47 protein-coding genes, 4 tRNA genes and 6 pseudogenes (1 of these 57 only partly in view) are annotated in these 57085 nt (G+C 70.4%); 28 read left to right on the top strand and 29 right to left on the bottom strand.

Annotation, left to right across the window (positions count from 1 at the left end; genetic code table 11):
* Positions 1-355 precede the first annotated feature (355 nt).
* From K9S39_RS21640 to K9S39_RS21670, 7 genes and pseudogenes are all read right to left on the bottom strand, one after another.
* The gene (locus K9S39_RS21640) at positions 356-640 is read right to left on the bottom strand and encodes a hypothetical protein (protein WP_248865026.1); all 285 of its coding nucleotides are present in this window, start codon (positions 638-640) and stop codon (positions 356-358) included.
* Between the two features lie 221 nt (positions 641-861).
* Positions 862-1815: pseudogene (locus tag K9S39_RS21645) on the bottom strand (amino acid permease).
* A 288-nt stretch (positions 1816-2103) separates the two neighbouring features.
* Positions 2104-4566, bottom strand: a complete 2463-nt coding sequence (locus K9S39_RS21650) for a SpoIIE family protein phosphatase (RefSeq protein WP_248865027.1) — start codon at positions 4564-4566, stop codon at positions 2104-2106.
* Positions 4567-4643: 77 nt separating this feature from the next.
* Positions 4644-4901 (bottom strand): annotated as a pseudogene (locus K9S39_RS21655) (alpha/beta fold hydrolase); the annotation flags it as partial.
* Between the two features lie 90 nt (positions 4902-4991).
* Positions 4992-6176 carry an agmatine deiminase family protein gene (locus K9S39_RS21660; RefSeq protein ID WP_248865028.1) on the bottom strand — a complete coding sequence of 395 codons (1185 nt, stop codon included), beginning with the start codon at positions 6174-6176 and terminating at the stop codon, positions 4992-4994.
* Between the two features lie 106 nt (positions 6177-6282).
* Positions 6283-6867 (bottom strand): TetR/AcrR family transcriptional regulator, encoded by a 585-nt coding sequence (locus K9S39_RS21665; protein WP_248865029.1) that lies wholly within the window; start codon positions 6865-6867, stop codon positions 6283-6285.
* Between the two features lie 166 nt (positions 6868-7033).
* Positions 7034-7666, bottom strand: a complete 633-nt coding sequence (locus tag K9S39_RS21670; protein ID WP_248865030.1) for a phospholipase A2 — start codon at positions 7664-7666, stop codon at positions 7034-7036.
* Positions 7667-8153: 487 nt separating this feature from the next.
* Between K9S39_RS21670 and K9S39_RS21675 the strand changes: the two are divergent.
* The 5 genes and pseudogenes from K9S39_RS21675 to K9S39_RS42455 all read left to right on the top strand — a co-directional run.
* Positions 8154-8372, top strand: a pseudogene (locus tag K9S39_RS21675) (DUF397 domain-containing protein); the annotation flags it as partial.
* Between the two features lie 117 nt (positions 8373-8489).
* Positions 8490-9050 (top strand): Lrp/AsnC family transcriptional regulator, encoded by a 561-nt coding sequence (locus tag K9S39_RS21685; RefSeq protein WP_248868890.1) that lies wholly within the window; start codon positions 8490-8492, stop codon positions 9048-9050.
* Positions 9051-9338: 288 nt separating this feature from the next.
* Positions 9339-10325, top strand: coding sequence for a dimethylarginine dimethylaminohydrolase family protein (locus K9S39_RS21690; RefSeq protein WP_248865031.1), 987 nt, complete (start codon positions 9339-9341; stop codon positions 10323-10325).
* On the top strand, positions 10325-11608 hold the full coding sequence (gene rocD, locus K9S39_RS21695; RefSeq protein WP_248865032.1) for an ornithine--oxo-acid transaminase: 1284 nt from the start codon (positions 10325-10327) through the stop codon (positions 11606-11608). The genes K9S39_RS21690 and rocD overlap by 1 nt, the downstream gene beginning before the upstream one ends.
* Before the next feature lie 313 nt (positions 11609-11921).
* Positions 11922-12095, top strand: a pseudogene (locus K9S39_RS42455) (class I SAM-dependent methyltransferase); the annotation flags it as partial.
* 175 nt (positions 12096-12270) lie between these two features.
* On the opposite strand, the gene K9S39_RS21705 reads toward K9S39_RS42455, so the two are convergent.
* Complete coding sequence (locus tag K9S39_RS21705) at positions 12271-12750, bottom strand: MarR family winged helix-turn-helix transcriptional regulator (RefSeq protein WP_248865033.1); 480 nt, start codon at positions 12748-12750, stop codon at positions 12271-12273.
* A gap of 396 nt (positions 12751-13146) precedes the next feature.
* Here K9S39_RS21705 and K9S39_RS21710 point away from each other — a divergent pair, with 396 nt between their 5' ends.
* The 6 genes from K9S39_RS21710 (at position 13147) to K9S39_RS21740 (ending at position 18762) form a co-directional block, all read left to right on the top strand.
* Positions 13147-14352 (top strand): cytochrome P450, encoded by a 1206-nt coding sequence (locus K9S39_RS21710; RefSeq protein ID WP_248865034.1) that lies wholly within the window; start codon positions 13147-13149, stop codon positions 14350-14352.
* A 253-nt stretch (positions 14353-14605) separates the two neighbouring features.
* Entirely contained in the window at positions 14606-14797 is a 192-nt protein-coding gene (locus tag K9S39_RS21715) for a ferredoxin (protein WP_248865035.1), read from the top strand.
* Positions 14798-15330: 533 nt separating this feature from the next.
* On the top strand, positions 15331-15501 hold the full coding sequence (gene rpmF / locus K9S39_RS21720) for a 50S ribosomal protein L32 (RefSeq protein WP_248865036.1): 171 nt from the start codon (positions 15331-15333) through the stop codon (positions 15499-15501).
* A 6-nt stretch (positions 15502-15507) separates the two neighbouring features.
* Positions 15508-16740 (top strand): GTP-binding protein, encoded by a 1233-nt coding sequence (locus K9S39_RS21725; protein ID WP_248865037.1) that lies wholly within the window; start codon positions 15508-15510, stop codon positions 16738-16740.
* A 970-nt stretch (positions 16741-17710) separates the two neighbouring features.
* Positions 17711-18007: a type II toxin-antitoxin system VapB family antitoxin gene (locus tag K9S39_RS21735; protein WP_136742157.1), complete on the top strand. Its 297-nt coding sequence runs from the start codon at positions 17711-17713 to the stop codon at positions 18005-18007.
* Positions 18008-18117: 110 nt separating this feature from the next.
* On the top strand, positions 18118-18762 hold the full coding sequence (locus tag K9S39_RS21740) for a LytR C-terminal domain-containing protein (protein ID WP_248868891.1): 645 nt from the start codon (positions 18118-18120) through the stop codon (positions 18760-18762).
* A 329-nt stretch (positions 18763-19091) separates the two neighbouring features.
* Here K9S39_RS21740 and upp read toward each other — a convergent pair whose 3' ends face one another.
* Positions 19092-19727, bottom strand: a complete 636-nt coding sequence (gene upp, locus K9S39_RS21745; RefSeq protein WP_248865038.1) for a uracil phosphoribosyltransferase — start codon at positions 19725-19727, stop codon at positions 19092-19094.
* A 240-nt stretch (positions 19728-19967) separates the two neighbouring features.
* On the opposite strand from upp, the gene K9S39_RS21750 reads away from it, so the two are divergent.
* The 4 genes from K9S39_RS21750 to K9S39_RS21765 all read left to right on the top strand — a co-directional run bounded on the left by K9S39_RS21750 (position 19968) and on the right by K9S39_RS21765 (position 21807).
* Entirely contained in the window at positions 19968-20162 is a 195-nt protein-coding gene (locus K9S39_RS21750; protein ID WP_248868892.1) for a hypothetical protein, read from the top strand.
* 222 nt (positions 20163-20384) lie between these two features.
* Positions 20385-20912 carry a tRNA adenosine deaminase-associated protein gene (locus K9S39_RS21755; protein WP_248868893.1) on the top strand — a complete coding sequence of 176 codons (528 nt, stop codon included), beginning with the start codon at positions 20385-20387 and terminating at the stop codon, positions 20910-20912.
* A 65-nt stretch (positions 20913-20977) separates the two neighbouring features.
* Positions 20978-21559 carry a nucleoside deaminase gene (locus K9S39_RS21760; protein ID WP_248865039.1) on the top strand — a complete coding sequence of 194 codons (582 nt, stop codon included), beginning with the start codon at positions 20978-20980 and terminating at the stop codon, positions 21557-21559.
* Between the two features lie 161 nt (positions 21560-21720).
* Positions 21721-21807: transfer RNA gene (locus K9S39_RS21765), tRNA-Ser, on the top strand.
* Between the two features lie 298 nt (positions 21808-22105).
* Here the strand turns inward: K9S39_RS21765 and K9S39_RS21770 are convergent.
* Positions 22106-22594, bottom strand: coding sequence for a hypothetical protein (locus K9S39_RS21770; protein ID WP_248865040.1), 489 nt, complete (start codon positions 22592-22594; stop codon positions 22106-22108).
* A gap of 550 nt (positions 22595-23144) precedes the next feature.
* Here K9S39_RS21770 and K9S39_RS21775 point away from each other — a divergent pair.
* The 5 genes from K9S39_RS21775 (at position 23145) to K9S39_RS21795 (ending at position 26905) form a co-directional block, all read left to right on the top strand.
* Positions 23145-23309 (top strand): hypothetical protein, encoded by a 165-nt coding sequence (locus K9S39_RS21775; protein ID WP_248865041.1) that lies wholly within the window; start codon positions 23145-23147, stop codon positions 23307-23309.
* A 64-nt stretch (positions 23310-23373) separates the two neighbouring features.
* Positions 23374-23667, top strand: coding sequence for a Dabb family protein (locus K9S39_RS21780; protein ID WP_248865042.1), 294 nt, complete (start codon positions 23374-23376; stop codon positions 23665-23667).
* Positions 23668-24047: 380 nt separating this feature from the next.
* The gene (locus K9S39_RS21785) at positions 24048-24857 is read left to right on the top strand and encodes an RNA polymerase sigma factor SigF (RefSeq protein WP_248865043.1); all 810 of its coding nucleotides are present in this window, start codon (positions 24048-24050) and stop codon (positions 24855-24857) included.
* Positions 24858-25048: 191 nt separating this feature from the next.
* Positions 25049-25885, top strand: coding sequence for an RNA polymerase sigma factor SigF (locus tag K9S39_RS21790; protein WP_248865044.1), 837 nt, complete (start codon positions 25049-25051; stop codon positions 25883-25885).
* Between the two features lie 258 nt (positions 25886-26143).
* Entirely contained in the window at positions 26144-26905 is a 762-nt protein-coding gene (locus K9S39_RS21795; RefSeq protein WP_248865045.1) for a hypothetical protein, read from the top strand.
* A gap of 439 nt (positions 26906-27344) precedes the next feature.
* Here the strand turns inward: K9S39_RS21795 and K9S39_RS21800 are convergent, their stop codons facing one another.
* Positions 27345-27557, bottom strand: a complete 213-nt coding sequence (locus K9S39_RS21800) for a hypothetical protein (protein ID WP_248865046.1) — start codon at positions 27555-27557, stop codon at positions 27345-27347.
* Positions 27558-27892: 335 nt separating this feature from the next.
* Here K9S39_RS21800 and K9S39_RS21805 point away from each other — a divergent pair, with 335 nt between their 5' ends.
* The 3 genes from K9S39_RS21805 (at position 27893) to K9S39_RS21815 (ending at position 32259) form a co-directional block, all read left to right on the top strand.
* Complete coding sequence (locus K9S39_RS21805) at positions 27893-28342, top strand: MarR family winged helix-turn-helix transcriptional regulator (RefSeq protein WP_248865047.1); 450 nt, start codon at positions 27893-27895, stop codon at positions 28340-28342.
* Between the two features lie 35 nt (positions 28343-28377).
* Positions 28378-31029: an MFS transporter gene (locus tag K9S39_RS21810; protein ID WP_248865048.1), complete on the top strand. Its 2652-nt coding sequence runs from the start codon at positions 28378-28380 to the stop codon at positions 31027-31029.
* Between the two features lie 357 nt (positions 31030-31386).
* Complete coding sequence (locus K9S39_RS21815; RefSeq protein ID WP_248865049.1) at positions 31387-32259, top strand: YceI family protein; 873 nt, start codon at positions 31387-31389, stop codon at positions 32257-32259.
* 348 nt (positions 32260-32607) lie between these two features.
* On the opposite strand, the gene K9S39_RS21820 is transcribed toward K9S39_RS21815, so the two are convergent.
* The 7 genes from K9S39_RS21820 to K9S39_RS21850 form a co-directional block, all read right to left on the bottom strand.
* Entirely contained in the window at positions 32608-33417 is an 810-nt protein-coding gene (locus K9S39_RS21820) for a TetR/AcrR family transcriptional regulator (RefSeq protein ID WP_248865050.1), read from the bottom strand.
* 127 nt (positions 33418-33544) lie between these two features.
* The gene (locus K9S39_RS21825; RefSeq protein WP_248865051.1) at positions 33545-35338 is read right to left on the bottom strand and encodes an MFS transporter; all 1794 of its coding nucleotides are present in this window, start codon (positions 35336-35338) and stop codon (positions 33545-33547) included.
* A gap of 140 nt (positions 35339-35478) precedes the next feature.
* Entirely contained in the window at positions 35479-35715 is a 237-nt protein-coding gene (locus K9S39_RS21830) for a hypothetical protein (RefSeq protein ID WP_248865052.1), read from the bottom strand.
* 126 nt (positions 35716-35841) lie between these two features.
* Complete coding sequence (locus tag K9S39_RS21835; protein ID WP_283113521.1) at positions 35842-36543, bottom strand: response regulator transcription factor; 702 nt, start codon at positions 36541-36543, stop codon at positions 35842-35844.
* A gap of 488 nt (positions 36544-37031) precedes the next feature.
* On the bottom strand, positions 37032-37907 hold the full coding sequence (locus tag K9S39_RS21840; RefSeq protein ID WP_248865053.1) for an amidohydrolase family protein: 876 nt from the start codon (positions 37905-37907) through the stop codon (positions 37032-37034).
* A 98-nt stretch (positions 37908-38005) separates the two neighbouring features.
* Complete coding sequence (locus K9S39_RS21845) at positions 38006-38920, bottom strand: DUF2797 domain-containing protein (RefSeq protein WP_248865054.1); 915 nt, start codon at positions 38918-38920, stop codon at positions 38006-38008.
* 232 nt (positions 38921-39152) lie between these two features.
* Positions 39153-40184: a GlxA family transcriptional regulator gene (locus K9S39_RS21850; protein ID WP_248865055.1), complete on the bottom strand. Its 1032-nt coding sequence runs from the start codon at positions 40182-40184 to the stop codon at positions 39153-39155.
* Between the two features lie 71 nt (positions 40185-40255).
* Here K9S39_RS21850 and K9S39_RS21855 point away from each other — a divergent pair, with 71 nt between their 5' ends.
* Positions 40256-41050: an NAD(P)H-dependent oxidoreductase gene (locus K9S39_RS21855; protein WP_248865056.1), complete on the top strand. Its 795-nt coding sequence runs from the start codon at positions 40256-40258 to the stop codon at positions 41048-41050.
* A gap of 60 nt (positions 41051-41110) precedes the next feature.
* Here the strand turns inward: K9S39_RS21855 and K9S39_RS21860 are convergent.
* From K9S39_RS21860 to K9S39_RS21870, 3 genes are all read right to left on the bottom strand, one after another.
* Positions 41111-41184: transfer RNA gene (locus K9S39_RS21860), tRNA-Met, on the bottom strand.
* A gap of 261 nt (positions 41185-41445) precedes the next feature.
* Positions 41446-41518 (bottom strand) — tRNA-Arg (locus K9S39_RS21865).
* Between the two features lie 298 nt (positions 41519-41816).
* Positions 41817-41907 (bottom strand) — tRNA-Ser (locus tag K9S39_RS21870).
* A gap of 240 nt (positions 41908-42147) precedes the next feature.
* On the opposite strand from K9S39_RS21870, the gene K9S39_RS21875 reads away from it, so the two are divergent.
* Positions 42148-42651 carry an SSI family serine proteinase inhibitor gene (locus K9S39_RS21875; RefSeq protein WP_248865057.1) on the top strand — a complete coding sequence of 168 codons (504 nt, stop codon included), beginning with the start codon at positions 42148-42150 and terminating at the stop codon, positions 42649-42651.
* A gap of 345 nt (positions 42652-42996) precedes the next feature.
* Positions 42997-47565, top strand: a complete 4569-nt coding sequence (locus K9S39_RS21880) for a response regulator (protein ID WP_248865058.1) — start codon at positions 42997-42999, stop codon at positions 47563-47565.
* Positions 47566-47949: 384 nt separating this feature from the next.
* Here the strand turns inward: K9S39_RS21880 and K9S39_RS21885 are convergent, their stop codons facing one another.
* From K9S39_RS21885 to K9S39_RS21900, 4 genes are all read right to left on the bottom strand, one after another.
* A complete protein-coding gene (locus tag K9S39_RS21885) occupies positions 47950-49599 on the bottom strand; it encodes a long-chain fatty acid--CoA ligase (RefSeq protein ID WP_248865059.1) in 1650 nt (549 codons plus the stop codon).
* Positions 49600-49665: 66 nt separating this feature from the next.
* A complete protein-coding gene (locus K9S39_RS43050) occupies positions 49666-49980 on the bottom strand; it encodes a hypothetical protein (protein WP_406707987.1) in 315 nt (104 codons plus the stop codon).
* 10 nt (positions 49981-49990) lie between these two features.
* Positions 49991-51343: a serine hydrolase domain-containing protein gene (locus K9S39_RS21895; protein ID WP_248865060.1), complete on the bottom strand. Its 1353-nt coding sequence runs from the start codon at positions 51341-51343 to the stop codon at positions 49991-49993.
* An 80-nt stretch (positions 51344-51423) separates the two neighbouring features.
* Positions 51424-51903, bottom strand: coding sequence for a SpoIIE family protein phosphatase (locus tag K9S39_RS21900; RefSeq protein WP_406707988.1), 480 nt, complete (start codon positions 51901-51903; stop codon positions 51424-51426).
* Here K9S39_RS21900 and K9S39_RS43365 point away from each other — a divergent pair.
* A pseudogene (locus K9S39_RS43365) lies at positions 51851-52033 on the top strand (response regulator); the annotation flags it as partial. The gene K9S39_RS21900 and the pseudogene K9S39_RS43365 overlap by 53 nt on opposite strands.
* Before the next feature lie 183 nt (positions 52034-52216).
* Here the strand turns inward: K9S39_RS43365 and K9S39_RS21910 are convergent.
* The 4 genes and pseudogenes from K9S39_RS21910 to K9S39_RS21930 all read right to left on the bottom strand — a co-directional run bounded on the left by K9S39_RS21910 (position 52217) and on the right by K9S39_RS21930 (position 56260).
* Positions 52217-52753, bottom strand: a complete 537-nt coding sequence (locus tag K9S39_RS21910; RefSeq protein ID WP_248865061.1) for a SigE family RNA polymerase sigma factor — start codon at positions 52751-52753, stop codon at positions 52217-52219.
* Positions 52754-52914: 161 nt separating this feature from the next.
* Positions 52915-54081 carry a lipid-transfer protein gene (locus K9S39_RS21915; protein WP_248865062.1) on the bottom strand — a complete coding sequence of 389 codons (1167 nt, stop codon included), beginning with the start codon at positions 54079-54081 and terminating at the stop codon, positions 52915-52917.
* 467 nt (positions 54082-54548) lie between these two features.
* Positions 54549-55718 (bottom strand): annotated as a pseudogene (locus tag K9S39_RS21925) (bifunctional MaoC family dehydratase N-terminal/OB-fold nucleic acid binding domain-containing protein); the annotation flags it as partial.
* 236 nt (positions 55719-55954) lie between these two features.
* The gene (locus K9S39_RS21930; protein ID WP_248865063.1) at positions 55955-56260 is read right to left on the bottom strand and encodes a hypothetical protein; all 306 of its coding nucleotides are present in this window, start codon (positions 56258-56260) and stop codon (positions 55955-55957) included.
* 571 nt (positions 56261-56831) lie between these two features.
* Here K9S39_RS21930 and K9S39_RS21935 point away from each other — a divergent pair.
* Positions 56832-57085 carry the 5' end (the start) of a bifunctional DNA primase/polymerase gene (locus tag K9S39_RS21935; RefSeq protein WP_248865064.1) on the top strand. Its footprint extends 595 nt past the window's final position, so only the first 254 of its 849 coding nucleotides appear in the window; its start codon is at positions 56832-56834; its stop codon lies beyond the right edge, outside the window.

The following is a 57085-nucleotide window of genomic DNA, read 5'->3' on the forward strand; positions in this document are numbered from 1 at the left end:
TGAAGCTCATCTTCTCCTCCTCTGACTTGTTCGGCTTGGCCGCCGCCTCATGCCCTAGCGGCGACAACTCCGAGGCTACGACGCCTACATAGCACCAACAAGGTGTTTTAGGTGAAAATTCATCCAATACATACATTTAATACTTTTGTAGAATTTCGATCTTCGCCTTCGTCAATTGATCTCGACCGCCAGGGCGAACACGACCGCCGGTGGCGAACATGCTCGCCACCGGCGGCTCCCGGCGGGGCGCCCGCAGCCACCCACAGAGCCCGCTCGGAGCCCACCCGGACACTCACCACCCTCGGATCAGCCACCCATCAGCCGCCGGCACCCGCCACGCAGCCACCGGACGAGCTCACCATCGCCCAACTCCGGTACGCACGGGAGCTGTTGAGGCTCCCGCCACCGCAGTCCGGCCCGCGGTGCCGGCGAGCACTTCCAGGCGGTTCGCTTTGCGGTCCCAGTCCTGGCCGGCGTCCTCGATCACATTCGCCACCAGGGCGACGACCGCGGTGTCGAGTGAGCCTCGGGACCAGGCCGTCTCCAGGCGTCGCCGGACCTGGCCGAGCGCTACGTCGTCGAGTTCGGGGGCAAGACGGGGACGGTTGTCTCGGCGGCTGCGGCGTCTGAACGCGGGCATGGGTGGGTGCTTTCCGTACGGGTGGGGGAAGGGGAATGAGGGGTGGGGTGGCCCCCGGGGTGGGTGCGTAACCACCGGGGGTGGGGGTGCGTTGGGTGGGGGTGCGTTGGCCACCGGGACAGATGGGTGTTGGGGGCACGCGCGGGGCGGCGGTGTGCCGTCCACACCGCCGCCCCTGCAGCCGTCTTCGGCCGTGGCTGCAGCCGTTCTTCGGCCGTGCCCTACCGGGACGACGTCGCGTCCGCACCGACAGTTTTCCGGCCGAACCGCCGGCGGATCAGCGAGACGGTCACCACCACCATGGCCAGGAGCGCCGAGAGCAGCACCTGGATGCGGCCGCCGCCCGGCTTGTCGTCGGTGAGCATGTAGACCAGCACGAACGAGATCATCGCGATGGTGGCCCAAGTGAGGTACGGGAACAGCCACATGCGGACGATGAGCTTGTCCGGGTTCTCGCGGAGGATGATGCCGCGCATCCGCAGCTGCGAGAAGCAGATCACCGGCCAGACGAACAGCGCGACCGCGCCGGAGGAGTTCAGCAGGAACTGGAAAACGGTGTCCGGCCACAGGTAGTTGAAGCCGACGGCGATGAAGCCGAAGAGGACGGAGGCCAGGATCACGGCCTAGGGGACGCCCCTTCCGTTCGTCCGGGCGAACGCCTTCGGTGCGTCGCCGCGCCGGCCGAGCGAGAAGGCCATGCGGGAGGCGGTGAAGAGGCCGGAGTTGAGACAGGAGAGCACCGCGGTCAGCACGATGACGTTCATGATCTGACCGGCGTGCGGGATGCCGACCGAGTCGAGCGCCGCGACGTACGAACCCTTCTCGGCGATGGCGGGGTCGTTCCAGGCGAGGAGCGAGACGACGACGAGGATCGAGCCGAGGTAGAAGACGCCGACCCGCCAGATGACGCTCTTGGCAAGCACCACGACCCAGAAGAACCAGTACAGCCAGCCGATCGAGAACCCGGCCCAGCGGCCGAGCGCCCGGTCCGCGTACGCGGAGAAGGAGCCGGAGGTCGGGTTGGCGGCGGCCATCTCGCCGAGCATCCGCATCACGAGGACGACCAGCGCGCCGACCAGGGCGTGGGAGAGCAGGATGCCGGGGCCGGCCGCGGCGATGCCGGAGGCGGAGCCGACGAAGAGGCCCGCGCCGATGACCCCGCCCACGGCGGTCATGGACAGATGGCGGTTCTTGAGACCGGACTGGACAAAGTCACACCTGATGGCTGTGCGGCTGACCAATGCGAAGGAGAGGCGGAAGGGGAGTCGCGACCTGCGAAGATGCGGCGATCCAGCGCCCACACCTTCGAGATCCGGGAATCTCCGACGTACTGGGCGATGTACGAGTCGACGCACGGGCCACGTACGGCCCCTGCCGTCACCGCACCCGAAAGCCCCGCGCAGCGGAAACACGCCGTAACGGCGCCGCACCTGGCAACGTTCAGCACCCCCACCACCCATCGGCTAGGCCGAGCGCAGCGGCGGAACCGTCTGCTCCGTCCAGAGGATCTTGCCGTTGGCCGTGTAACGGGTCCCCCACCGCCGGGTCAGCTGGGCGACGATGAACAGCCCCCGGCCGCCCTCATCGGTCGTACGGGCGTGCCGCAGATGCGGGGAGGTGCTGCTGGCGTCGGTGACCTCGCAGATCAGGGCGGTCTGCCGGATCAGCCGCAGGGTGATCGGCCCGGCGGCGTGCCGGATGGCGTTGGTGACCAGTTCGCTGACGATCAGCTCCGTGGTGGACCGCAGCTCATCCATGCCCCACTCCACCAGCTGCCGGCCCGCGAGGGTGCGGGCGCCGGCGACCACGGCCGGATCGGCGGGCAGGTCCCAGGAGGCGACCTGATGCGCGCCCAGGGCGCGGGTCCGGGCGAGGAGCAGCGCGGCGTCGTCGGACGGCGGTCCGGTCAGCAGGGCCTTGATCACGTTCTGGCCGGCCCCGTCCAGCGTGGCTCCGGGCTCCGCGAGGGCGTTGCTCATCCGGGACAGGCCGATGCTGATGTCCCGGTCCCAGGTCTCGATGAGGCCGTTGGTGTAGAGCGCGACCAGGCTGCCCTCGGCCAGCTCCAGTTCGGCGGGCTCGAAGGGCAGCGCCCCGAGGCCGAGCGGCGGTCCGGCGGGCAGGTCGAGAAGCTCCACGGCGCCGTCCGGACTGACGATCATCGGCGGCAGATGGCCGGCCCGTGCCAGCGTGCAGCGCCTGCTGACCGGGTCGTACACGGCGTACAGGCAGGTGGCGCCCATGAAGGTGGCGGCCACGCTCTCGTCCTCGGCCACCGCCGACTCGTCCGCGCCGTGCTGCTCCACGAGGCCGATCACCAAGTCGTCCAGCCGGGCCAGGAGTTCATCGGGCGGCAGATCCAGATTGGCGAGCGTCCGCACGGCGACGCGCAGCCGTCCCATGGTGGCCGCGGCGTTGATGCCGTGTCCGACGACGTCCCCGACGACGAGGGCGACCCGCGCCCCGGAGAGCGGGATCACGTCGAACCAGTCGCCGCCCACCCCGCTCGGCGCGTCCGCCGGGAAGTACCACGACGCGACGTCCAGCGCGGATCCGCCGGTCAGCGCGTGCGGCATCAGATTGCGCTGCATCACACGGGCGGCGGTGCGTTCACGGGTGAAGCGGCGCGCGTTGTCGACACACACCGCGGCACGGGTGACCAGCTCCTCGGCGAGCTGTACGTCGCCCTCCTCGAAGGGCCCCAGCCGCCGGGACCGTACAAAGGTCGCCGCGCCCAGGGTGACGCCACGCGCCTGCACCGGCACCGCCATCACCGAGCGGAACCCGAACCTGCGGATGATGTCGGCCTGCGCGGGGTCCTCGGCGACCCAGGCGTTGGTGGCGACGTCCCGTACCGGTTCCACCAGGGCCCTGCCCGCCAGCAGACAGCGGGCGATCGGCGACGACGCGGACCGCCGTACCCTTTCCCCCACGGCCAGGGTCGACTCCGGAGCGCCCGCACGGACCGACTTCTGGCCGCAGCGGCGCAGCGTGGGGGCGCTGTCGACCGGGCCCGGAACCGGCTCCTCGCCCTTGAGCACCGAGTCCAGCAGATCGACGGCGACGAAGTCGGCCAGCGGCGGCACCGCGACATCGGCCAGTTCCTGTGCGGTCCGGGCGACGTCCAGCGTGCTGCCGATCCGGGCGCTGGCGTCGTTGAGCAGGGCCAGCCGTCCCTGGGCCCGCCAGCGCTCGGTGACGTCGATGACCATGTACCAGATGCCGACACGCCGGCTGTGCGGGTCCTCCAGCGCGAAGAAGGAGGCCGAGTAGGCGCGCTCCTGGTTGGGGTCCGCGTAGGTCGGGCTGCAGAACTCGTAGTCCATCACCGGAGCCCCGGTCTGCAGCACCTTGAGCATCCGCTCCTCGAACGCCTCCGCCTCCAGCCGCGGCAGCACCTCTCTCACCTGCCGCCCCAGCCGCCGCTCCAGCGGGATCAGGCGCTCCAGGACGTCATTGACCCAGACGTAGCGCAGATCGGTGTCCAGAACGGCCATCCCGACGGGCGCGTGGGCGAGATACGGCTCCAGCATCAGCTGGTTCACCCCGCCCCCCGGCACCCGCCACTCTTCGAGGGCGAGGACGGACCAGCGCTCCCGGCCGACCGCGTCGAGGAGCGGCATGACCTGCACCGCCAGCTGCACACTCCGGCCGTCGCGGTGGCGCGCCGCCAGCGATCCGCTCCAGCCGTCCCCCCTGCGGCACCACTCGGCGACGGCGGCCACCCTCGCCTCGTCCCCGGGGATCGCCAGCAGCTGCGCCGCGGGGCGGTTGAGGATCTCCTCGGCCCGATAGCCGAGCAGGCGCTCGGCAGCGGGGGTCCATGCGACGACCGTGCCCGCCGCGTCCAGTTCGGCAGTGGCCGCGTTCGTCATGTCGAACGCCCGGCCCGCAGAGTCCGGCAGGGCCTTCTCCGTGGTCATCATCGCCAGCCCCTCATGTCAGGGCCATATTGAACATTCTAGAAGAATCGACCGTGGGGATGCGGTACGCGGCGTTGCGGACGCATGTCGGTGTCGGGGTCGCTCGCGTGCGGGAGGCTGCGTCCGCAACCGCGCTGGTCGAACAGGACGATCCGGTACCGGTCCGGGTCGAAGTAGCGCCGCACGTCCGTACTGCACCCTGATCCCGGCCCGCCATGGACGACGAGCGCGGGTTTGCCGTCCGGGTTGCCGCAGACTTCCCAGTACACGGAGTTGCCGTCGCCGACGTCGAGCATCCCCTTCTCGTACGGCTCGATCGGCGAGTACAGCTCACCCATTTCCAGATCGCCTCACACCAGGAATCGACAGCCCTGGCACATTACGGCAAAGCCCCACCGGCGGAGCCAGAGCCGCCGCCGGACAACGGGCTACCCGGCCGGCTTCCCCGGCTGGTCATGGGTCGCGCAGTGGATCCCGCCCCCGCCGGATGCGATCGCGTCGATCTTCACGGGCACGATGTCGCGGCCGGGAAAGTGGTCACGCAGGATCTGCCGGGCACGGTCGTCGGCCTTCGCGTCACCGAAGCGCGGGACGAAGACGGCGCCGTTCGCGACGTAGAAATTGACGTACGAGGACAGGAACGCGTCGCCGCGCCCGGTGATCTCGTAAGGGTCCGGCTGAGGCAGCTCAATGACCTCAACGGGCTTGCCGCGGGCGTCCGTCGTGTCCTTCAGGACGCTCTTGGCCTGTTCGTTGGCCCGCGACCAGGAGTCGGCAGGCGATCCCGGGAACGCCTTGTCGAGCAGCACCACACCTGGTGCGGCGAAGCGGGCCATCGAGTCCACGTGCGCATCGGTGATGTCTTCGCCGCGTACGCCCGCGAACCAGATCACCTTCCGCACTCCCAGCACCTCTTTGAGCGCGTCCTCGATCTGCCGCCTGCTCTTGCCGGGGTTGCGGTTCGCGTTGACCAGCGAGCTTTTGGTCACCATGAGCGTGCCCCGGCCGTCCGTCTCGAACGAACCGCCTTCGGCGACGACCCAGGTCCGGTCGCGGGGAATGCCGTACTCGGCGAGGGCCCTACGGGCGACCCGAGCGTCGAAACGGCGCGCCTGCTTGCCGCCCCAGCCGTTGAAGTTGAAGTCGACGCCCCGGACCCGCTCTCCGTCCGCCACGAACACCGGCAGGGTGTCGCGCGTCCACAGATCGTCCACCGCGATGGAGGCGATCTCGACGGCGGAGCCGCACGCCCGCCGCGCCGCGTCCTCCTGTCCGGGCCGGGCGAGCAGCACCACGGGCTCGTAGGCCGCGATGGCGCGCGCCAGTCCCGCGATGTCCCGGCGGACCTCGGGAAGATATCGGCCCCAGATCGCTTTCGACGCGGGCCAGGCCATGAACGTACGGGCATGGCTCTCCCATTCGGCGCCCAGGCGGCGCTGGGTGGCCGACGGGCCGGCCGACGCGGACCCGCCCTCCGGGGAGCATGCCACGCCTCCGAGCGCGAGCGCGGCGGCTCCACCGAGGGAGCGCAGGACGGTGCGGCGGGAGGGAGGTGAGGGCCAGGAGGCGGGCGGGGGCGGATCGGGCAGGGGGCGATGTTTTCGTTTTCGCATGCCTGCACGATGATACTAACTGAAATTTCAGACAAGGAATCAGGCAGGGGCTGGTGGCGCCCCGGTGGAGGGAGAAGGCCGGTGGAGAGGCGCGGGGCTTGCTCCGCTACCCCCGCCCGGCCGGGCCCAGTTCCAAGATCACGGCTGCCCGCAACAGATCGCGCGCCCGGCCCAGCGGAATCGCGCCGGTGAGCCACCGTTCGCCCAGGCCCTCGACAAGTGCGGTGAGCCGCTCGGCCACGTCCGTGGCGACCACCTCACCGCGGACCGTCCCGGCCTCCTGCGCCCGGCGGATGAGATCGCCCGCATCGTCGACCCATTGGGCGGTGGCCTCACGGAGCTGTTCCCGCAGCTCGGGGTCGAACATGGCACTCGCCCGGAACTCGCCCCACGCGGTGCTGTTCTCCCTCACCTCGGGCACGTCCTGCAGTTCGAGCAGCAGCATCTCTTCGAGACAACCACGGGGATCGGTGTCCGGACTCACCGACGGTTCCGTATACCGCCCGGCGCGCTCGTTGATGAACTCAAGCGTCCGGCGCATCAGCCCGGCGCGGCCGCCGAAGTGGTAGTAGATGAGGCCGGTCGAGACCCCGGCCTCGGCCGCCAGTTCCTCCACCCGCAGGCCGCGCACACCGCGGCGGGCGATGAGTCGGGTCGCGGCTTCGAGGATCAGCTTCTGGCGGTTGGACATCGGGACAGCCTATCCGTGGGGCGACGCAACGCCCTGGCGGTCACCCGCCTCGTCACCCAACCCCTCGACCGCCCCGCACCCCGCCTCGTCACCCATCCCTCCGGCTGTCTTGTCCCCTCCGTCCGCCCGCCGTTCTCCGGCCCGCCCCGCGCCGGTACGGAATTCCCTACGGGCGGTCCAAGCCGCCGGCGCCGGTGTCAGGTCCAGGCGTAGGTGTAGGCGTAGGCGTAGGGCCGGGGAATGTGTAGGGGACTTCCGTGCTCTGGTCGTAACACGGAAGGATGGGATAGGGCTTACACGGAATCTCTGTACCTATATAGACGCCCCATTCCAGGCCGAACTTCTGCCACAGCGGAGTGTCGACAGCGTTCGCGTCATGGAGATTCTTGAGGTCGTCGTAGAACTTCTTGTCAATCTCCGGCTTGCTGGACTTATTCCACATGCCGTTCTGCTGAAGGGTGCGGTAGCCCATGTCGTGACGCACGCAGGCATCCTCGGCACGGCCTCCCTTGAAGATGCCGAACGGATCAGAGCACCCGTCGTTGTCCCACCGTATGCCGTTCTCATCCGGGGTCTTATCGGCTGGATCGTGTTTCTTCGCCTCCTCCATGAACCTGTCCAGGGGGAGGCTCATCAGCTCGTTGAACCTCTCCGTCGAAAAGGTCGGGGGCGGCGCCGCCTGGGCGCTGGCGGCGAGGAATCCGAGTCCGCTGATACCGAAGGCCGCGGTGGCGATGCCGACCGCCAGCCGCCGACGCGGCGTCCTACGCAACACCGCCGACGCGCGATGGGTTCCCATGCTCTGTCTCCCGCTGATGGGTTCGCTTTCCCTCTTGCTGCTGCCGATGAGCGGCTTCTGCCGATCGGCATGAGCGATTCAAGAGCCCAGGTCCGCGGACCACAATGAGATTCGGCCATTGCTGTGGTGAGGACTGGGGACCGGCCAACGGTGTCTGTGGAGCTCTTCGCGAATACCTACGGGACTTCCTACGGACTGCCCACGGGTTACGCACGGGCTGCCGGGCGCCGGATTCACGACAGCTCACGGCAGCTCCCCTTCGCTCCTCGCCGCTTCCTCGAAGATCGCAACCAACAGGGCCTCTTCACGTTGCCGGGCGAGGCACTGGCGTAGCTGCTCACCGAACTCCGCGGCAAACGCCGGATCAACGGACAGCGCCCGCAACTCCCGCTGTCACAGCCAGACCCATGATTTGCTCAGGGCAGACGCTCTGTCAGCCCGGGAGTCTGCTGCGCTGATCAGCGAAGTAGTGGAGGGTACGGGCACCATGAACAGACACGGGCTCAGCGCGGCGACGTGGATAGAGAGCAGCTACAGCGACCGCGACGGCGGGGACTGCATCGAGGTGGCGCACACCTGGATCAAGAGCAGCTACAGCGACCGCGACGGCGGGGACTGCATCGAGGTGGCGCACACCTGGATCAAGAGCAGCTACAGCGATCGCGACGGCGGGGACTGCAGAGAAATAGCCCCCGGCATCCCCGACTTCGTCCCCGTACGTGGCAGCAAGGACCCGCACGGCCCCACCCTCGCCTTCCCGGCCGCACCGGCTCCACCGAGTACGCAGCAGCCACACACCGGGCGCAGCGCTAAGGTCCCCGTCATGACCACCAAGCCCGCCCCCTTCGACGACCTGGACCGGAAGATCGTCGCGGCGCTGATCGAGAACGGCCGGGCCAGTTTCGCGGAGATCGGTACCGCCATCGGCCTGTCGGCCACCGCGGTCAAACGCCGGGTCGACCGGATGCGGGAGAACAACGTCATCACGGGGTTCACCGCCACCGTCCGGCCCGCCGCCCTGGGGTGGCTCACCGAGGCGTACGTCGAGGTGTACTGCGACAGCGCCGCACCGCCCCGCCGTCTGGCGGAGGTCGTACGCAATCATCCGGAGATCGCGGCCGCGATGACCGTGACAGGGGGCGCCGACGCGCTGCTGCATGTCCGGGCGACCGACGTCGAGCACTTCGAGGAGGTGCTCGAACGGATCAGGGCCGAGCCGTTCATCCGCAAGACGATCAGTTACATGGTGCTGTCCCATCTGCTGCCGGACAGCCCAGAGGCGGGCGCCCGCCAGTCCTCTGCTCCAGGCGACCGGGGCGAGGGCGACAGCGAGGGCGAGCGCGACGGGAAGGCGAGGGTGGACGGTGAACCATTCGAGTGGTGAACCGGGTAACCGCCCCGCATGACGCAGCAAAGCTGCGCTGAGTGCCTCTGATGCGCAGCATTCATGCGCTATTGAGCAGCTCTTTGTTCTTGTGGCCGGAATCGGTCACTCCGTACCGTGATAGCACCGCAGGTCATGATCAGTGACAATCGGTTACCTCCCCTGCGCCCGGAACACGCCCCCAAGTCACCGCAAGCAACACACACCCGGCATATCACCGCACGCACGAAGCGAAGGGAGCCTTCATTGCCGACGAGTCTGCCGACGAGTTCGCCTACGAGTCCGCCGATGAGTCTGCCGGCCGATGTGCTCACGAGCGTGCCGACGACTGCCTCGGCACCTCATCTGCCGGCACCGGCCCCCCGGCGCTATCTCGTCTGCGAGCCCAGGCACTTCGACGTCCAGTACGCGATCAACCCCTGGATGCGTGCGGCCGCTCCGGTCGACAAGGCCCTCGCGAGCCGCCAGTGGGAGGCGCTGATCAGCGCATATCGCGAGCACGGTCACACGGTGGAGACCGTGGCCCCGGTGGCGGGCCTGCCGGACATGGTGTTCGCGGCGAACGCCGCGCTGGTCGTCGGCGGCCGGGTCTTCGGCTCGTCCTTCCGGGCGGTGCAGCGGCAGCCGGAAGCCGGCGCGTACGCGACCTGGTTCGAGACGGCCGGTTACGACGTCCACCGGCCGGAGTCGCCCTGCGAGGGCGAGGGCGATCTCGTCCCCGCCGGCCGCTGCATCCTGGCCGGTACGGGCTTCCGTACCTCGCGGGAGGCGCATGCCGAGGTGCAGGAGTTCTTCGGCCTGCCGACGATCGGGCTCCGGCTGGTGGACCCGTACTTCTACCACCTGGACACCGCGCTGTTCGTCCTGGACGGGACGGTGACGATGGACGGGACAGCGGCGGCGACGACCGGGGCGGCGACAACCGCGACGGGCGAGGCGACAGCCACGGCAACGGACACACCGACGGTCACGGCACCGGGCGGGACGCCCACACCGGGCGAGGCGAACATCGCCTACTACCCCGGCGCGTTCTCGTCCGGCAGCCGCGAAGTGCTGCGGCACCTGTTCCCGGACGCGGTGATCGCCACCCGGGACGACGCGATGGCGTTCGGCCTCAACTCCGTCTCCGACGGCCGTCATGTCTTCATCGCCCCACGGGCCACCGGCCTCATCGACCAGCTCACCCACCGTGGTTACGTCCCCGTCCCCGTCGACCTGTCGGAGTTCCACAAGGCCGGCGGCGGCATCAAGTGCTGCACCCAGGAGATCCGCTGATGACCGCTCCCACCCGTACTCCCGCCACCACCGCCAACGGCACCGCCCCGGTCTCCGCGCCCCGCTCGCCGGCCGGCTCGTCGGCCCGTTCGTCGACGGAGCTGATCGCCGCCGAGCGCCCGGTCCTCGCACACAACTACCACCCGCTGCCCGTGGTCGTCGCCCGCGCCGAAGGCGTCTGGGTCGAGGACGTCGAGGGGCACCGCTACCTCGACATGCTGGCCGGCTACTCCGCCCTCAACTTCGGCCACCGCCACCCGGCGCTGATCGAGGCCGCACACCGCCAGCTCGACCAGCTCACCCTCACCTCCCGCGCCTTCCACAACGACCGCCTGGCCGGCTTCGCCGAGGGGCTGGCCGCGCTGACCGGCCTCGACATGGTGCTGCCGATGAACACCGGCGCCGAGGCGGTGGAGAGCGGCATCAAGGTCGCCCGCAAGTGGGCGTACGACGTCAAGGGCGTCCCGGCCGACCAGGCCACCATCGTCGTGGCCGCCGACAACTTCCACGGCCGTACGACCACGATCGTCGGCTTCTCCAACGACGAGACGGCACGCGCCGGCTTCGGCCCCTTCGCGCCCGGCTTCCGCGTCGTCCCCTACAACGACCTCGCCGCCCTCGAAGCGGCCGTGGACGAGACGACCGCCGCCGTGCTGATCGAGCCCATCCAGGGCGAAGCGGGGGTCAACATCCCCGACGACGGCTACCTGTCCGGCGTACGCGACCTGACCCGCCGGACCGGCTGCCTCTTCATCGCCGACGAGATCCAGTCCGGCCTGGGCCGCACCGGGACGACGCTGGCCGTCGACCACGAATCCGTCCTCCCGGACGTCCTCCTCCTCGGCAAGGCACTCGGCGGCGGCATCGTCCCGGTCTCCGCGGTCGTCGCCCGCCGCGAGGTCCTCGACGTACTGGGCCCCGGCCAGCACGGCTCCACCTTCGGCGGCAACCCGCTCTCGGCGGCCGTCGGTTCCGCCGTCATCGACCTCCTGGCCACCGGCGACTTCCAGCGCCGCGCCGCCGAACTGGGCGAGGTACTCCGCACCGGTCTGACCGCCCTGACCGGCAAGGGCGTCAACGGCTTCCGCGCCCGCGGCCTGTGGGCCGGAGTCGACATCGACCCGGCCCTGGGCACCGGCCGCGAGATCAGCGAACGTCTGCTGCGCGAGGGCGTCCTGGTCAAGGACACCCATGGCTCCACGATCCGCCTTGCCCCGCCGCTGACGATCACCTGTGAGGAGCTGGAGTCGGCGTTGGCGGGCTTGGAACGGGCGTTGGGGTAATCGGGCAGAGCGGGAGAGGTAGGGGTGGGGTGGCCCGGCGTAGCGGGCCACCCCACCTTCTCCGCGGCCCGAGCGCCGCGGTCGCGACGGTGGCGATGCCGATGGCCGCGAGCGGGCCGGGCACCAGCCGTACCTTGGCGGGCAGCCACTTCCACAGCACGAGGAGGCCGAAGGTGCCCGCGCCGACGGCGAACGCCCTCAGCGCCTCGGGACGACCGGCGACGGCGTACCCCGCGGGCAGCCGGGTGCTGGAGGCCGGCTGCGGGGTGGGCGCACAGACGGCGCATCTGGTCAAGGACAGCAACGGGCGCAGATCGTCGCCGTCGACCGCTCCACGAGGTCACCGGCGCAGGCCCGCGCATACGTGGCCGCGCAAGCCCCGGAGGCATCGGTGGAGTGGCGGCACGGCGACCTGTACGCCCTGCCGTTCGCCGACGCCACATACGACCACGTCTTCGCGTGCTTCGTGCTGGAGCATCTGACGGCCGTCGGGCGGGCGCTGGCCGAACTGCGGCGCGTACTGCGGCCCGGCGGCACGCTAACCGTGAAGGGGCGGCGAGGGGGGAGGGGATGGTGCGAAGCCCCGGTTCAGCCTCCCCGCCGGCTTCGACCTCCAGCGGGTCAACGGCGGCCACCCGCACACCCTTCCCGTCCCGATCCCGCTACCGCTTCTCCTCCGCATTCAGCCTCCGGGCCGCGTTCACCAGGTGGTCGAGTACCGCGACGGTGGTGGCGACAGCGGCGTCGTCAAAGCCCTCCAGGGCCTGGTGGAGGGTGGCCTGGCCGGCTTGTTGGAGGCGTTCGAGGGCGGCCCTGCCATGGGGGGTGATCGCCACCTTCCGGGCCCGGCGGTCCTGGGAGTCCGCGGTGCGCTCGACCAGGTCCTGGGACTCCAACCGGCTTATCTGCCGGGTGACATGAGGCGGTTCGACCATGAGGAGGGCTGCCAGATCGCCGACCCTGCTGACGCCTCCGTTGCCGTCCAGGGCCATCAGTAGCCACAGGTCGGAACGTCCCGCCCGGACACCCGCCCGCGCCGCCTGGCGTTCGTGCGCCTGGGGACGGGTGAGCAGGTAGGACAGCGTGGCCAGCACTCTTTGCAGCGCGGCGATGGAGTCCTGGTCTCTTGCGGGGGTCGGCATGGGCGCACTTTAGCGGCCTGTAAAGGGAGCCGCTCCCGGCCCGGCCTCCGGCTCGGTCCGCCTCACTCCGCACCCGTTCCGTTGCCGTCCGTGGCGCTCTGCATCCCGGATACGTACAGAATTCGGCCAAGCTTCGGGCGGCCGCGATCTCCCCTTCCCCGCCCCACTCGGGGTGGGTTAGCGTGCCGACAACTTAGTTACCTACGTTAGGTAACTAAGTCCATATGGCCGCGCATGCCCGCACAGCTCGGCAGCCGCGCACCTCGACAACGGGGCAGCTCAGCAGCCGGGCAACCCGACAGTCGGGCAACCCGGCCATGAACACCCGACCCGACGTTGGCAGTTCGCACTCCACGGCAGCACAACGCCGTGTCCGATCGTGGAAGGACCAGCCGCATGCCGATCGCAGAAACGCTCGACACCACCCTCGACTTCCCGGCCGCACGCGCCAGCGGCTGCCCCTTCGACCCGGCACCCGACGTGGAGCACGCGCGGCGGGAGGAACCGGTCACCCGGGCGACGCTGTGGGACGGCTTTTCCTGCTGGTTGGTCACCCGCCACCAGGACGTACGCGATGTGCTCGGCGACCCGCGGTTCAGCGCCGACGCCACCCACCCGGGATTCCCGTTCCTCACCCCCGGCCTGCGTGAACTCGTAGACGGCAACCGGTCGTTCCTCCGCATGGACGACCCGGACCACGCCCGGCTGCGCCGCATGCTGACCGCCGATTTCATGGTCAAGAAGATGGAGTCGATGCGCCCCGAGGTGCAGCGCATCGCCGACGAACTGGTGGACCGGATGACCGACGGCCGCACCTCCGCCGACCTGGTCAGCGAATTCGCGCTGCCACTGCCGTCGTTGGTGATCTGCCTGCTGCTCGGCGTCCCGTACGGGGACCACGACTTCTTCCAGGAACGAAGCCGCGTGCTGCTCACCCTCCGCTCGACGAGAGACGAGGTGCGCACATCGCAGCAGGAACTGCTGCACTATCTGACCCGTCTCGCCGAGTCCAAGCACGACGCCCCGGACGACGGCATCATCAGCCGGCTGGTCGCCCGCGGCGACCTCGTCGACACCGAAATCGCCGCCACCGGCCGTCTGTTGCTGATCGCCGGCCATGAGACCACCGCCAACATGACGGCCCTGTCGACACTCGCCCTTCTCCGCAACCCCGACCAGCTGGCCCGGCTGCGCGAAGACCCCTCGTTGACCAAGGTCGCCGTCGAGGAACTGCTGCGCTACCTGACGATCGTGCACAGCGGCGTCCCCCGGGTGGCCACCGAGGATGTCACCGTCGGCGGCCGCACCATCAGCGCCGGCGAGGGCGTGCTGTGCACCATCAACACGGCCAATCGCGACGAGCACGTCTTCCCCGACGCCGACACACTCGATATCGGCCGCGACGCCCGGCGTCATGTCGCCTTCGGCTTCGGCGTCCACCAGTGCCTCGGCCAGCCGCTGGCCCGGGTGGAGCTGCAGATCGCGATGGAGACGCTGCTGCGCCGACTGCCTGGCCTGCGCCTGGACATCGCCTTCGAGGACGTCTCGTTCCGGCACGACATGGGGATTTATGGGGTGCATGCGTTGCCGGTCGCGTGGTAGCCGCTTCGGCTGCGCCTTCCTCGGAGTGTGATCCGGTGCGCCCGCCGCGCCTCGGGGCCGCCGCGCCTCGGGGGCCTGGTGCGGGCCGAGGCAGGCCGAGGCCGGGAGCCGAGGCGCCTCGACGTACGCGCCCCGGGCCGCTGCCCCCGCCCCTGCACCCGGTGCATTTACTCCCATCCGTCCGTTTCCCGGTCCGTTTCCCCGGCCATCTCCCCTGCCGTTTCCCGCAACCGGGCCACCACGAAGGAGAACCATGCGCGTTCACGCCGACCAGGAGAAGTGCTGCGGCGCCGGAAGCTGTGTGCTCTCGGCACCCGATGTTTTCGACCAGCGCGACGCGGACGGCATCGTCGTCGTCCTCGACACCGAGCCTCCGGCGGAGCTGCACGAGGCGGTACGGGAGGCGGCAGCCATCTGCCCGGCCGCGGCGATCTCCCTTTCGTAAGGCGGCAAATTGCCCGGTGAGGTGGGGAGTTGGGGTAATTGCACTTGCGGCGGGCCTGCACCGTTTTCGGCTTCCCTCCGCTGGGGGTGCGCCTGCGGCGGGCCCGAGCCGACCATTTGGCTTCCCACCATGGGGGTGTTTCGCCGTTGCGCCTGCGGCGGGCCTGGTCTGTCGGGTGTCTGTGGTCGCGTTCACAAGGTGCCCACGACCGGCTACGCGTACCCCCACCGGTCTTCTCCCACCCCCCTCGGGAGGTGCCGGTCCGCAGGACGGAGTCCGGAGGTCCGGCGCCGCTGCCGAACAGCCCCGCGCAGCGGCAACAGCCCACCGCAGGTGCTACGGCGGGACAGCCGAAGACGTCGGCGCAGGCCCGCCGCAGGCGACCCCCAACGGCCGGACGGCCGTCAACGGCCAGCTACCAAACCGGCCCAAGCCAAGCGCAGCGGCCCCCCGAGGCACTAATTAGAAACGGTACCCATTTTCATATACCCTCTCCCTCCTGACGCCCACCCACCCGAAGGAGGCCCCGACCCATGGCCGTACCGAAGCGCAAGCTCTCCCGCAGCAACACCCGCCACCGCCGCGCCCAGTGGAAGGCCACCGCGCCCCAGCTGGTGCCGATCACCGTCGACGGCACCGTCCTCCAGGTCCCGCCGCGCCTGGTGAAGGCGTACCGGCTCGGCCTGATCGATCCGAAGGACTGATCGGCCATGGCGCATCCCCGGGAGGCGTCCGGACCCACGCGGGTTCCCGTCCGGCTGCCCGTCACCGTGCTCTCCGGGTTTCTCGGCGCGGGCAAGACCACCCTGCTCAACCACGTCCTGGGCAACCGGGAGGGCCTGCGGGTGGCCGTCATCGTCAATGACATGAGCGAGGTCAATATCGACGCCGCGCTCGTACGCGGGGGCGAGGCGGCGCTGTCCCGCACCGAGGAGCGGCTGGTCGAGATGACCAACGGGTGCATCTGCTGCACCCTGCGCGACGACCTCCTGGAGGAAGTCGACCGGCTGGCCCGGGAGGGCCGCTTCGACTACCTGCTGATCGAGTCCAGCGGTATCTCGGAGCCGATACCGGTCGCCGCGACCTTCGCCTTCCCGCGCGACGACGGCGCCACCCTCGGCGATCTGGCGCACCTGGACACCATGGTCACCGTCGTCGACGCCGCCAACTTCCTCCCCGAACTCACCGGCGGCGACGGCCTGGCCGCGCGCGGCCTCGACCAGTACGAGGACGACGAACGCACCGTCAGCGACCTGCTGATGGACCAGATCGAGTTCGCCGACGTCATCGTCCTGAACAAGCTGGACCTCGTCGACGCGGAAACCGCCGTACGCCTTCAGGCGACGCTGGCCCGGCTCAACCCGGCCGCGCGCATCGTCCCCGTCCAGCGGGGCCGGGTGGCGCCCGCCGAGATCCTGGGCACCGGCCGGTTCGACCTGGAGCGCGCCCAGCAGGCCCCGGGGTGGGTCCGCGAGCTCAACGGCGACCATGTGCCGGAGACCGAGGAGTACGGCATCTCCAGTACCGTCTTCCGGGACACGCGGCCCTTCCACCCCGGTCGCCTCTGGCACTTCGTCACCGAAGAGCTGGACAGCGGCGCGTACGGCGACATCCTCCGCTCCAAGGGCTTCTTCCGCCTGGCGTCCCGCCCTGGCATCACCGGACTGTGGTCCCAGGCCGGCACGGTCGCGCGTTTTGAACCATCGGGGATGGACGGCGGGGGCGGCGAAGACGGCCTGAGTGACCGGCAGCAGGGCCAGGAACTGGTCTTCATCGGCACCACCCTCCAGGCCGACCGCCTCCGGGCCGCCCTCACCGCCTGCCTTCTGGCCCCCGAGGAGGATGCCCCCGCACCGGCCGACGACCCGTTCCCGGCATGGGGTGTCCACGGGACCGACGAGGTGTGCGAGCACGAGCACGCCTCACCCGACCGGGCAGCCTGATCGCCAGCAGCGCGCCGAAGACCCCTGGGCGACGCGCAGACCGATCACCCAGCCGACCTCGGGGGCCAGTCCGATCCCCGCCGACGTCGCGGCGAAACCCAGCGTCCCGATGCCGAAGACCTGCCGGTGGCCTACCGGTCGCCGTGTCGGCCGGCGAAGACGAGCAGGCCCACGACGGCCATGAGACAGCCGGTGCCGGTCCCCTGCCGATGAGCGTGATACCCCGCCGCAGCCATGAGCTCATCGCCCCGCGCCCCCGTCCCGTTTTCCGGCCCGAGGTGCGCGTCCAACGCGGCACGGAACAAGGGGGGTTCGACGTCGTCGGCTCCCGTGGCGAACTGGAGACTGCCCCACCCCACAACTGCGTGATGCCGTGCAGATTCGCCCACAGCGCGCCCGCGACCACCGCCGGAGCCACATCGGCCCCAGCAGCGCCCTGCTGACCAGGTCAACGAGTACGTCGAAGAGCAGCAGAATGGTCTCCGCAGGATCAATCCCTTTATTTTCTCTGTATTATGACGTGGCATCACCTTGGAACATCCTGCGATGGGCCAGCGCGAAGTCGAGATAGCTCCGTCCCAGCGCCATCAAGCGCTGACGCTGCGCTCGACGTGAGCCGACTTGGTGCTCGCCTGCAGCGGGCGTGCGCCCTTTTCGGCTTCCCGCCGTTCAGGCCGTGGGGGAGAGACGGCGAAACACCCCCACGGCGGGGAAGCCGAAAACAGCGAGCAACCATGTCGGCTCAGGCAAAGCGCAGCACCCCCCAAGCCGGCCGAGGTCAAGCGCAGTGCTCCCAGGTAACCCATTCGTGTCGAATCCCCAGACGCCGCAGAAGCGGCCCCCACCCTGCCCGACCCCGCAAATCACCGACCCCACCCCCACGCGTCACTCCCCGTTTATCGGGATTCACCCCCTATGCGCTGCCGCGGCATGGCTGCGCCCGGTGCCGCTCGCCCGGTAGGCTTTCCGTGTGATCTTCAAGCGCATCGGAAATGGGCGACCGTACCCCGACCACGGCCGGGAGAGCACCCGCCAGTGGGCGGACGTGGCCCCCCGCCCGGTACGCCTCGACCAATTGGTGACCACCAAGCAGCAGCTCGATCTCGAAACGCTGCTCGCCGAGGACTCGACGTTCTACGGCGATCTCTTCGCGCATGTCGTGAAGTGGGACGGCGACCTCTATCTGGAGGACGGACTGCACCGCGCCGTACGCGCGGCCCTCCAGCAGCGCCAGGTGCTGCACGCCCGGGTGCTCGAACTGGGCTGACACAACGGGCATCCGCCGCCCGAATTGATCCTTTTGGGTTGGGTCTCGCGCCACGCGTTGATCATTTAGTAGGCATGTTCCCCGCCCCGCACTACGCTGCGGACATGAGCATGCTGACGCCCCCAGGCATGGGCGGTAAGAAGTACCGCATCACGGGCGACAGGTACCCGCGGATGCGCCGTCCCCGACACCGCCGCCGGATCATCCTCACCCTCGTGGCCGCGGCCTGCGTCCTCGGCCTGGGCGGCTGGGGAACCCTGCAGCTCATCGATGTCTTCGGCGGTAGCAGCACGACCGCCCGGGCCACCCAGGACGACAAGAAATGCCCCCGGCCCGGTTCCTCGGACGGCTCCCGCGCCAAGCCCGTCGCCGGCAAGCCGCCGAAGCCCGCGGCCGTTACCGTCAACGTCCTCAACGCCACTCAGCAGAGCGGCCTCGCCAGGCGCACCGCCGACGAGCTGAAGAGGCGCGGCTTCAAGATCGGCAAGGTGGGCAACGCCCCGGCGCCCTTCGACAAGAAGGTCAAGGGCACCGGGATACTGCTCGGCTCCAAGACCGCGGCCGCCGGCTCGCTGAAGGTGCTGAGCACCCAGCTGGTCGGCGCGGAGCAGCGGACGGACGGCCGCAAGGGCGGCGATCTCGACCTGATCCTCGGCGACGCCTTCAAGGAACTGACCAGGGTGCAGGACGCCGAGAAGGCACTGGCCCTGCTGAACCGCCCGTCGCCGGAGCCATCGGCCGCCGCGAAGTGCTGAACGCGCACGTGCTCGGGTCCCGGCCCGCACAGACGGCACCAGGTCCCTCGTGCCGAGCACCTCAGCCATCAGTGTCCGCGCCGGGCACCTCAGCCATCACCCCGTGCCGCGCGCCTCGGCCATTAATCCTCGTACCGGGCACCTCAGCCATCAATGCCCGCGCCCGGCACCTCAGACATCCGGCGCCGGGCACCTCAGCCACGAAAACCGGCGCCGAACACCTCAGCCGTCAACTGAGCAACCCCAACGGCGAGCAGCCACCTCCGCGAGAGCGATGGGGGTCCCCCGCGCCTTAAGCGTGAGGGAGGATCAGCCGCAGAGGGCAGCCCTCAGCCCGCGTTGCCGTACATCCGGTCGCCCGCGTCACCGAGTCCCGGCACGATGTAGCGGTCCTCGTTCAGCCGCTCGTCGACCGCCGCGGTGACCACCGTCACCGGCGTACCGGCCAGCTCCCGTTCCATGACCTCGACGCCCTCCGGCGCGGCCAGCAGGCAGAGTGCGGTGACATCGTCCGCGCCCCGCTTGATCAGCTCGCGGATCGCCGCGACCAGCGTTCCGCCGGTGGCGAGCATCGGGTCGACGACGTAGATCTGGCGGCCCGAGAGGTCGTCCGGCATGCGTGTGGCATACGTGTGCGCCTCGTAGGTCTCCTCGTTCCGCACCATGCCCATGAAGCCGACCTCGGCGGTGGGCAGCAGCCGGACCATGCCGTCGAGCATGCCCAGACCGGCGCGCAGGATCGGTACGACCATGGGGCGCGGGTGCGAGAGCCGCACCCCGGTGGTCGCCGTCACCGGCGTCTCGATGTCGACCTGCTCGGTGCGCACATCACGGGTGGCCTCGTAGGCGAGCAGGGTGACCAGCTCGTCGGCGAGCCGCCGGAAAGTCGGGGAGTCGGTGCGCTTGTCGCGCAGTGTGGTGAGTTTGTGCGCCACCAGCGGGTGGTCGACGACGTGGATCCGCATGGCATCGACAGTAACCGAGCCGGAAGCCGCCGATGCCCGCCCCCGCGTCGCCCGGTGACGGTTCCGGCCGCCCCGCACTGGCATCGAACCGTCGGGGCGAGGGAAAGTGAGCCCATACGCCCGATACGCCGACCCGTCGTCGGGCGAGGACCCACCCGAGGCGGTGTGTGCAGCGTGCCGGAGCGTAAGCAGACCGACGACATTACGGCAGCCCAGTCCGATGTGCAGGGCGAGTCCGATGTGCGGGGCGAGTCCGATGTGCGGGGCGAGTCCGGAGTGCAGGGCGTCGAGAGCGATGCGGCGCGCCGACGACGCCGCGCGCAGTTCCTCCGGGAGCTGCATGAGGCGAGGGAGCTCCGGGACCGCGTCCAGCCGCGCCGCGCGCGGGCCGCCCGGATGCGCCAGGTCATGCGGATGCGCACGTTCCGCTGGTAGGCGCCTCCCCCCGTGCCGCGTCCCGCAGACGGTCACACACCCCCCGTACCGCCTCCCACGCTGCGGCACGTGAGCGACATCTCTCACATCCTCATCACGACGCAGCGCCGAAGACCCCGCGCGAACGCGATGTTTCTGCCACGATTCCGAAGGGGCGGGACTGCGGCGTGCAGCGCCGCCCCGCCCGGCCCGGCACGCCCTATGACCAGTGGGAGAGTCACGGTGTACTTCGCCGCACTGCTCGCGCGCACCGAAGAAGGGTGGGAAGCGAGCGATACGGAGCTCGACGATGTGGAGACGCTGACCGATCTGGCCGATCTGGCCCGAGAGGCGGCGATCGACGACGACACGGTGGTGGCGCTCATCGAACAGGAGGGCACCTGGTTCGGTGTCGTCCGGGTGGAAGGCGAGGACGACCCTCGGGTGTTTCTCTCCGACGCCGCCGCCGCTGCCAGAAGCTCGTACGGCGCGATGCTGACCGACGAGCTCCTCGGCCGCGATTCCAACGAAGCGGACGAACTCGACAGCCTCGACCTGGACGGTACGGAGGACGGCGAACCCGAAACGGAACCGGAGAACATCGACGACGATCTGGCCGGCGGCCCGGTGCCGCACGGGCCGCTCGGCGACGCGAGGCTCTTGGAGGACCTCGGCGTCGGCGAGAAGGAGCTGCTCGGCCTGGAGGGCGACGCACTCTCCGAGATCGCCGACGCCCTGGGCTGCACGGACGTCCTGGAGACCGTGCGCTGAGCCCTGCCGGGCCCCCGTCCTGCCCCTGGGCCCGGCCCCCCGGTCACGTCCCCGACACTGGGGACATGACCGTGCCCCCATCCGCCCCTGAGCCCTCCTCCGCGCCCGACCCGCTGCGCGATCCCTGGATCGCCCCGATGCGTCAGGCGCTGGACGAGGCCGCCCGCGCCCCCGGGACCGGTGACGTCCCGGTGGGCGCCGTCGTGCTGTCCGCGGACGGCACGGTGCTCGGCACCGGCCACAACGAACGCGAGGCGACCGGCGACCCGACCGCCCACGCGGAGATCCTGGCGCTGCGGTCGGCGGCTCGAAACCTGAGAGAGGAAGCATCGCGCTGGGGGTCCCCCCGGACGGAGTCCGGGGGCGATTCCGGCCGGGGTGGTGGCGGGAGACGGGCGGGCGAATGGCGGCTGACCGGCTGCACCCTCGTCGTCACCCTCGAACCCTGCACGATGTGCGCCGGCGCGATCGTCCTCTCCCGCGTCGACCGCGTCGTCTACGGCGCCCGTGACGCCAAGGCGGGCGCGGCCGGCTCCCTCTGGGACGTCATCCGCGACCGCCGCCTCAACCACCGCCCCGAGGTCATCACGGGTGTCCTCGAAGCCGAGTGCGCGGACCGGCTGACCGCCTTCTTCCGCGACCGCTGACGCGACCACTGACAGACCGCCGGCGCAGCCACTGACACGACTGCCGGCGCAGCCGCTGAGACGATCACCGACGTGATCACCGACGTGATCGCCGGACCCCGCTGACCAGCGACGGGAATCCGATTTCGGTGCACGGCCCCCCGTGGGCTAAGCTCTCTCTCGGTAGCGTGTCCGAGCGGCCGAAGGAGCGCGCCTCGAAAGCGCGTGAGGGGGCAACTCCTCCGTGGGTTCAAATCCCACCGCTACCGCTCGTAACACCCCGCCGGTCAGTGGAAGCACTGACCGGCGGGGTGTTTTTGCGTGTCGGTGTTTTGTGTGTGGGTGTCTTGTTGTATGGGCGCTCCGGCCGTTCTCCGTGTCGGAGGCGGATGTTGCGTGGCGCCCCTGGGGCGGGCGGTCGCCGCTGATCGCCGTCTTTCCCATCACCGCGAGTTTCTCCGGCAGTTCACCGCCGCCCCGGCCGGCGTTCGGGGCGGCGGCGGACAGGGCGGTGCGGCGGGCCTGAGGCCTGTCCATGGATCAGGGCCCGGTCGGCCCCAGTCGGGCCTAGTCGTTGCGCCGCCGGAAGGCCCGGCGGACGAAGTGGACGATCAGCCAGATCACCGCGATGGCGATGACGAGGAAGATCACGAACAGCACGATCGCGATGATGCCGAGCTTCTTGAAGAAGCTCTTCGACTTCTTCTTCGCCTTCGACTTCCACTTGGACTTCTTGCCGGCCAGATCGACATATGCCGAGCCGTGCTGCGACGAGGCGGTGGTGACCGTTCCGGCGGCGGTCCCGGTGGCCGCTCCGGTGCCCGTGCTCGCGGTGCCCGCCGTACGGGCATCCGTTTCCGCGGCGGTATGCGTGACGGTCGCCGCGGTGTGCGGGGCGCTCACGCCTGCGGCGGCGGCCGGTGCGGCAGCCGCCGCCAGCAGACCGAACAGCAGCGCCAGCACCACGGCCGGACGCCGCCGCGCCTGCTGCCGCTGTGCCCACTGCCGCCGCGTGCGCCGCGAATCTCCGTACGGGCGTACCGAGTTCATCTCCATGGATCCAATCCCCCTCCTGTCGGGCGTCCAGCCATTATGGGCGTGCGTCGACGAGCACCCTGACGGAGGTTGTCGACCTCCCTCGGACGCGGGACCGCCCCCGTCGGTTGCGAGGCGCCGACGAGGCCAAGGGAAGGGAAAAGAAGAGGGAGGGAACGGGGGGACGGCCCGCTCAGAGGAGCCGTTCGGGTCGGGGGAAGCGGCGTCGGGGGGACAGGCCGCTTCCCCCGATGAGGACCGAACCTCCAAGTCCACGCCGCAGTCAGGGGGAGTTCGCGGCGCGGACCCCGCAGCGAGGTCCTGATCCCAGGACCAGCGGATTCCTGCCAGATCCGCCGGACACATCACCCATACTGCCCCTGACGGGCCGCTCAACGGCTGGGCGAAGGGCCTCATTTGGCGGGCCTTTGGTCCTTAAAGACCGGATCAGTGGCAGGCGGCCCGCGGGGACATGACACACAATCCCCACCTCTGCCCTCGAACACCTGTGGTTAGACTCACCCGACTGCACTCGGGAACTGCAGGTACGGTCACAGGGGAGACGCGACTGATGGTGCAAGCGAAAAAGATCGCGATCTACGTGGTCACCGTCTTCGTGCTCTACACGATCATCACCTCCCCCCGCCGGGCCGCCGATCTCGTCCGGATAGGCTTCGAGGGCATCTCGACCGCTGCCCAGGGCGTCGGCGCGTTCATGACGCAGCTGATCAGCTAGACATCGGACGGTCCGGCGCCGGGCCGGACTCCGGCTCCCCGATATCCGCCGCACGGAGGCCCCAGTGATCCGCCACCTGGTCCTGTTCAAGCTCAACGAAGGTGTCTCGCGTGATGAGGAACGCGTGCGGGCCAGCGTGCGCGCGACCATGGAGCTGAAGGGCCGGATTCCGGAGCTGGAGTTCTGGGAGTGCGCCTGGAACATCACCGACCGTCCGATCGCCTACGACTTCGCGATCAACTCGGCCGTCGCCGACACGGACGCCCTCAAGCGCTACATCGAGCACCCGGCCCACCAGGCCGCCGTCGCCCGGTGGCGCGAGTTCGCCACCTGGGTGATCGCCGACTACGAGTTCTGAGCCGGCGCCCCCACACACCGAGCCCCCCGCCCGTACCGGCGGGGGGCTTCACCGTATCCGCTCCCCCGCCGCCCCCTCGCGCCCGCACACGGCCCGCGATGCCGAGAAGCAGATCGCCCTCCTGCACGTCACCCCTCGCGGGCCCGCACGCGGCCCGTACGCGCCCCCGCGCGCCACCGCCCTCCATAAAACCCGCAGCCAACCCCGCCAGCACCTCCTATGGCGCCTCACGCGTCCCCAGACCCACAAACACCCCGCCCCCCACCCAATTCCCATCCAACTCAGCACTCAACACGTCGTTATGGGGTGCTTGCACACAGTGCACATGTCTTGTGATGCTATGACCGCTTTTGCCGGATACATGCACTGCGAAGGGTGGCGTGACCGTGACGGCCCGTACTGCGCCCAAGGCTCCGTCCCGCGAGAGCCGAAGCGCGGACACGCGGGCACTCACCCAGGTGCTGTTCGCGGAGCTGGCGGACCTGGAACCCGGCACTCCCGAGCACGCCCGGGTCCGTGCCGCGCTGATCGAGGCCAATCTGCCGCTGGTGCGCTACGCCGCCGCCCGTTTTCGCAGTCGCAACGAACCGATGGAAGACGTCATCCAGGTCGGCACCATCGGCCTGATCAACGCCATCGACCGGTTCGACCCCGACCGCGGCGTCCAGTTCCCGACCTTCGCGATGCCGACCGTCGTCGGCGAGATCAAGCGCTACTTTCGCGACAATGTCCGCACCGTTCACGTCCCGCGCCGCCTCCACGAACTGTGGGTGCAAGTCAACGGCGCGACCGAGGATCTGACGGTGCTGCACGGCCGGTCGCCCACCACCGCCGAGATCGCCGAGCGGCTCAAGATCGGCGAGGACGAGGTCCTGGCCTGCCTGGAGGCCGGCCGTTCGTACCACGCGACGTCCCTGGAGGCCGCCCAGGAGGGCGACGGTCTGCCGGGCCTCCTGGACCGGCTCGGATACGAGGATCCGGAACTGGCCGGCGTCGAGCACCGCGACCTCGTCCGGCATCTCCTCGTCCAGCTGCCCGAGCGCGAACAGCGCATCCTTCTCCTGCGCTACTACAGCAACTTGACGCAGTCCCAGATCAGCGCGGAGCTGGGAGTATCGCAGATGCATGTGTCACGTCTGCTGTCGCGCAGCTTCGCCAGATTGAGATCCGCAAACAGGATCGACGCCTAACCGGGAAGGACGACCCGTTCCTGCACAGATATGTCGACATGGCGCTACAGCGTGTTGCCGACATGTGACATTCTGCAGGAACCGCGTTTGCCATGGCTCTGGCTCCGGTATTCAGGTGGAGGCATAACTCCTCGGTCCGGCCTGGGCCGAGGGACGCCGTAGCGACCCAACCGCGACCTCAAGGGGGTGGCATGTCCGTAGAACTGGGCAGCTCGAAGGTGCTTGCCGCGATTCCCGCGCCTGCGCCACACGTGCATGACGACGACTCCATCAACACCCGCACGCTCTCCCGCTCCCTCTTCCTGCGGCTGGCCACGCTCGACAAGGACTGCGCGGAGCGTACGTACGTCCGCGACACCCTGATCGAACTCAACCTCCCGCTCGTGCGCTACGCCGCGGCACGGTTCCGCAGCCGCAACGAACCGATGGAGGACATCGTCCAGGTCGGCACGATCGGACTGATCAAGGCGATCGACCGTTTCGATTGCGAACGCGGGGTGGAATTCCCGACGTTCGCGATGCCGACCGTCGTCGGCGAGATCAAGCGCTTCTTCCGCGACACGTCCTGGTCGGTACGGGTACCACGCCGCCTCCAGGAGCTCCGGCTCGCCCTCACCAAGGCCAGCGACGAGCTCGCCCAGCAGCTGGACCGCTCGCCGACGGTGCCCGAACTGGCCATGTGCCTGGGGGTGTCGGAGGAGGACGTCGTCGACGGCCTGGCGGTCGGCAACGCCTACACCGCCTCCTCCCTCGACTCCCCGTCCCCCGAGGACGACGGCAGCGAGGGCTCCCTCGCGGACCGCCTCGGCTACGAGGACTCCGCGCTGGAGGGCGTCGAGTACCGCGAATCCCTCAAGCCCCTGCTGGCCAAACTCCCGGCCCGTGAACGGCAGATCATCATGCTCCGGTTCTTCGCCAACATGACGCAGTCACAGATCGGCGAGGAGGTCGGCATCTCCCAGATGCATGTCTCCCGGCTGCTCACCCGCACGCTCGCGCAGCTGCGCGAAGGTCTTATCTCAGACTGAGGCCCGGTCCGCCGAGAGGCAGGCGACACGCGCATCGTCGCGGCGCTCGGCGGACAACCGTACAGCGGGAGGCTGTTGGGGCAGCTTGCCATCTCTCGTGTCCGTACGAATCTTGCAACCGTACGAGCCTTGTGACCGTACGAGTCTTGTGACCGTACCCAACTCCCGTGGCCGTACGAAGCGTTCGCACCACCCCCTGTACTCCTGACGTCACGTCAGCGACACTGTCCCCCGGCTACCGTTGGGAGGTGCCCCACGATGCGACGGACGACGGCTGCCGCCTCCGCTTCGGCGGCCCTACTGTGCCTGAGCGTTCTGCTCAGCGGCTGCGGGGGCACGTCCGAGCACGGCTATGTCGCGGTGGGCGCGGCAGGTCCCTCCGATGGCCGCGCACCGACGAAGGCCGTACCTCCGGAGGGCGAAGTCGAGCTGACGCCTCTGGACGGCGACCGTCCTGGCGACGCCGACGGCGCCGACGAGCGCGCACCGGGTTCCTCCGCACCGGGTTCCTCCGCACCGGGTTCCTCCGCTTCGCCGGCCGCCCCCGGCCCCCCGGGCGACAGCGCTCCCGCCGCCAACTCGCCCTCTCCGCCTGGTACTCCCCGTCCGCCCGGCTCCTCCGACGACTCGGGCTCCTCCGGCGACGGCTCGCCCGGCAGCGGCTCGCCCACTCCCAGGCCGCCCTCGCCCGCCCTCCCGGCCGGCCCGGACACCCCGGCCGGGCTCGTGATCGGCCGGCCCGCCCTCGTCGACACCGACGTCCGCTGGTGCGAAAAGGTCACCGTCGACTTCCTCCACACCGGCAAGCGCCCGGTCACCGCCGGCACCATCACCTTCGGCACCCACGTCATCGGCCCCCTCGGCATCGACTGGGCGACGATCGACTCCACCCGCAGGCTTCCGCTGCCGCTCGCGCCCGGCGAGCGGAAGACCGGCACCTGGCGAGTGTGCGTGGACGCGTGGCGAGTGCCGCTCGGTATGCATATCGACACCCGGGATGTGACGTTCGACTGGAAGTGACGTCCCTCCGGGCGCGCGGCAGGAGGCGGCGGCGCTGATCACAGCGGCGTTGGAAGCCGCGTCAGCCGATCACAACGTCCCGGCTTCTTTCGTCTCCCCGCCGCCGGGCCCGGTGTCATACGTCCACGCGTCCACGGCAGCTGCTGCAACTGCCCCAGTTTCTCCTCGACGGTCATCCGTGCGGGCAGTTTCCCGATCTTGCGCGCGTACGGCCCCGGTTCCCGCACGGCGGCCCCGACGCCTTCACCAGGGGCCGCCTGCGCCGGTCCGCCGGCCGCCGTGACCGCACCGGCCGCGGCAACGGTGCCCCGGGATCACCCGGGCCCCCGTTCGTGCGGAAGTCCAAAGAATGGCCGCGTAGGCACGAAAGTCGTCTAGGTACGAAGGCGTAAGCACGACGTCGTGCGGGCCTTTCCGGCCCTGGCCAATCGGTCAGGGCCTATGCCAGTGCCAGCCAGGCCGCGCCGGCCACGACCGCGATCGCGACGATCACGCCGATGATGACGCCCACGCGCGGGCCGGCCGACTGCTGGGCCGTCGCGCGGCCGCCGGCCTGCGGGGTGCCGCCCTCGTCGACGAAGGCGCGGAACATCTGCGTGCTGCCCGCCGGGTCGTAGTTGCCGTCGGCCTGGTTCTGCGGGTTGGTCGCCATGGGGCAGGACCCTAGCGAACCGGCGGCGGAGGGGCACCCCGGGGGCGCGTACCAGCACATATACGGCACGTATGCGGAGGTGTGCAGCACGCATGCGGCACGTTTGCGCCATGCATGCGGCACGTACGCACACCTGCCGGCACGAAGCCGGCAGGGGCGCGCACATGCCCCGCCACACCGACCCACCTGCGGCTTTCGGCAGTGAATCGCGGGCCTTGACCTCCGCCCGGCCGAGACTTTTGGCTCCTTTTACCCCTACCGCACCCATTTCATTTGCCTTCAGCAACCAACGTTAATTATGGTTGCCCTAAGCAACGAAAGATCATGGAGGGACCGTGGCCGCTCAGAGTCAGTACGAAGAGCTGGTCCGGCAACTCAGCGCCATCGGTGCCGTCAAGCGGGAAATGGGGCGGATCCTTCCGCAGGACTGCCCACCCGCGTCGGCCGGTGTGCTCACGCTTCTCGACCGGCACGGCGAGATGCGGATGAGCCAGCTCGCCGAGCTGCTGGCGATCGACATGTCGGTGACCAGCCGGCATGTCGCGCACGTCTGCGAGCGCGGCTGGATCGAGCGGAAGCCCGATCCGGCGGACAAGCGGTCGCGGCTGCTCCGCCTGACCCCGAGCGGCAAGGAGCTCCTCCAGGAGCTCGCCGAGCGCTACACCCAATCACTCGCCCGATACCTGGACGACTGGTCCGACGATGACGTCGGCCGTCTCAACGAGCTGCTCGCCAAGCTCCGTACGAGCTTCGGCGACTGCCGTATGCGAGCGCATCACGACTGACCCACCCGTACACCCGCAGGACGAAAAGGAACTACATGGCTACGACCACACCAGCCGGTGTGCGGGGCGGCCACGCCAAACATGGAGGTGGCGGTCACAGCGCCTCCAGCGGGGCGCCCATGACGCACCGTCAGATCATGGAGGCACTGTCCGGGCTGCTGCTCGGCATGTTCGTCGCCATTCTGTCGTCGACGATCGTGTCGAATGCGCTGCCGGAGATCATTCATGATCTGGAGGGCGGGCAGAGCGCCTACACCTGGGTCGTCACCGCCGCGCTGCTGTCGATGACCGCGTCCACCCCGCTGTGGGGCAAGCTCTCCGATCTCTTCAGCAAGAAGCTGCTGGTGCAGTTCGCGCTGCTCATCTACGTCGCGGGATCGGTGGTCGCCGGGCTGTCGCAGAACACCGGCATGCTGATCGCCTGCCGCGTGGTGCAGGGCATAGGCGTGGGCGGACTGTCCGCCCTGGCCCAGATCGTGATGGCCGCGATGATCTCACCGCGGGAGCGCGGCCGTTACAGCGGTTACCTCGGTGCCGTCTTCGCCGTAGCCACCGTCGGCGGCCCGCTGCTCGGCGGCGTCATCACCGACACCAGCTGGCTCGGCTGGCGCTGGTGCTTCTACGTCGGTGTGCCGTTCGCGGTCATCGCGCTCATCGTGCTGCAGAAGACGCTCAAGCTGCCCGTGGTGAAGCGGGAAGGCGTCAAGGTCGACTGGGCGGGTGCGTTCTTCATCAGCGCGGCGGTGTCGCTGCTGCTGGTGTGGGTGACGCTGGCCGGTGACAAGTACGCGTGGTGGTCGTGGCAGACCGGTGCGATGGTCGGCGGCTCGGTCGTCCTCGGCATGATCTTCGTCCTCGTGGAAGCCAGGGCGAAGGAGCCGATCATCCCGCTGCGGCTGTTCCGCAACAAGACGATCACCCTGGCGTCGATGTCGTCGATGTTCGTCGGTATCGCGATGTTCACCGGCACCGTCTTCTTCAGCCAGTACTTCCAGCTGGCGCGCGGTGAGTCGCCGACGATGTCCGGTGTGCTGACGATCCCGATGATCGGTGGTCTGTTCATCTCCTCGACGGTGTCGGGGCAGATCATCACCAAGACCGGGAAGTGGAAGGCCTGGCTGGTCAGCGGTGGTGCGCTGGTGACCGCGGGGCTCGGGCTGCTGGGCACGATCCGTTACGACACGGAGTACTGGCAGGTCGCGATCTTCATGGCCCTGATGGGGCTGGGCATCGGCATGATGATGCAGAACCTGGTGCTGTGCACGCAGAACCAGGTGGCCCCCGAAGACCTCGGTTCGGCCTCCTCCGTCGTCACCTTCTTCCGCTCCCTCGGTGGTGCGGTGGGCGTCTCGGCGCTCGGTGCGGTGCTCGCCAACCGCGTCACCCACTACGTCAAGGACGGACTGACCGAGCTCGGGCCCCAGGCCGCGAAGGCGGCCGCCCAGGCCGGCGGCAACAGCGGCGGCATACCGGACCTGGACGCCCTCCCGGCGCCGCTGCGCACCGTCATGGAGACCGCGTACGGGCACGGCGTCGGCGATGTCTTCCTGTACGCGGCACCCTGCGCGCTGCTCGCCTTTCTCTTCACGCTGTGCATCAAGGAGGTCGCGTTGAAGACGCGGGGTGGACTGGCGCAGAGCGGTGAGTCGCAGAGTGGTGCGGGCGCGAGTGGTGCGGGGCAGAGCAGCGAGGCGGTGAACGGTGCGGAGGCGATGGCTCCGGTGAACGCCCCGACTGCGGCCACGGCCTCGACGGACGGCGAGCAGTCGGAGCCCGCGCTGGTGGGTGCGCCGGCCGCCCCGGTCCCGGACTCGTACGACGACGGTGCGCATACGCCGTCCTGGGCACAGCCGGCCGCCGCGACGGTGGCGCAGCCGCTCGCCGCGTACGCCTCGGCCGGTGGCGGCGATGCCGCGCCGTCCGGCCCGTCGGTCCACGGCTTCGTCCGCAACGGGGAGGGCAGTCCCGTCCCGCGCTCCGCGGTGACGCTGATCTCGCTGAGCGGGCGTCAGCTGGGCCGCGCGGTCTCCGGGGCCAACGGCTCGTACGCGCTCAACGCCCCCGGTGCCGGCTCGTACGTCCTGATCGCGGCCGCCGACGGGCACCAGCCGCAGGCGTCCACGGTTGTCGTCGGGGAGCAGCCGCTCGGTTACGACATCCTGCTCAGCGGCACCAGCGGTCTCGCCGGCCAGGTCCGCAGCGCGCCCACCGGTGCGCCGGTCGACGGGGCGATGGTCGTCGTCACCGATGTCCGGGGCGAGGTACTGGCCACCGGGAAGACCGGCGCGGAGGGCTACTTCGCCTTCGACGAGCTGGCGACGGGCACCTTCACCGTCGCGGTGAACGCGGCCGACTTCCGGCCGGCCGCGCTGCCGGTCGAGGTCGGCGGCCAGGGCACGACCCATGTCGAGGTCGAGCTGCTGTCCGGCGCACGGGTGCAGGGCGTCGTGCGGGCGGGTGCGCACCGCCGGCCGCTGCCCGATGCGCGGGTGACGCTGGTGGACGCCGCGGGCAACGTCGTGGCCACGTCCACCACCGGAGAGGACGGCGCGTACGCCTTCACCGACCTGGACGCCGGCGACTACACGGTCATCGCGAGCGGCTACCCACCGGCCGCCAGTGGACTGACGGTGGACGCGCGTGGGGTGGATGGGCATGACGTTGAGCTGGCGCATCCGGAGGACTGATCGGTCGGCTGGTTGAACGGTCGGCTGACGGGTCGGTGGACTGGCCGGCCGGTGGGTTCGCCGGTCGGCTCATGGAACGGCCGGTTGGTTCGCTGGTCGGCTGATTGGCCGGACCAGCCCGGCTGACCTCCGGGCACAAGACTCCGGGCCCAGGCGCGTGTTGAGCGGAGACGCGCCCCGGCCCGGACACCAGGGCTCCGGCGGCGGCTGTGCGCACAGGCAGGGGACGGCCTGCACACCGCCGCCCGGAGCCCGACATTCCCCCAAACTCTCGGCTTCTCCCCCACTCTCAACTCGTTCGAGCGGGGGGGACCCCCATGAACAGGGAGCACCCATGAGGCAAGAAATGGAGTGGCAATGACTTCGACGGGCGCGGGAGCGGGAGCCGACGCGGGCGCGGGAGCGGGTTCCGCGGGAGTACGGGCGCAGATCCGCACCCGGGACGGCTGGGCGGTGCAGCACGCCGTGCTGACCGTCACCGATATGACGGGCACTCAGGTGCTGCGTGCGGCGGCGGACGGGGAAGGCGCCATCCGCAGCGAACAGCCGCTGCCCGCCGGCCCGTACACGGTCATCGTGACGGCCGTCGGCTATGCGCCGGTCGCCTCCAGCGCGATCGTGACGGGGAGCGGCCGGATGGACGTGGGCAGTGTGGTGCTGGCACGGCAGGGCGGGGCCGAGCTGCCGCCGCCCGGCACCTGGACGATCGATCCGATGCACTCGACGGTGGGCGCGATCGCCCAGCACCTGGGGATCTCCAGTGTGCACGGCCGGTTCACCGAGTTCGGTGGCCGGATCGAGATCGCCGAGGACCTGTCGCGGTCGCGGGTCGAGGCGGTCATCAAGGCGGCGTCGGTGGACACCGGCAACGGGATGCGGGACGGGCATCTGCGCTCCGAGGACTTCCTGAACGTCGTGGAGTTCCCGGAGATCACCTATCGCAGCACGGGTCTGACGCCGGCCGGACCGGACCGCTGGACGGTGCACGGTGAGCTGTCCCTGCACGGTGTCGTACGGCCGGTGGACCTCGATCTGAGCTACCTCGGCAGCGGTCCGGACCCGTGGGGCGGGCTGCGCGCCGCCTTCCGTGCCACCGCCGAACTGCGCCGCGAGGACTTCAAGATGAACTACAACCAGGTCGTGGCGGCCGGGATCGCGGCGATCGGGACGACGTTGCGGGTGGAGCTGGCCATTCAGGCGGTGCAGGGGGAGACGCTGCCTATGGGGTGAGTCTGGTAACACAGCGCCGCGTCTTCCGCTTCCTGCTTCGGGCAAGATCGAATTCCTGGTGTGACTCCTGTGACTGCGGCGAGCTGCCTGCCGCGAAGGCGGTTCAGCACGCCGGACGCGGCCGGGACCTACGGCACTTCGTGCAACCAGATCACCAGGGCCGATCAACTCGCTGCTGCTCGTCCGGCCATAGTCAGTAGTCAGCAGTCATAGGGCATCCCCATAGCGGCAGTTGTGGTCGCTGCGGTCGCTGCGGTCGCTGCGGTGACCGCACTTCTAGCGCTAGCTGCTCGCGGACGATGTAATCACTCGGGCCGGGCCTCCTGATGGGGCCCGGCCCAAGCGCTATCAGCGCCGCCGAGCACTGCCGACGGAAGCCGGGGGCACCCCGCCGCCGTCCCGCTCCCGCATCGCCTCGATCCCCGCGATCTGCAGATCGAGCGCGATGGTGAAGTCCCGGTCGAGCATCTCCCGGGCGCTCCGGGACTGGCGGGCGTACTCGGCCCGGGAGGCGAGCTCCATCGTCTCCGCGAATTCCGGGCGGCCCGAGATGACGGCCATGACCTGCTCGAAGTAGTCGTCGAGGCTGATGCCGGCGGCCCGGCACCGGGCCTCGTGTGTGGCCCGGACCGTCGAGAATCCGTAGACGAAATGGAAGAGTGACGCCAGCGCGCCATAAGTGCGCTCGGTGTCCAGGCCGGTGCGGCGCATCACCCGCAGGGTGGCGTTGGAGAACGCCGCGGAATGCGGGCCGATGTTCATGAACTCGGCCAGCAGCCGGGCCGCCCAGGGATGGCGCAGCAGCATGTCGCGGTAGGCGACGGCGAGGGCGCGCAGCTGGTCGCGCCAGTCGGCGCTCGGGTCCGACGCGTCGGGGAGGGGCATCTCCCCCGCCACCGCGTCGATCGCCAGCTCCAGCAGGTCGTCCTTGGTGTCGACGTACCAGTAGACGGACATCGCGGTGACACCCAGCTCGGCGGCGAGCCGACGCATCGAGAACTTGGCCAGGCCCTCGGCGTCCAGCAGCCGGACCGTCGCCGCGACGATCTTTTCGAGGTCGAGTCCGGCGGGTTGCTCCGCCCTCCGTTTGGGTGGGGGGCGTTCGGTCAGCCAGACGCTTTTCGGCTGCTTCTTGGCGCGGCCGTCCGGCACTGCCATGGCGCCCCCTTTCGCAGAGCGGTCGTGCTCCTCATCGAGCGGTCGTGCTCCTCATCGATCGGTCGTGCTTCTCATCGTGGCTTCTCATCGGGTTTTTCTCATCGAGCGGGTTTCTTCTCTGCCGATGCTATTCCGCGGCACTGACAGTGGGTGACGATGACAATCCGGCGGCGGGGTCGGGGGATGCGGACCGCCCGCCTGAACCGTCGTCTGACGCCCTGGCCGACGTCCCACCTGCCGTCCTGGCCAGCCTCCCGCCTGCCGTCCTGACCGGCGTCCCACCTGCCGTCCTGACCGACGTCCCACCTGATGCGCGGGCTGACGCCCCGTCGGATGTTGTGCCGGATGTCCCGGCGGATGCCCCGTCGGACGCTTCGCCCTCCGGTCCGGTGGCCTTCCCCTGGCCCGTGCCCCGGCCCGCGGCCTGCCCCGTACGCTCCGCCCGGCGCAGCAGTACCGCGGCGAGCAGTCCGCCGAGGAACACCGCGGCCGCGCCGACCAGCTGGCTGGTGCCGATACCGCTCGCGAAGGCGTCGTGGACGGCGGCCCGCTCGGCGTCCGTCCGGGTCCGGGCGAGCGCCGCCGGGAGCGATCCGGCACCCGCGGCGACCAGCGGAAGCAGCGCCACGAACCGGGCGTTGAGGACCGCGCCGAGGACGGCGACGCCCAGGCCCTGGCCGAATTCCATCAGTGTGCCGTTGACGCCGGCGCCCACCCCGGCCTTGGCCGGCGGGATCGCGGACATGATGGCGTTGGCCATCGTCGGCATGGCGAACGCGACCCCGACGCCCATCACGATCAGGCCGGTCAGCATGCCGCCGTAGCTGTCGCCGCCGAGCGTGCAGATCGCCGCGAGTCCGGCCGCGAGCAGCGTCATCCCGGAAACGATCATCCCGGGGGTGCCGAGCCTGGCCATCAGACGGGCGCCCACACCGGTGAAGTTGACCAGGATGACCGTGACGGCGAGCGGCGCCATCCGCAGCCCGGCGTCCAACGGGCCGTATCCGAGGACCAGTTGGAGGTGCTGGGTGAGCAGGAACATCGAGCCGGCCAGCCCGAAGGCGACGAGGATGCCGCCCGAGACCGCACCGATGAACCGGCGGTTACGGAAGAAGTGCATATCCAGCATCGGATACGGGACACGCAGCTCCCAGAGGGCGAAGACGGCCAGGCCGACGAGGCCGACGGCGGCGGAAATCAGCACCCGGCCGGACAGCCAGCCGGAGACGGGCCCGTCGATGATCGCGTAGACCACTCCCGCCATGCCGATCATGGACAGCAGCGCACCGAGCAGGTCCGGCCGTTCGCCGCCGCGGCTCTTGGACTCGGGGACGAGGGTGACGACGGCCACCAGCCCGGTCAGTGCGACGGGCAGGTTGACCAGGAACAGCGAGCCCCACCAGAAGTGGTTGAGCAGCGACCCGCCGATCAGCGGCCCGGCGGCGAACCCGAGGGAGTTGACGGAGCTCCAGATGCCGATGGCCTTGGGGCGCTCGGCGTCGTCGAATATCTGCATGACGACGGCGAGGGTGGTGGTCACCAGGAGCGCTCCGCCGACGCCCATCACGGCGCGGGCGGCGATCAGCCGGCCGGGCGACTGGGCGAGGGTGGCGCCCAGGGAGGCGACGCCGAACAGCACCAGTCCGACGGCGAGCATCTTCTTACGGCCGTATCGGTCGGCGGAGTTGCCCGCGGTGAGCAGCAGGCCGGACTGGACCAGCGAGTAGGCGTTGATCATCCACTGGACGTCGGCGGTGGTGGCGCCCATCTCCTCGGTGAGGGAGGGGACGGCGACGTTCAGCACGGTGTTGTCGAGGACGACGGTGAGCTGGGCGACGCAGATGACCGCCAGGATCAGCCAGCGGGTGGCGGTCCGGCCGGGCGGCTGGAGAAGGGTGGCGGTGGAGGCCACGGCGGGCATACGGGCTCCCTGTGCGGTGTGGGGGACGCGATCGCCATACACCGTACAGGGAGTCTTATACGCCGTACATTGAACAATCGCCGTGGTGTGCGGCGCGCCGTCGCGGAGTACGGAGTTCAGGACCGCGGTCTGCGCGCCGGTCAGACCGTCCCGACGGTCTGCCGGTATCCGGACCGGGGTTGTTGCTGTTCGCCGGGCATCTCCACGAAATCCAGGTCGCCCCGTGAGGGGTCGTGGGGCCGCCGCACCAGGGAGCGTTCGACGGATGCCTGCAGCTGTCGATCCAACTGACCCGGCAGGTTGAAGTGCAGCGCGAGAGTGGTGACCGTGGCCACAACGGCCCCGACCACGGCGATCAGCGCCACCGCCGACGCCACGAGCCGCGTCCGCAACGACCAGCGACGTCGGGCGGCAGGGGCGCGCCCGAGCACAGGAGCACTTCCATACCCGTGATCCGGGGCTGGGCCCTCCCCCGCTGCCCCCAGGTGGGAGCGCGCGGCCGGTTATCCGCCCGGCTTGATCAAATACCCCGCACCACGCCGGGTGTGGATCATCGGCTCCCGCCCCGCGTCGATCTTCCGCCGCAGATAGGAGATATACAGTTCGACGACATTGGCCTGCCCCCCGAAGTCATAGCTCCAGACCCGGTCCAGGATCTGGGTCTTGCTGAGCACCCGACGCGGATTGCGCATCAGATACCGCAGCAACTCGAACTCGGTCGCGGTCAGATGGATCTCCTGACCGCACCGCCACACCTCATGGCTGTTCTCGTCGAGCACCAGATCGCCCACCGTGAGCAGCGATTCGCCACGCGCGGCGGCCGCCCCGGCCCGGTGCAACAGCCCCCGCAGCCGGGCCACCACTTCCTCCAGGCCGAACGGCTTGGTGACATAGTCGTCGCCACCCGCCGTCAGCCCGGCGAGCCGGTCCTCGACCGCGTCCTTGGCGGTCAGGAACAGCACCGGTACGTCCGGCAGCTCACGCCGCAGCCGGCTGAGCACCGTCAGCCCGTCCATATTCGGCAGCGTCACATCGAGCAGCACCGCATCCGGCCGCCAACTCCGCGCACAGCGCAGCGCACCCGTGCCATCGCCCTCCGACCGGATGTCCCAGCCCTCGTAACGCAGCGCCAGCGACAACAGATCGGCGAGCGAGGACTCGTCATCCACGACGAGTACCCGCACCGGACCGCCATCGGCCCGCAGCAACTCCGACTGCTTCCCGAGCGCCCGCGCGCCCGGCTTCGCCCCGCCGGGCGGAAGCCCCGCCGAACGACCCACCGACCGACCAGACGAACGAACGGCCGAACCACCCGACGGCCGGCCGGTCGAACGACCGGACGTCGGACAGGACGATGCCGAGTACGACACAGCTGACGACGGAGAAGACGACGCGGAAGACGACGGAGTCATGGTCATGGACTTGAGCGTGACCCGCTCTCCTGAGAACTCCCTTCCCGCAATCTGTGAATCCCCTGAGAATCCCCCTACGCCCTACCCCCTCAACTTCTGCTCCCTGACCGACGATCCTGGGCCCGTGCGACCGGCCTGGGCCGCCCCCCCCGCGCGGTCCAAACCGGTCAGCACGTCCTCAGCATCGCACCCACCACTGACAATCGCCCTGACCAGCACCAACGAGCGATAACGAGCACCAACGCGGCCAACTGGCGCTCACCCGACACCCCAGCCGCCCCTCACAACCCGAACAACCGCGCCCCATTCCCGTAACAGACCCCCCGCAGCCACTGCTCCCCCATCTCCAGCCGCCGCAGTGCCTCCAGCGCATGCGCGTACCCATAAGGAATATTGGGAAAGTCGCTGCCGAACAGCACCCGTTCACCCAGATCGGCGAGACGACCCCGCTCACCCTGCGGAAACGGCGCCACCCGCTCGGCGAAGTCGGTGAACGCCATCGTCGTATCGAGGTGCACACTCGGATAGCGCTGTGCCAGGTCCAGGAAGTCGGCGTATTCGGGCATCCCCATGTGCGCGATGATCAGTCGCAGCCGGGGGTGGCGGGCCAGCAGTCGCCCGATCGGCTCGGGCCCGGTGTGCTTGCCCGGCGCCGGTCCCGAGCCGCAGTGGACGACGACCGGTGTGCCGGCCTCCGCGATGGCGCCCCACACCGGGTCGAGCAGCGCGTCGGCCGGGTCGTACCCGCCGACCTGCACATGCGCCTTGAAGACCCGTACGCCGTCGCCGAGTTCGGCCCGGACGTACTCCGCCGCCCCGTCCTCCGGGAAGAACGTCGCGGTCCGCAGACAGTCCGGCGTACGGGTCGCGAAGTCCGCCGCCCAGCCGTTCAGCCAATGGGCCATCCCGGGCTTGTGCGGATAGATCATCGCCGTGAAGGCGCGCACACCGAAGCCGCGCAGCACCGCCAGCCGCTCGTCCTCCTCGTACCGGTACGCGATCGGCCACGGCCGCCCCACCAGCGGCCCGGCGGCATCGAAGTACGCCCATACCTTCGCCATCACCCGCTCGGGCATGAAGTGCGTATGCACATCGATCAGCCCAGGGAGCTCCAACCCCCGCCAGAACACATCGACTTGATCATCACCGTCCGCCACCCCGCACTCCTCCCGTCATCTCGCTCACCACATGAACACCCGCACACCCAGCGCCCAACACCCCACCGACGCCGCTCACCAGCGACCACCCGTAAGGATCAGAACAACCCTTCCTGAGCCCCCACTGACCCCTCTGCCCCCCTCACCCCCCTTCCGTACGCCGCAGCCCTCAGCGGCACCGTCGTCACCCGCCCCTCGGCCGGCACCAGAATCCACCCCGACAAAACCCTGGCATCCAGCACCGCGACCACCTCAGAGCCCCCCGATACAACCCCAGTCGCTGCCGCCGACACAGCCCCCAACGCGCCCCTCGACACACTCCCCAACGCATCCCCCGCCACCCGCACCCGCAGATACACATCCGACCCGACCCCGGCCACCACCTCCCCCACGATCTCCGCCCCCTCCGTCATCCCGCCCAGCTCCGCCACACCCGCCGGGATACGGTCCAGCCCGAACAGCTGCGTATGGTCCGTACAGTCGAACTCCACCGGCTCCAGAGTCTCCGGCCAATCCGCCAATGCCCCTGCCTTGCCGTGCAGTTCACGCAGCTCCGCTATCCGGTCGGGCAACGGCGGCAGCGCCCCGAAAGCCGCCCTCTTCGCCCCCTTACCGAACCGGTCCGGCACCGACAGCGCACTCCCCAGCAACGCCTCCGCCCGCCGCGCCGCCATCAACGGCCCGCGCCCCAGCCACACGAACGCCACCGCCCCCTGCTCCACCAGCCGCGCCGGCCCACGCTCGGCGGCCGTGATCCCCACCTTGAGCAGCCCAGGACCGAAGTACGCCAGGTAGACGCCGTACGGCCGCGGATCATCGGCCATGGTGTCGGCCGCCACCGAACGCGACCGGTCCAGCCGAGCACACCGCGCGCACTGGTCCCTGGCGCTCGCCCCGTCGAGCACCGCCCCGTACGGACACACGGTCCAGCGGCCGGCCCGCCGCACCCCCAGGCAGCGCCGCTCCCCCCGCGCGGCGAACGCCAGCACCTTGCCCGCCGGAAGCAGGCTCACCCGCTCCTCGTCCCGCTCGGCCCAGTGCCAGCCGAGCCGCTGCGCGTATCCACCCGACGGCCCCGCTCCGTCTCCTTACCAGCGCGGTCCCGTACATCGCCACACACAGTCAGCGTACGACCCACCACTGACAACGCCGCCCCCACTCAGCGGCACAGGCCCGCCTCAGGTGCAACGGCGAGAGCCCCTCACGACGGGACAGCGAAAACGAACGGAGGAATAACGGCCCAGGCTAAGCGCAGCGGAGAGCCCCCCGGAACGTGCTCCGATAGGCCCGCGGCGAGACCCCCAGCGCCGCGTGCAGATGCTGCCGCAGCGACGCCGCCGTACCGAAGCCCGCCTCCGCCGCGATCCGGTCCACGGTCAGATCCGTCTCCTCCAGCAACTGCCGCGCCCGCTCGATCCGTTGCTGCGTCAGCCACTGCAGCGGCGAGATCCCGACCTCCTCCCGGAACCGCCGGGTGAAGGTCCGTACGCTCATCGCTTCCCGCGCCGCCAGCTCCCGCAGCGTCAGCGGCCGGCCCAGATGCTCCAGCGCCCACGCCCGCGCGGCACCCGTCGAGGACACTTGCGGTTCCGGCACCGGCCGCCGGATGTACTGCGCCTGGCCGCCCTCCCGGTGCGGTGGTACGACCGTCCGCCGGGCCACATCATTGGCCACCGCCGCACCGTGATCACACCGGATCATGTGCAGACACAGATCGATCCCGGAGGCGACCCCGGCGGCCGTCAGCACATCCCCCTCATCCGTATAGAGCACATCCGCGTCCAGATCGACCGCCGGGAACAGCCGGCGGAAGTCGTCCACCGACCGCCAGTGCGTCGTGGCCCGCCGCCCGTCCAGCAGCCCGGCGGCGGCCAGCACGAACGCGCCGGTACAGATCGACGCGATCCGCGTCCCCGGCCGGATCCGCCCGAGCGCGTCGGCCATCGCAGGACTCAGCCGCCCGGCATTCCGCTCCTCCCCCGGGGCGTAGTCCACCTCGGACGCCGGCACGACCACGGTGTCCGCCTCGCCCAGCACCTCCACCCCATGCGCCACATTCACCGTGAAATCCGTGTCCGTACGCACCTCTCCCGGCTCCAGCGCGCAGGTCACCATCTCGTACAGCCGCTCCCCCGCCGCCGACCTGGCCTCTCCGAAGATCCGGTGCACGATCCCCACCTCGATCGGCAGCAGTCCATGCCGCACCAGCACCGCGACCCGATGCCGCCGGATACCGGAAGCCTTCACCGAAGCCGAAACCACCGTCTCACCTGTCATGGCCCGATCCTTGCACATCACGACTTTCGGGCCACTCGTACGCCGCTCCGCCCGCCCTGAGAGTGGACGTCATGAAGGTCCTCTGGCTGTTCGCCCACCCCGACCCCCGCTCCCTGAGCGGCGCTCTCAAGACCGAGGGACTGCGCACCCTCGACGCCCACGGCCACGAACACCGCGTCTCCGACCTGTACGCCATGAAGTGGAACCCGGTCGTGGACGCCGACGACTACGCCCACGACCCGGCCGACCGCCTCCTCGTAGGCGACGCCTCGGAACGCGCCTACGCAACCGGCAGGTTGAGCCCCGACATCCGCTCCGAACAGGAAAAACTCGCCTGGGCCGACACCTTGATCGTCCAGTTCCCCCTCTGGTGGTACGGCATGCCCGCCATCCTCAAGGGCTGGTTCGACCGTGTCTTCGTCAAGGGCTTCGCCTTCGGGATCACCGACCCCGCCACCGGCCGCCCGCAGCGCTACGGCGACGGGAAGCTGGCCGGCAAGCGCGCCATGGTCATCGTCACCGCCGGGGCCCGCGCCGCCACCCTCGGCCCGCGCGGAGTCAACGGCGACCTCAACGACCTCCTCTTCCCCCTCCAGCACGGCACCCTCTGGTACACCGGCATCTCCGTCGTCCCGCCCCTCCTGATCCCCAGCGCGGACCGCGCCACCCCGGACGACTACGCAACCGCCGCCACCCGCCTGCGCGACCGCCTGCCCAGCCTTCCCACCACCGCCCCGCTCCCCTTCCGCCACCAGAACACCGGCGACTACGACGACGGCCTCCTCCTGCACCCCCACCTGGCCACGCCGCACCACCCCGGCCCGTCCGCCCACTACACGGCCCCGCCCCCACCAGCCCACAGGTGACCCGGAACGCAAAAAAGCCGCAGGCCCGGCGGACAGAATCCACCGGGCCTGCGACATCAGTAGCGGGGACAGGATTTGAACCTGCGACCTCTGGGTTATGAGCCCAGCGAGCTACCGAGCTGCTCCACCCCGCGTCGGCAGGTAAGACACTACGCGACTACCGCACCAACGCCTAATCCTTTCTCCACAACCCGCCCGAACCGCCCGTCCCCCTCACCGATCGACCACCGATCGACCACCCAACCGACCACCGACCAACCACCACTCCAAGCCACTTGGCCCGCCCTGGGCAGTCCCGGTCGCCGTACTCCCCCGGCCCGGTCGCCGTACTCCGCTGCTGTACGGGCACGACAAAGCCCCCGCCGGAATCTCCCGGCGGGGGCTTTGACCTGCTGTGCGCTCGGCAGGATTCGAACCTGCAACCTTCTGATCCGTAGTCAGATGCTCTATCCGTTAAGCTACGAGCGCTTGGCTTTCCGGCGATTTCTCCGGCCGGTCGGCGTTGCGGGAACAACATTACATGACCTGCGCCGTGAGGCGAAATCCATTACCCGTACCCATACTGACCTGCACAAACGCCGTCGCGGGCGGCTCCCGGGAACGGGCGGCGACAGCCGCGAACCCTCGAAGATCTGGACGAAGATCTCGACGAAGTTCGGGCGATGGCCGCCCCCTTCGCGCCCCGTCGCACCCTCCGTTCCCGAAGCGGTCCGCAAAAGCGTTCAGGCCCCGATCGCGGACGACCGGGGCCTGAACGAAAGAAGAGCGGAGGCGGAGGGATTTGAACCCTCGATGGGGGGTAAGCCCCAAACCGCATTAGCAGTGCGGCGCCATAGACCGGACTAGGCGACGCCTCCACACACTCCACGCGCGCTAGCGCGCTGTGGCGTGTCCAGATGATGGCACAGCCCAGCGGGCTGTCACCAATCGCCCCCTACGGTACTAGGCCCGCGGGCCACCCGGCAAAGACGTTCCTGCGGCGCAACGTCGGGGTCCGCGGCGCGTTAGGAGGGGCGGGGCCGTACGGGGACGCAGCTGTACGCCCCCGGCGCGTACCTGCCAAGTACCCGCCCCGCCCTCGTCTCTCTGGAGCCGTGATGCCGCACCGCAGGACATCCCGTTTCGCCGCGGCCGCCACCACCGCGACCGCCGCCCTGTCCGTCGTGTCCGCCCTGGCCGCCGCAACGCCGGCCGCCTCGGCCGCCGCGGTCCCGCTGCCGGAGCGGCGGGCCCAGGCCGGCCCGCCGGCGTCCGCGGGCCGTCCGTCGTCCGGCGACCACCTCACCGTGACCGTCGCCGACTCCGGGGTCCGGGGCCGGGACGGTACGCACGAGCTGTTCTGCCACCCGGCCCACGGCGACCACCCCGAGGCCGAGGCGGCCTGCGACGGGCTGGACGAGCTGACGACATGGGGCAAGGACCCCTTCGCGCCGGTGCCGCCGGACGCCCGATGCACCATGATCTACGGCGGTCCCGCCACCGCTCATGTCGAAGGAACGTGGGCCGGGCGCCCGGTGAACGCCGACTACAAGCGGACCAACGGGTGCGAGATCCACCAATGGGACCGCATGGAGCCGCTGCTGCCGCGTACCGGTTCATGAACGCGTACCGCTTCGCAAAGGCGTACCGCTTCGTGAACGCGTACCGCTTCGTGAACCGGCCCGTGGCCCCGTGAGGTGATCCGTTACGCGGTCGCGTTCGGGGCCCCCTTCGTCACTCAGTTCGCCATCCGGTTCGTACGCCCCACCCGTGACCCGGTACATGACGCCGTAGCGCGCCAGGTCAGGACGCGGGACACATGTCCGGTGTGCGGTGAGTCGCACGAAGTCCGGGCATTTCCTCCTCGTCATGCCCCTCCGCGTCCCGGGCGAGTGCCCGTAGACTCCCTCCCAGCGACCCGCTCCGGTGGGTTCGGCAAGGTGCGGTAACAGGGAGGAAGCGTCGTCGTGAGCAGCAGGCCATCCCGAGGCGCTGCTCGCCTCGCAGCCATACTCGACGCCCTCCCCGACGCGCTGTTGCTCGTCAACTGCAACGGCACGGTCGTCAACGCCAACACCATCGCGCTGGAGACCTTCGAGGCGCCGGGCACCGCCCTGGTGGGCCGCGGTCTGCTGGACCTGCTGCCGTCCTTCGACTCCAAGCGCATCCCCGGGTCCATGCGGCGCCGGGACGACGAGACCGAGGGCGGCCGTACGAAGCCGACGCGGATGGTCGCGCGGCGCACCGACGGGACCGAGCTGCTGGTCGAGGTGACCAGCGCCAACCTGGAGGACGGGCGCACCCCGTACGAGAGCGCCTTCGAGGCCGCGTACGCCGACCACCGCAACGGCTATACCGGCGATGAGCTGCTGATGCTCGTCGTCCGCGATCTGACCGGGACGCTGGACACCGAGACCGAGCTGGCCCGCCAGCAGCGGCAGACCGAGATGATTCTGCGGGCCGCGGCCGAGGGTGTGGTCGGGGTCGACGCCGAGGGCAAGGTCGTGCTGGTCAATCCGTCCGCGGCGCAGATCCTGGGCTACCGGGCGAGTGAGCTGGGCGGCAAGGAGCTGCATCCGCTGATCCACCACTCCCGGGCGGACGGTTCGCCGCTGCCGTGGGAGGACACCCCGCTCGCCGACACCCTGAAGTCCGGGCGCAAGCACCGGGTGCGCGGGCAGGCGCTGTGGGCGAAGGACGGGCGTGCGGTGGCCGTCGATCTGACGACGGCGCCGGTGCGGGACGGTGATCAGCTCGTCGGAGCAGTGATGACGTTCACCGACCGGCGTCCCTTCGACGCGCTGGCGGCGCGGCACACGCAGCTGCTGGCCGTGCTGGAGCAGGCGCTGCGCGGGCCGCTGGAGGAGCTGAAGGGCGAGCTGGGCACGCTCGCCTCCGACCCGGCGGGGCAGCTGTGGCCCGAGGCGAACCAGATCCTGCACCATCTGGCCGCCGGCCACGCCCGGATGACGACGCTGGTGGACAACGTCCTGAGCTATCAGCGGCTGGACTCCGGGAAGGACCGGCTCAACCGGGCCAAGGTCTCGCTGGACGCCGTCGTCGCGGCGGGTGTGGAGGGCGCGATCGAGCTGATCGGCCCCGGCCGGGCGCAGTTCGCGGTGCACGCGCCGCCGATAGAGGCCACAGTCGATGCCGAGCGGCTCGCGCAGGCGCTGTCGCATCTGATCGCGGATGTCGCGGGTGTGGACTCCACGGGACGGATGCAGGTCGGCGACGGCGGTACGGGGCCGGGCGGGCGGCCGGGGCCGGTTCCCGGGGACTCGACGATCGTGGTCGCGGCGGCGAAGCGCGGTGACGTCGTACGGATCGAGGTGCGCGGCCCGTACGGCGGCGGCGACCCGGTCCATGAGCCCATCGTGCGCGGGATCATGCGGCAGCACGGCGGCCTGATGCAGACGCACGAGGTGCCGGGCGCGCCGGGCGCGGGCGGCAGCGCGTATGTGCTGGAGCTGCCGGTTTCACCGGATGCCGCGGCGGCGACCGCGGCGGACCGGGCGCCCGGGGCGAACGGCAATGAGACGACGGTGATGCCGGTACCGGCTGCGCGGGCGCGGGGGACACAGCCCGGCGGGGCCGAGGCCGGCGCGGGCGCGGATTCGGGTACGGGTACGGACGGCCGTAACGACGGTCTGGGGCAGGGCGGCGAAACCGGTGGCGGTGGTGCCACCGGTTCCACTGGTGCCGCTGGTTCCAGTGGTGATGGTGCCGCTGGCTCCGGTGGTGCCTCGGGGGATGGTGACCGTACGGGGCAGCACGGGGCGGGTGTTGACGGTGGTACGGCAGTGCCGGCCCAGGGCGGCGGTGCGCCGCAGCAGTCGACCGGCCGTCGGCGCGCGCGGCACTCCGGTCCGGAGCAGGGCGCGGGGACGGATCCGCGCACGCTCGGCGCCGACCACGGCCCGCAGAATCTGCGAGCGGTGAACCCGGCGGGCCGCGGCGGGGAGGTCGCCACCGGTGCACAGGCCGGTGGTGCACAGGCCGGTGGTGCACAGGCCTGTGTTCCGCATGGCGCCGGTGGCGAGGGCCCACAGGGCGACGCGGCCTCCGGAACGGGCGACGGCGCCCCGGGGGCGCACCATCACGGCGCTGCCACGGGCGGGTCCGACGGCGCCGGGCTGCCGGGCGCGGACGGTGCGGGGCTGCCGCCCGGCAGGGCGGGCGGCGAGGCCGTACCGCCGACCGGGCGGCGACGGGCCCGGCAGGGGGCCCCGGAGGGCGGGGCGCTGCCCGCGCTCCCCTCCGGTCCGGACACGCTCTCCTCCGGTGCGGACGCGCTCCCCGGTGCGGACCATGCGAACGATGCCGTCGAGCGCGCGCAGCAGGGCGCTGGAGGGGCACCGGCGGCCGGTCCGGCGTCTGCTGCGGGGCAGCCGCAGGGGCTCGGCCCGGTGCAACCGCAGGGCCAAGGGCCGGTGCAGCCCCAGGGGTTGGGACCGGTACAGCCGCAGGGCCGAGGACCGGGACAGCCCCAGGGGCTCGGACCGGTGCAGCCGAGTGGTCGGCGCGCGCGCCGGGCGCTGGCCGAGGCGCCGGAGCGGGCCCAGTCGTCCCCGTCCGCCGCCGCGAACGGGGCCGCCTCCGCGCAACAGCAGCCACAGCCTTCGGACCCCCGGTCCGCGGACGCGCTGTCGCCCGCCGGCGCACGCACCGCCTTCGCACTGCCGCCCGCCGCGGCGGACCAGACGCCGCAGTCGCTGCCGGCCCTCCCCGCGTCCGCCGGTCAGGCGCCCGCACAGGCAGCTGGCCAGGTACCCGCACAGGCCGCCGGTCAGCTGCCCACGCAAGCAACCGGTCAGGCGCCCGCACAGGCCGCTCAGCTGCCCAAGCAAGCAACCGGTCCGCAGGACGGGGCCGGCACGGGCCGTCGCCGGGCATCGCGTCCGGGCCGCCGGCGACCGGCCGGCGCGCCCGGCGCACAACCGGGACACGAACTGGAAGCGGCCAACACCACCGCCCCGCAAGGCGATTGGGATGCCGAGCCGACCGGCAGGCGACGGGCCCGGCGGGCCGCGGCCGAGGAGCGGGCGGCGGCCGCGATGGCCGATTCCGAGGCGTCCGGCACCTTCGTGGCGGGCCCGGAGGGGCTTGTCGCGCAACCGACCGAGCCCGGCGCGGAGACCGGCACGGCGACGGGCACGGCAGCCGGGATCGCGCCGGTGGCGGACCGTACCGCGCCGACCGCGCCCGCCCCGACGGGGCGTCGACGCGGGCGCCCCAGCCCCGCCGAGGAGCCCGCAGGCGGCCAGGCCGTGGCCCCCGTGCCGCCGCAGGGCCACGCGACCGCCGCCCAGCGGCAGCCGCTGCCCGCCGAGGACGACAGCCGTCACCCGGCCGGGCACTCCCACGGCCGGGCGTTCAGCGTGCGCACGCTCGGGCAGGGCGTGCCGTTCGCCCAGCAGCTCGCCGACCAGCAGCGCCCGGCGGCACCCCCCGGCAGCAGGCCTCCGGGTGGCACGTCCGCCGGTTCGGGGCGCCGCCGCAAGCTCGCCACACCTCCGCAGGACGGTGAGCGCGCCGCCGCGGAGGCCGCGGCTCCGGCCGAGGCGCGCCCGCACCCCGCGCCCCAGGCCGGGGCGCAGCCGGACCGGCCCGCGCCTCAGCCGCAGCCCCAGCCCGCGGCCCCGGCGCAGCCACAGCCCCAGCCCCAGCCACATCTGATGGACGCCTCCGAGGGCCGCGCCTTCGCGATCTCCGCGCCCGACGAGGGCAGCGAGGGCCCAGAGCCGCTGGACGGCCCCAACGGCGCGATAGAGGTGATGTCCCGTCAGCCGCTGCCGATGGACGACGAGCTGCCGCCGGAGCCGCTCGACAACCCGCGTCGGCTGCTGGTCTGGCCGGCGCCGGACGTCTCCACCCAGCAGGCGCTGAGCGACCGCGGCTACCGCCCGGTGATCGTCAACTCCCGCGAGGAGGTGGACGCGCAGATCGCGGCGTACCCCGCGGCGCTGTTCGTCGACCCGCTGACCGGGCCGATCACACGCACCGCGCTGCAGTCGCTGCGCCAGGCGGCGGGTGCGGCCGAGGTCCCGGTGCTGGTGACGGCCGGTCTGGCGCAGGCCTCCCGGGAGGCGGCGTACGGAGCCGACCCGGCCGTGCTCCTCAAGGCGCTGGCACCGCGCGACAGCGAACAGCACCCGCCACGGGTGCTGCTGATCGAGCAGAACGACGCCATCGCGGGCGCCCTGACCACGTCGCTGGAGCGGCGCGGGATGCATGTCGCACGGGCCGATGCGGACACCGACGCGGTCACCCTCGCGACGCAGATGCGGCCCAACCTGGTCGTCATGGACCTGATGCAGGTACGCCGCAGGCGCGTCGGCATCGTCGACTGGCTGCGCGCCAACGGGCTGCTCGACCGCACCCCGCTGGTCGTCTACACCTACGCCGACATGGACCCGGCCCAACTGCCGCTGCTCGCTGCGGGCGAGACCGTACTCTTCCTCGCGGAACGCTCCACGAGCACCGAGGTGCAGGCCCGGATCGTCGACCTGCTCGCCAAGATCGGCACGAACTGAGTCCCGCCGAGAACGGTACGAACTGGGTCCCGCCGAGAGCGGTATGCATGGGCCCCGCCAAGGGCAGCACCCACTGGGACCCGCCGAAAGCGGCTGGTCTTCCGCTGCGGGATTCGCTCACTGGGTCCTCTGCCACGGGATGAGCGCACTGAGTTCGCTCCCGAACTGAGTCCCCTCCCGCGGAAATACCGGCCCGGGCACCGCTCCCGCGGAAATACCGCCCGGCACCGCCGCGTTGTGGCCCGCATGGGGCCCGTGCACCCCTAGGGATCTGTTCGCGCTGAGCCTTAAGGGTTGAGGCGGCAAGGCGGCGCACACCTCAAGTCGTCGAGGCCGGTGGAGCCGCAGGGGTGGCGGCCCCGGTGGCTCCGCCGGCCCTCCCTCTCACTCCAGCAACGTCACATCCAGCTCCCCCTCCGCGTACTGCCTGCGCAGCACCTTCTTGTCGAACTTCCCCACGCTCGTCTTCGGCACCGCCGGAATCACCGCCCACCGCTCCGGCAGCTGCCAGCGCGCGATCCGCTCACCGAGGAACGCCTTCAGCTCGTCGTAGCCGACCGCCACGCCGTCCCTCAGCACCACCGTCGCCAGCGGCCGCTCCCCCCACTTGTCGTCCGGTACGGCGACCACCGCGGCCTCCGCGACATCCGGGTGCGCCATCAGATGGTTCTCCAGCTCGACGGACGAGATCCACTCGCCGCCGGACTTGATGACGTCCTTCGCCCGGTCGGTGAGCGTCAGATAGCCGTTCGGGGTGATGGTGCCGACGTCGCCGGTACGCAGCCAGCCGTCGGGGCTGAACTTGTCCTCGGGGCGCAGCGGCTCGCCCTGGGCACCGCCGTAGTACGCGCCGGCGATCCACGGGCCGCGGACCTCCAGCTCGCCCGCCGACTCACCGTCCCAGGGGAGCTCTTCGCCGTCGGGGCCGATCAGCCGCGCCTCGACGGAGGCGGGGAAGCGGCCCTGGGTGGCGCGGTAGGTCCATGCCTCGTCGTCGCTGACACCGGCCGGCGGATGCGCGACGCTGCCCAGCGGGGAGGTCTCCGTCATGCCCCAGGCGTGGACGACGCGGATGCCGTGCCGCTCCTCGAAGCCGCGCATCAGCACCGGAGGGCAGGCGGAGCCGCCGATGATGACCGTACGCAGACACGCCACATCGTGCTTCGTGGCGTCCAGCTCGGCGAGCAGGCCCTGCCAGATGGTCGGTACGGCGGCGCCGATGGTCGGCCGTACCGTCTCGATCATCTCGGCGAGCGGGCCCGGCTGCAGAAAGCGGTCGGGCATCAGCAGGGACGCCCCGGCCATGAACGCGGCATGCGGCAGGCCCCAGGCATTGACATGGAACATCGGCACGACCGGAAACGCGATGTCCCCGGGGCTGAGGGCGAACGCCTCGGCGTTGTTGACCTGGAGGGAGTGCAGATACAGCGAACGGTGGCTGTAGAGGACGCCCTTGGGGTCCCCGGTCGTCCCCGAGGTGTAGCAGAGCGCCGCCGCCTCCCGTTCGTCGATCGACGGCCAGTCGAAGGTCTCCGGCCGCCCGGCGATCAGCTCTTCGTAGTCGTGCACCCGCACCCGGGCGTCCGCGAGGGTGGAGAGGTCACCGGGGCCGATGACGACCAGGTGTTCCAGGGTGGTCAGCCGGGGCAGCAGGGGGGCGAGCAGCGGGACGAGGGTGCCGTTGACCAGGACGACCCGGTCCTCGGCGTGGTTGATGATCCAGGTCAGCTGGTCGGCGGGGAGTCGCAGATTGAGGGTGTGCAGCACCGCCCCCATCGACGGGATCGCGAGATACGCCTCCAGATGCTCGGCGTTGTTCCAGGCGAGGGTTCCCACCCGTTCCTCCGCCGCTACGCCGAGCTCGTCGCGCAGCGCGTGGGCCAGCCGCGCGGCACGGCGCCCGACCTCGGCAAATGTGCGCCGCTGCGGTTCGGCTCCGGTCCAGGTGATGACCTCCGTCTCGCCGTGAAGGGTCGACCCATGGGCCAGAATTCGCGAGACCGTGAGCGGTACGTCCTGCATCGTGCTCAGCACCGGGTGCCTCCGCTTGTTACGGGCGGGTAGTGGTGCTGCGATTGTCGACGCATACCAGCTGGTATGTCACGCCCCTGTCGTGTGTTCTTTACCGCTAACGGGGGGGTGGGGGTGGGTGGCGGTGGGTGAGCGGGGGTGGGCGGGGGTGGGCGGGGTACTCGGTGCGCGGTCAGAGGCCCTGGCCTCCGCCCCTCGGGTCCCAGCCGACGCCTTGGTGGCCATGAGGAGCCGCTCGCCGTGCCATACGAAGGAGAGCGGGACCAGGCAGGGGGTGCCGTCACCGGACGCCGACGACACCCATGCGTCCTCGTCCGTTTCCCATCGCTGGAACACATCGCGCTTCCGCTGCTCGGCACTGCGGGCCGGAGGGTACGTAGCCATGGCCGGGAGGCTACTGATCGCGCGCTCCGGCCGCCTCGGGCCAGAGAGGTACGTCCGATGACGTACCACCTGGCCGGAGTCCGACCTTCGAAGCGCCGTTTTCCTTCCCGCAGAGCGCCTGTATGAGGTGCGCCTTCATGGCGGTGTCTATGCGGCCGGGTATGGGGAGGTTGTTGTCGTCCAGTTCCTGATAGTTCGTCAGGTTGAAGCCCAGGGACAACTGGCGTTTTCCGTCCGTGCTGGACAGGGACCAGGTCATGGAGCCCGGCACCTTGCCGTTATGGCCCCAGAACTCTCCGTACGGCAGCTTCATGCTGAGCAGACCGAGGCCGTAGCGGACCGTGCTGTCGCCTTCCACCGGCACCGTCTTCTTCATCTCCCGCAGCTGGGCCGGGGCGAGGAGCTCGCCGCGCAGCAGTGAGCGGTAGAACTGGTTGAGGTCGGCCGTGGTCGATATCAGGGAGCCGGCCGTGCCGGCCCAGGACATGTTGTAGACGCTGAAGTCGCGTGGTGGGTCGTAGGCGCCGAACGCGGCCTCGTACCCCTTGGCGTGTGGTCCGGTGATGTGCGGGGAGCGCGGGAAGTAGGTGTGCCGGAGGCCGGCCTTACGGATGACATGGTCGGTGATGTACTTCTCGGGGGATTCGCCGGTGATCTTTCGGAGGAGGAGGCCGGCGATGACGTAGTTGGTGTTGGCGTAGTGGTGTGCCTGACCCGGCTTGCCCAATGGCTTTGCCTTCAGGCCCAGTCGGGCCAGCTCTCTCGGGTCGAACTGGCGGAAGCGGTTGGTTTCCAGGCTGTCCGGTGCCGCGAAGATCTCGTGGGTGTACTCGCCGATGCCGCTGGTGTGATTGAGCAGCATCCGGACCGTGATCGCCCGGCCGCGCTCCCCGGGAACGAGCGCGGGCAGATAGCGTCCTATCGGCGCATCCAGCTCGACGCGGCCCGCGCCGGCCTGCTGCAGCACGGCGACCGCGGTGAAGGACTTGGTGATGCTGCCGATACGGTGCCGCATGTCCGGCGTCGTGGGGCGCCCGGTCGTGATGTCGGCCACCCCGGCGGCGCCCCGCCATTCCTCGGCGCCGTCCCGGACCGCCGAATAGGCACCGTACATCCCCGCGTCATGGAACGCCCGCAGCGTTCCGTCCAGCGCGGGGCGGTCCAGCCCGGTCCGGTGGTTCGTGGCCACGGCGACGGGGCCGGCGACCTCGGACGCGGCCCAGGCCGGGGCCGCCGTAGCCGCCGGTACGGCCAGCGCCAGCAAGACCGCCGTGGCCGCACCGGCCAGCCGCGCGCGTCGGCGCTTGGTGAGCAACTCGGGGTGTGGGTGAGGGCGTAGGGGGTTCGGGGAGCCCGAGGGCATGGTGTTTCTCCGTTGGTTCGAGGCCGTGTGGCGTGCGTTCTTCACTGCCTCGATTTTCGCGACGGAGCGTCACCACGCCATCAGCCCGTGGGACCACCTTGCTCCCAAGTTCGCATGACAAATGTCAGGTTTGGCGGCCCGGTGAGCTGGTGGAGCGGCGACAGCGGTGACGTCACGCCTGCGCACGCCCGTCGTTCGTCACCGCCTGCAGAACCAGGACGGAGAGATCGTCCTCGACCGGCCCCGTGCCGAAGTCGTGCGCGGCCCGCCGTACATGCTCCGCCAGCGCCTTCGCGCCCAGCCCCCGGCCCCCGGCCCTGCCGAAGGATGTCGGCCGGGCCGTCGTTGTCGTCCAACTCCCAGTTGCCCAAGCGGCGTTCGGTGACACCGTCGGTCACGCACAGCAGCGTCTCGCCCGGTGCGAGAGCGAAGGAGCTGGCGCTGAACTCGGCGCCCTCGTCGATCCCGAGCAGCATCTGGGGTTCGGATACGGGGCGCACCGTACCGCTGGAGGTCCTCGCGGCGACACCCGATGTGTCGCTGGTGCTGATGGACATCATGATGCCCGGAATGGATGGGTACGAGATGATCAAAGCGATCCGCCGTGCGCCGCGTTTCGCGGACCCGCCGGTCGTCGCGCTCACCGCGAAGGCCATGCCGGGCGACCGCGAGGCGATCGGGAGTGGGGCCGTCCCGGCAACTGTGGGCGGGCGTGACCGGTATAGCCGTGATCGTGACCGGACTGCTGCTGAGAGAGCCCCGACGGCAGCGCGGCAGAGGGGATCGGGAAGCGGTACGGAGTCCGGACGCGGGAGGTCACACCGCACCCACCAAGCACTCCCGGCGGTTGTGAGCCCGGAGAAACCCCCTCCCTCACATCACCGTCATCGCCAGCTCCGGGTCCTCCCGGAGCTTGGCCAGGGCGCGGGAGACGGCGCTCTTGACCGTGCCGACGGAGACCTCCATGACCTCGGCGGTCTGAGCCTCGCTGAGGTCCTCGTAGTAGCGGAGGACGACCATGGCGCGCTGACGGGCGGGCAGCCGCATCACCGCACGCCACATCGCATCGCGCAGGCCCTGCAGCTCCGCCGGGTCCGGTGCCGGTACGGGGTCAGGTTCGGGGAGCTCGTCGCAGGCGAATTCCTCGACCTTGCGCCTGCGCCACTGGGAGGTCCGTGTGTTGACCAGCGCGCGGCGGACATAGCCGTCCAGCGCGCGGTGGTCCTCGATGCGCTCCCAGGCCACGAAGGTCTTGGTCAGCGCGGTCTGCAGCAGATCCTCGGCATCGTTCGGGTTCGCGGTGAGCGACCGCGCGGCGCGCAGCAGCACCGGCCCCCGGGCCCGTACGTAGGACGAGAACGACGGGAACACCGCGGCCGTCGAAGCGCTTGTGCACACTGGCGTGGTCATGGCTCAACGCTAGAAGCGGGGGTGGGCCCGGGGGATCGGCCCCAGGTGCCGAAGCCCCCTCCCTCTCAAGTTGTACGGCTGATGTCGCCCCCACCTCCTCAGGGCTGACGGGTAGGGGTTTACCCGTACGTCCTGGGACGGGCACACGCTCCCCGCTGCGGTCAGCCGTCCCGGCCGAGGATCAGCCCGGACGTCGGGACCCCCGTACCCGCCGTGACCAGTACATGCGCGGCGTCCGGGGACTGGTTCACAGACGTGCCGCGGATCTGACGGACGGCCTCGGCGATGCCGTTCATACCGTGCAGATACGCCTCCCCTATCTGGCCGCCATGGGTGTTGAGCGGCAGCGCGCCCTCCGCCACGAAATCGGCCGCCTCGCCCTTTCCGCAGAAGCCGAACTCCTCCAGTTGCAGAAGAACGAAGGGGGTGAAGTGGTCGTAGAGGACGGCGGTGTCGATGTCGGAGGGGGTGAGCGCGGCCGTCCGCCAGAGCTGGCGGGCCACGACCCCCATCTCCGGCAGTCCGGTGAGGTCGTCGCGGTAGAAGCTGGTCATCTGCTCCTGGGCGCGGCCGGCCCCCTGGGCCGCGGCGGTGATCAGGGCGGGCGGTTGGGGCAGGTCGCGGGCCCGCTCGGGGGAGGTCACCACGATCGCCTGGCCGCCGTCCGTCTCCTGGCAGCAGTCCAGCAGCCGCAGTGGCTCGACGATCCAGCGGGAGGCGGCGTGATCGGCGAGGGTGATGGGCCTGCCGTAGAAGTACGCGGCCGGGTTGGTGGCGGCGTAGCGGCGGCCGCTGACGGCGACCTGGCCGAAGGCATCCGGGGTCAGTCCGTAGGTGTGGAGGTAGCGCCGGGCGGCCATCGCGACCCAGGACGCGGGGGTGAGCAGGCCGAAGGGCAGGTTCCAGCCGAGCGCCGTGCCCTCGGCGGAGGGTTCTCGCTGCTGCACGCCGGAACCGAACCGGCGCCCCGAACGTTCATTGAACGCGCGGTAGCAGACGACGACTTCGGCGATACCGGTGGCCACGGCCAGGGCCGCTTGCTGGACGGTGGCGCAGGCGGCGCCGCCCCCGTAGTGGACGCGGGAGAAGAAGGACAGCTCACCGATGCCGGCTGCCTGCGCGAGGGTGATCTCGGGGGTGGTGTCCATGGTGAAGGTGACCAGACCGTCGACGTCGGCCGGGGCCAGCCCGGCGTCGTCCAGGGCCGCGTGTAAGGCCTCGACGGCGAGCTTGAGCTCGCTGCGTCCGGAGTCCTTGGAGAACTCGGTCGCCCCGATGCCGACGATGGCGGCCCGGCCCCCCAGGGAATCCGCGTGGCGCACGCTCATACCGCGCCCTCCGGGAGGCCCGCGACCTTAGGGGAGCTCGCGCCCTCCAGGCGGCCCGCGCCCTCCGGGATGCTCCTCCCCTCCGGGAGACCCACGGTGACGGTACCGGTGACATGCCGACCCAGCCCGTTCGTGCCGACGACCCGTACGTGCGCCGTATCACCGTCGACGGCGGTGACCGTACCGCTCACCACCATGGTGTCCCCGGGGTGGTTGGGCGCACCGAGCCGGATGGCGGCCTTGCGCAGGACGCAGCGCGGGCCGAAGTGGTCGGTGACATAGCGGCCGACCAGGCCGTTCGTGGTCAGGATGTTCATAAAGACGTCGGGGGAACCCTTCTCCCTGGCGGCCGCCGCATCGTGGTGCACGTCCTGGTAGTCGCGCGAGGCGACCGCCCCGGCAATGATCAGCGTGCGGGTGACGGGGACGGTGAGGGGCGGAAGTTCGTCGCCGGTTGTCGCCCACGCCTCCGCACAGCGGAAGACCGGTAGCTCCAACTCCTCGTCCACCTGCTGGAATTCAAGCCGCACGGGCATCCCGATCCGCACCTTGTCGTACGGCACACCGACCACATTGCTGACCATCCGCACCCCCTCCGCGAGCTCGATCAACGCCACCGCATAGGGCCCCGCCGCGTCAGCGGCACGATCAGAAGCAGTGAAGGCGGGGAACGGCGGGTGGTGCACGACCACGTACGAGAAGACGGCGCCCTCCCCGCTCGCCTCGACCGTGTCCCACTTCTGCGATCCGCACCCGTTGCAGCCCGGCAGCCAGGGAAAACGCAGCGTTCCGCACCCGGCGCACCGCTGGATGAGCAGCTTGTGCGCGGCGACGCCCGTCCAGAATCCGGCGTTGTCACGGTTGACCACGGGGCGAGGACGACGCTTCCCCCGAGGAGCCCGCGAAGCCTCTGCCCCCTTGGGTGTCGTGCCGGCCGCCTCAGGGTCCCCGCCAGGCGCACCAGCCGTGCCGTCCGTGGCAGCCGTACCGCCCCTGGCAGCCACCTCGGCCCTGGCAGCCGCGCCGTGCGTGACAGCCACATCGGCCCCGCCCCCCGCCGGCTTCCTCCCCCGCGCACCGCCCGCCCCGCCCACCGCAGGCGCGTACTTGAGGATCCGGAAACGTTGCGTCCCGGCGAGCTCCCCCGCCGCCCGTACGTCCATCCGCGTCGTGACGAAGTGCCCCGTCCCCAGCTTGGTGGTCTTGCGCTCCGACACCGACTCGATCACCGCGTCGAAGGTGATCCGGTCCCCGGGGCGCAGCGGCCGCAGATACTCCTGCTCGCAGTCGGTGGCGACGACCGCGGTGTATCCGGCGCCGTCCAGCAGCCCGAACAGCTCGTCGTACGCCGCCGAGCGGCCGGTGTGGCCGGACAGCCCGCCCATCGTCCACGCCTGCAGCATCGTCGGCGGGGCGATGGCGCCCGGCCCCTGGTAGGCGGGGTGGGTGTCGCCCATCGCCTCGCACCAGTGCCGGATCATGGGCGCGTTGACGGGGTCCTTGCCGACGCCGGCGGTGGTGGCGGCCCGCCCCTCGAAGTGCTTGAGCCGCTCGTACACATCGGTCGGCGGGCAAGTCGGTTCGTGGATGTCGCTCACGCCACCTCCGGAGGTGTTGATCTGCGCCGCACGGCTCATCCGCTGGCCGTCGGGTGCGGACCGCCGAGGGGGGCGAGGTGCATGTCGACGGCCTCGCGGCAACGGCGTCCGAGAGGACCTTCCGGGCGCACAAACGAGCGGGTTCCTGACTGTCCGTCAGGAACCCGCTCGCTGTCAAGGCCGACGCAGTGAACCCCAGAGCAGCCCAAATGCCCCTGCGCCGTACCTCGTATCACCGGCCGGTCAGGCGCCGCTCTCCCCAGCGGCGCCCGGCGTCAGCCGATGTCCCCGAAGGTGACAGTGGCGTTGGTCTGGTCGAGGTACGTGTGGCCGGCGCCGTTCACGCTCGCGGAGTTGTTCTGGTTGGAGGCGCCCTCCCCATTGGCGACCTGCTGGCCATTCGTCGTGTTGCCGTTGCTGTCGCTGCCGACGGCGACGCCCCCCTGGCTCACCGCCGCCGAACTCGACCCGTCGTTCGCAAAGCCGCCGTTATCGGCCTGCGCCACCCCACTGAGCAGCGCGACCGCGAAGGGCGGTGCCGCAGCGACAGCGAGGACGCGGGCTCTACGGGTGCTTGCCATGTCTTTCCTCCTACGGAACACAACTTCTGGATCTGCCGGACCACGTGGATGCGTACACGTGGATCCCATGGAACCGATGAAGTCCGGTGCCACCTATGGAAGTTCTCGATCCGCTCTCGTTGAGCGCGCAGCAGATCTCCATGAACCCCGTTTGTCCACCGGGTGGTTGGCCGGCCACCCCGGCTTCCTGCATCGACGTCGCGGACTCAGCACTGCCCACCGGATCCCCGGCGAACCCGCAAGGAAGGGCCGTTTCCCCCGCAAGCATGAGGAACCCCGGCTAAACCCTGCGCACGCCCCCGCTCCCCCAGCACACCCCGCTCCCCCTCCTCACCCCCTTCCACCTCCCTACCCCCTTCCCCTTATCGAACAAGAGAACGAAAATAGGTCTATGGCCATGCCCCGACGCCATGCCGCACCACTCGACGACCTCCCGCCCGAGCCGCGCCCCAGCCTCCGGCCCGCCCGGAGCTCCGAGCCGCACGCCGACGCCCGGCCGGAGCCCCCGGACCATTCCCCAAGCTCTGAGCTCTTCCCCCACTCTCCACGTCGTTCGAGCGAGGGGACCCCCATGAGCAGGGAGGACCCCGATTCCGCCGCCCTCGCCCACGCACTCGCCGCCGCCGACCGCGGCTACGCCGTCATCCCGCTGACCCGCGGCAAACTCCCCGCCATCCGCTCCCCGCACCACGGACAGTCCGGCAGCCCGCCCTGCCGCGGCGAATGCGGCCGCCTCGGGCACGGCGTCCACGACGCGCGCACCGACCCCTTCGAGGTCCGCCGGATGTTCGCCGCCGCCCCCTGGGCCACCGGCTACGGCATCGC

The sequence above is a fragment of the Streptomyces halobius genome (assembly GCF_023277745.1).
Lineage (GTDB): Bacteria > Actinomycetota > Actinomycetes > Streptomycetales > Streptomycetaceae > Streptomyces > Streptomyces halobius.

Excerpts from the sequence above, each read along its gene's own strand:
- K9S39_RS21930 (WP_248865063.1), bottom strand. The coding sequence starts at position 56,260 with ATGGCAAGCACCCGTAGAGCCCGCGTCCTCGCTGTCGCTGCGGCACCG.
- K9S39_RS21910 (WP_248865061.1), bottom strand. The coding sequence starts at position 52,753 with ATGACCACGCCAGTGTGCACAAGCGCTTCGACGGCCGCGGTGTTCCCG.
- K9S39_RS21790 (WP_248865044.1), top strand. The coding sequence starts at position 25,049 with ATGTCCGTAGAACTGGGCAGCTCGAAGGTGCTTGCCGCGATTCCCGCG.
- K9S39_RS21895 (WP_248865060.1), bottom strand. The coding sequence starts at position 51,343 with ATGCCCTCGGGCTCCCCGAACCCCCTACGCCCTCACCCACACCCCGAG.
- K9S39_RS21660 (WP_248865028.1), bottom strand. The coding sequence starts at position 6,176 with ATGCGAAAACGAAAACATCGCCCCCTGCCCGATCCGCCCCCGCCCGCC.
- K9S39_RS21670 (WP_248865030.1), bottom strand. The coding sequence starts at position 7,666 with ATGGGAACCCATCGCGCGTCGGCGGTGTTGCGTAGGACGCCGCGTCGG.
- K9S39_RS21875 (WP_248865057.1), top strand. The coding sequence starts at position 42,148 with ATGCCGCACCGCAGGACATCCCGTTTCGCCGCGGCCGCCACCACCGCG.
- K9S39_RS21740 (WP_248868891.1), top strand. The coding sequence starts at position 18,118 with ATGCTGACGCCCCCAGGCATGGGCGGTAAGAAGTACCGCATCACGGGC.
- rpmF (WP_248865036.1), top strand. The coding sequence starts at position 15,331 with ATGGCCGTACCGAAGCGCAAGCTCTCCCGCAGCAACACCCGCCACCGC.
- upp (WP_248865038.1), bottom strand. The coding sequence starts at position 19,727 with ATGCGGATCCACGTCGTCGACCACCCGCTGGTGGCGCACAAACTCACC.
- K9S39_RS21855 (WP_248865056.1), top strand. The coding sequence starts at position 40,256 with ATGAAGGTCCTCTGGCTGTTCGCCCACCCCGACCCCCGCTCCCTGAGC.
- K9S39_RS43050 (WP_406707987.1), bottom strand. The coding sequence starts at position 49,980 with ATGGCTACGTACCCTCCGGCCCGCAGTGCCGAGCAGCGGAAGCGCGAT.
- K9S39_RS21725 (WP_248865037.1), top strand. The coding sequence starts at position 15,508 with ATGGCGCATCCCCGGGAGGCGTCCGGACCCACGCGGGTTCCCGTCCGG.
- K9S39_RS21705 (WP_248865033.1), bottom strand. The coding sequence starts at position 12,750 with ATGCCGACCCCCGCAAGAGACCAGGACTCCATCGCCGCGCTGCAAAGA.
- K9S39_RS21825 (WP_248865051.1), bottom strand. The coding sequence starts at position 35,338 with ATGCCCGCCGTGGCCTCCACCGCCACCCTTCTCCAGCCGCCCGGCCGG.
- K9S39_RS21715 (WP_248865035.1), top strand. The coding sequence starts at position 14,606 with ATGCGCGTTCACGCCGACCAGGAGAAGTGCTGCGGCGCCGGAAGCTGT.
- K9S39_RS21900 (WP_406707988.1), bottom strand. The coding sequence starts at position 51,903 with ATGATGTCCATCAGCACCAGCGACACATCGGGTGTCGCCGCGAGGACC.
- K9S39_RS21915 (WP_248865062.1), bottom strand. The coding sequence starts at position 54,081 with ATGAGCGTGCGCCACGCGGATTCCCTGGGGGGCCGGGCCGCCATCGTC.
- K9S39_RS21650 (WP_248865027.1), bottom strand. The coding sequence starts at position 4,566 with ATGATGACCACGGAGAAGGCCCTGCCGGACTCTGCGGGCCGGGCGTTC.
- K9S39_RS21685 (WP_248868890.1), top strand. The coding sequence starts at position 8,490 with ATGACCACCAAGCCCGCCCCCTTCGACGACCTGGACCGGAAGATCGTC.
- rocD (WP_248865032.1), top strand. The coding sequence starts at position 10,325 with ATGACCGCTCCCACCCGTACTCCCGCCACCACCGCCAACGGCACCGCC.
- K9S39_RS21850 (WP_248865055.1), bottom strand. The coding sequence starts at position 40,184 with ATGACAGGTGAGACGGTGGTTTCGGCTTCGGTGAAGGCTTCCGGTATC.
- K9S39_RS21665 (WP_248865029.1), bottom strand. The coding sequence starts at position 6,867 with ATGTCCAACCGCCAGAAGCTGATCCTCGAAGCCGCGACCCGACTCATC.
- K9S39_RS21800 (WP_248865046.1), bottom strand. The coding sequence starts at position 27,557 with ATGGCGACCAACCCGCAGAACCAGGCCGACGGCAACTACGACCCGGCG.
- K9S39_RS21770 (WP_248865040.1), bottom strand. The coding sequence starts at position 22,594 with ATGGAGATGAACTCGGTACGCCCGTACGGAGATTCGCGGCGCACGCGG.
- K9S39_RS21795 (WP_248865045.1), top strand. The coding sequence starts at position 26,144 with ATGCGACGGACGACGGCTGCCGCCTCCGCTTCGGCGGCCCTACTGTGC.
- K9S39_RS21820 (WP_248865050.1), bottom strand. The coding sequence starts at position 33,417 with ATGGCAGTGCCGGACGGCCGCGCCAAGAAGCAGCCGAAAAGCGTCTGG.
- K9S39_RS21640 (WP_248865026.1), bottom strand. The coding sequence starts at position 640 with ATGCCCGCGTTCAGACGCCGCAGCCGCCGAGACAACCGTCCCCGTCTT.
- K9S39_RS21810 (WP_248865048.1), top strand. The coding sequence starts at position 28,378 with ATGGCTACGACCACACCAGCCGGTGTGCGGGGCGGCCACGCCAAACAT.
- K9S39_RS21815 (WP_248865049.1), top strand. The coding sequence starts at position 31,387 with ATGACTTCGACGGGCGCGGGAGCGGGAGCCGACGCGGGCGCGGGAGCG.
- K9S39_RS21760 (WP_248865039.1), top strand. The coding sequence starts at position 20,978 with ATGACCGTGCCCCCATCCGCCCCTGAGCCCTCCTCCGCGCCCGACCCG.
- K9S39_RS21690 (WP_248865031.1), top strand. The coding sequence starts at position 9,339 with ATGAGTCTGCCGGCCGATGTGCTCACGAGCGTGCCGACGACTGCCTCG.
- K9S39_RS21775 (WP_248865041.1), top strand. The coding sequence starts at position 23,145 with ATGGTGCAAGCGAAAAAGATCGCGATCTACGTGGTCACCGTCTTCGTG.
- K9S39_RS21710 (WP_248865034.1), top strand. The coding sequence starts at position 13,147 with ATGCCGATCGCAGAAACGCTCGACACCACCCTCGACTTCCCGGCCGCA.